The 57,671-nt window shown below is 62.9% G+C and carries 47 protein-coding genes (1 of these 47 cut by a window edge); 22 read left to right on the top strand and 25 right to left on the bottom strand.

Going from position 1 to position 57,671, the window contains the following annotated elements; genetic code table 11:
- Positions 1 to 787: the 5' portion of a L,D-transpeptidase family protein gene (locus tag BM173_RS04145; protein ID WP_090477545.1), read on the bottom strand. The gene continues 620 nt to the left of window position 1, outside the view; only the first 787 of its 1,407 coding nucleotides appear in the window; it begins with the start codon at positions 785 to 787; its stop codon lies off the left edge, out of view.
- Between the two features lie 141 nt (positions 788 to 928).
- On the opposite strand from BM173_RS04145, the gene BM173_RS04140 reads away from it, so the two are divergent.
- Entirely contained in the window at positions 929 to 1,819 is an 891-nt protein-coding gene (locus BM173_RS04140; RefSeq protein WP_090478497.1) for a DMT family transporter, read from the top strand.
- Here the strand turns inward: BM173_RS04140 and BM173_RS14545 are convergent.
- Positions 1,816 to 1,983, bottom strand: coding sequence for a hypothetical protein (locus BM173_RS14545; protein WP_177201796.1), 168 nt, complete (start codon positions 1,981 to 1,983; stop codon positions 1,816 to 1,818). The genes BM173_RS04140 and BM173_RS14545 overlap by 4 nt on opposite strands.
- A 228-nt stretch (positions 1,984 to 2,211) precedes the next feature.
- On the opposite strand from BM173_RS14545, the gene acnA reads away from it, so the two are divergent.
- The 3 genes from acnA to BM173_RS14535 all read left to right on the top strand — a co-directional run bounded on the left by acnA (position 2,212) and on the right by BM173_RS14535 (position 6,557).
- Positions 2,212 to 4,887 carry an aconitate hydratase AcnA gene (acnA, locus tag BM173_RS04130; protein ID WP_090477541.1) on the top strand — a complete coding sequence of 892 codons (2,676 nt, stop codon included), beginning with the start codon at positions 2,212 to 2,214 and terminating at the stop codon, positions 4,885 to 4,887.
- 41 nt (positions 4,888 to 4,928) lie between these two features.
- Entirely contained in the window at positions 4,929 to 5,645 is a 717-nt protein-coding gene (locus BM173_RS04125) for a prolyl hydroxylase family protein (RefSeq protein WP_090477539.1), read from the top strand.
- 87 nt (positions 5,646 to 5,732) lie between these two features.
- Entirely contained in the window at positions 5,733 to 6,557 is an 825-nt protein-coding gene (locus BM173_RS14535) for a hypothetical protein (RefSeq protein ID WP_090477537.1), read from the top strand.
- Between the two features lie 416 nt (positions 6,558 to 6,973).
- Here the strand turns inward: BM173_RS14535 and ruvB are convergent, their stop codons facing one another.
- The 4 genes from ruvB to ruvA are packed head-to-tail and all read right to left on the bottom strand — an operon-like array spanning position 6,974 to position 9,515.
- On the bottom strand, positions 6,974 to 8,002 hold the full coding sequence (ruvB, locus tag BM173_RS04115) for a Holliday junction branch migration DNA helicase RuvB (RefSeq protein ID WP_090477535.1): 1,029 nt from the start codon (positions 8,000 to 8,002) through the stop codon (positions 6,974 to 6,976).
- 1 nt (position 8,003) lies between these two features.
- Positions 8,004 to 8,528, bottom strand: coding sequence for a DsrE family protein (locus BM173_RS04110; protein WP_090477533.1), 525 nt, complete (start codon positions 8,526 to 8,528; stop codon positions 8,004 to 8,006).
- Complete coding sequence (locus tag BM173_RS04105) at positions 8,518 to 8,913, bottom strand: hypothetical protein (RefSeq protein WP_090477531.1); 396 nt, start codon at positions 8,911 to 8,913, stop codon at positions 8,518 to 8,520. The genes BM173_RS04110 and BM173_RS04105 overlap by 11 nt, the downstream gene beginning before the upstream one ends.
- The gene (gene ruvA / locus BM173_RS04100) at positions 8,910 to 9,515 is read right to left on the bottom strand and encodes a Holliday junction branch migration protein RuvA (protein ID WP_090477529.1); all 606 of its coding nucleotides are present in this window, start codon (positions 9,513 to 9,515) and stop codon (positions 8,910 to 8,912) included. Before ruvA ends, BM173_RS04105 begins: the two co-directional genes overlap by 4 nt.
- Positions 9,516 to 9,613: 98 nt before the next feature.
- Here ruvA and aroC point away from each other — a divergent pair, with 98 nt between their 5' ends.
- Both aroC and BM173_RS04090 read left to right on the top strand, forming a co-directional pair.
- Entirely contained in the window at positions 9,614 to 10,681 is a 1,068-nt protein-coding gene (gene aroC / locus BM173_RS04095; protein ID WP_090477527.1) for a chorismate synthase, read from the top strand.
- A 109-nt stretch (positions 10,682 to 10,790) separates the two neighbouring features.
- Positions 10,791 to 11,294, top strand: coding sequence for a protein-methionine-sulfoxide reductase heme-binding subunit MsrQ (locus tag BM173_RS04090; protein WP_245755748.1), 504 nt, complete (start codon positions 10,791 to 10,793; stop codon positions 11,292 to 11,294).
- Here BM173_RS04090 and BM173_RS04085 read toward each other — a convergent pair.
- Positions 11,279 to 11,782, bottom strand: a complete 504-nt coding sequence (locus BM173_RS04085) for a ComEA family DNA-binding protein (RefSeq protein ID WP_090477525.1) — start codon at positions 11,780 to 11,782, stop codon at positions 11,279 to 11,281. The genes BM173_RS04090 and BM173_RS04085 overlap by 16 nt on opposite strands.
- Before the next feature lie 254 nt (positions 11,783 to 12,036).
- On the opposite strand from BM173_RS04085, the gene ahpC reads away from it, so the two are divergent.
- The 4 genes from ahpC to BM173_RS04065 all read left to right on the top strand — a co-directional run bounded on the left by ahpC (position 12,037) and on the right by BM173_RS04065 (position 17,476).
- Positions 12,037 to 12,603 (top strand): alkyl hydroperoxide reductase subunit C, encoded by a 567-nt coding sequence (gene ahpC / locus BM173_RS04080; protein WP_090477523.1) that lies wholly within the window; start codon positions 12,037 to 12,039, stop codon positions 12,601 to 12,603.
- 144 nt (positions 12,604 to 12,747) lie between these two features.
- Complete coding sequence (gene ahpF / locus BM173_RS04075) at positions 12,748 to 14,337, top strand: alkyl hydroperoxide reductase subunit F (RefSeq protein ID WP_090477521.1); 1,590 nt, start codon at positions 12,748 to 12,750, stop codon at positions 14,335 to 14,337.
- A 203-nt stretch (positions 14,338 to 14,540) separates the two neighbouring features.
- Positions 14,541 to 16,757, top strand: a complete 2,217-nt coding sequence (gene katG, locus BM173_RS04070) for a catalase/peroxidase HPI (protein WP_090477519.1) — start codon at positions 14,541 to 14,543, stop codon at positions 16,755 to 16,757.
- 104 nt (positions 16,758 to 16,861) lie between these two features.
- Entirely contained in the window at positions 16,862 to 17,476 is a 615-nt protein-coding gene (locus BM173_RS04065; RefSeq protein WP_090477517.1) for a Pr6Pr family membrane protein, read from the top strand.
- On the opposite strand, the gene BM173_RS04060 is transcribed toward BM173_RS04065, so the two are convergent.
- Genes BM173_RS04060 through BM173_RS04050 form a run of 3 tightly spaced genes read right to left on the bottom strand, consistent with a single transcriptional unit; the run spans position 17,460 to position 19,887 of the window.
- On the bottom strand, positions 17,460 to 18,008 hold the full coding sequence (locus tag BM173_RS04060) for a Smr/MutS family protein (RefSeq protein WP_090477515.1): 549 nt from the start codon (positions 18,006 to 18,008) through the stop codon (positions 17,460 to 17,462). The two genes, BM173_RS04065 and BM173_RS04060, sit on opposite strands and share 17 nt — an antisense overlap.
- Positions 18,005 to 19,189 (bottom strand): murein transglycosylase A, encoded by a 1,185-nt coding sequence (mltA, locus tag BM173_RS04055; protein WP_090477513.1) that lies wholly within the window; start codon positions 19,187 to 19,189, stop codon positions 18,005 to 18,007. Before mltA ends, BM173_RS04060 begins: the two co-directional genes overlap by 4 nt.
- A 26-nt stretch (positions 19,190 to 19,215) precedes the next feature.
- Positions 19,216 to 19,887, bottom strand: a complete 672-nt coding sequence (locus BM173_RS04050) for a Tim44/TimA family putative adaptor protein (protein WP_090477511.1) — start codon at positions 19,885 to 19,887, stop codon at positions 19,216 to 19,218.
- 270 nt (positions 19,888 to 20,157) lie between these two features.
- Here BM173_RS04050 and secB point away from each other — a divergent pair, with 270 nt between their 5' ends.
- From secB to BM173_RS04030, 4 genes are read left to right on the top strand one after another with little or no spacing between them, the layout of a single operon-like run.
- On the top strand, positions 20,158 to 20,688 hold the full coding sequence (secB, locus tag BM173_RS04045) for a protein-export chaperone SecB (RefSeq protein ID WP_090477509.1): 531 nt from the start codon (positions 20,158 to 20,160) through the stop codon (positions 20,686 to 20,688).
- Between the two features lie 29 nt (positions 20,689 to 20,717).
- Positions 20,718 to 22,289 (top strand): murein biosynthesis integral membrane protein MurJ, encoded by a 1,572-nt coding sequence (murJ, locus tag BM173_RS04040; RefSeq protein WP_090477507.1) that lies wholly within the window; start codon positions 20,718 to 20,720, stop codon positions 22,287 to 22,289.
- 6 nt (positions 22,290 to 22,295) lie between these two features.
- Positions 22,296 to 23,348: a tryptophan--tRNA ligase gene (gene trpS, locus BM173_RS04035; protein WP_090477506.1), complete on the top strand. Its 1,053-nt coding sequence runs from the start codon at positions 22,296 to 22,298 to the stop codon at positions 23,346 to 23,348.
- Positions 23,335 to 24,072, top strand: a complete 738-nt coding sequence (locus BM173_RS04030) for a CPBP family glutamic-type intramembrane protease (RefSeq protein ID WP_177201794.1) — start codon at positions 23,335 to 23,337, stop codon at positions 24,070 to 24,072. The genes trpS and BM173_RS04030 overlap by 14 nt, the downstream gene beginning before the upstream one ends.
- Before the next feature lies 1 nt (position 24,073).
- Here the strand turns inward: BM173_RS04030 and BM173_RS04025 are convergent, their stop codons facing one another.
- The 3 genes from BM173_RS04025 to BM173_RS04015 form a co-directional block, all read right to left on the bottom strand.
- The gene (locus tag BM173_RS04025; protein WP_090477502.1) at positions 24,074 to 24,421 is read right to left on the bottom strand and encodes a heavy metal-binding domain-containing protein; all 348 of its coding nucleotides are present in this window, start codon (positions 24,419 to 24,421) and stop codon (positions 24,074 to 24,076) included.
- 58 nt (positions 24,422 to 24,479) lie between these two features.
- Positions 24,480 to 24,716 (bottom strand): DUF2312 domain-containing protein, encoded by a 237-nt coding sequence (locus BM173_RS04020; protein ID WP_090477501.1) that lies wholly within the window; start codon positions 24,714 to 24,716, stop codon positions 24,480 to 24,482.
- Positions 24,717 to 24,799: 83 nt separating this feature from the next.
- Positions 24,800 to 25,114, bottom strand: coding sequence for a DUF1244 domain-containing protein (locus BM173_RS04015; protein ID WP_090478493.1), 315 nt, complete (start codon positions 25,112 to 25,114; stop codon positions 24,800 to 24,802).
- A gap of 46 nt (positions 25,115 to 25,160) precedes the next feature.
- Between BM173_RS04015 and pyk the strand changes: the two genes are divergently transcribed.
- Entirely contained in the window at positions 25,161 to 26,645 is a 1,485-nt protein-coding gene (gene pyk, locus BM173_RS04010; protein ID WP_090477499.1) for a pyruvate kinase, read from the top strand.
- Here the strand turns inward: pyk and BM173_RS04005 are convergent.
- The 5 genes from BM173_RS04005 to rpoB all read right to left on the bottom strand — a co-directional run bounded on the left by BM173_RS04005 (position 26,642) and on the right by rpoB (position 39,604).
- The gene (locus BM173_RS04005; RefSeq protein WP_090477493.1) at positions 26,642 to 27,082 is read right to left on the bottom strand and encodes a hypothetical protein; all 441 of its coding nucleotides are present in this window, start codon (positions 27,080 to 27,082) and stop codon (positions 26,642 to 26,644) included. The genes pyk and BM173_RS04005 overlap by 4 nt on opposite strands.
- A gap of 20 nt (positions 27,083 to 27,102) precedes the next feature.
- On the bottom strand, positions 27,103 to 28,449 hold the full coding sequence (gene gltX, locus BM173_RS04000) for a glutamate--tRNA ligase (RefSeq protein ID WP_090477492.1): 1,347 nt from the start codon (positions 28,447 to 28,449) through the stop codon (positions 27,103 to 27,105).
- 79 nt (positions 28,450 to 28,528) lie between these two features.
- Entirely contained in the window at positions 28,529 to 30,871 is a 2,343-nt protein-coding gene (locus BM173_RS03995) for a putative bifunctional diguanylate cyclase/phosphodiesterase (protein WP_218152621.1), read from the bottom strand.
- 164 nt (positions 30,872 to 31,035) lie between these two features.
- Positions 31,036 to 35,364, bottom strand: coding sequence for a DNA-directed RNA polymerase subunit beta' (gene rpoC, locus BM173_RS03990; protein ID WP_090477489.1), 4,329 nt, complete (start codon positions 35,362 to 35,364; stop codon positions 31,036 to 31,038).
- A gap of 58 nt (positions 35,365 to 35,422) precedes the next feature.
- Positions 35,423 to 39,604, bottom strand: coding sequence for a DNA-directed RNA polymerase subunit beta (gene rpoB, locus BM173_RS03985; protein WP_090477487.1), 4,182 nt, complete (start codon positions 39,602 to 39,604; stop codon positions 35,423 to 35,425).
- Positions 39,605 to 40,210: 606 nt separating this feature from the next.
- Here rpoB and BM173_RS14845 point away from each other — a divergent pair.
- The 6 genes from BM173_RS14845 (at position 40,211) to BM173_RS03955 (ending at position 42,888) form a co-directional block, all read left to right on the top strand.
- Complete coding sequence (locus tag BM173_RS14845; RefSeq protein ID WP_281247523.1) at positions 40,211 to 40,339, top strand: hypothetical protein; 129 nt, start codon at positions 40,211 to 40,213, stop codon at positions 40,337 to 40,339.
- Positions 40,340 to 40,359: 20 nt separating this feature from the next.
- Positions 40,360 to 40,896 (top strand): DUF2975 domain-containing protein, encoded by a 537-nt coding sequence (locus BM173_RS03975; RefSeq protein ID WP_090477484.1) that lies wholly within the window; start codon positions 40,360 to 40,362, stop codon positions 40,894 to 40,896.
- Positions 40,896 to 41,123, top strand: coding sequence for a helix-turn-helix domain-containing protein (locus BM173_RS03970; RefSeq protein ID WP_090477482.1), 228 nt, complete (start codon positions 40,896 to 40,898; stop codon positions 41,121 to 41,123). The genes BM173_RS03975 and BM173_RS03970 overlap by 1 nt, the downstream gene beginning before the upstream one ends.
- A 278-nt stretch (positions 41,124 to 41,401) precedes the next feature.
- Positions 41,402 to 41,917 carry a 50S ribosomal protein L10 gene (rplJ, locus tag BM173_RS03965; protein WP_090477480.1) on the top strand — a complete coding sequence of 172 codons (516 nt, stop codon included), beginning with the start codon at positions 41,402 to 41,404 and terminating at the stop codon, positions 41,915 to 41,917.
- A gap of 78 nt (positions 41,918 to 41,995) precedes the next feature.
- Entirely contained in the window at positions 41,996 to 42,373 is a 378-nt protein-coding gene (rplL, locus tag BM173_RS03960; RefSeq protein WP_090477479.1) for a 50S ribosomal protein L7/L12, read from the top strand.
- 209 nt (positions 42,374 to 42,582) lie between these two features.
- Complete coding sequence (locus BM173_RS03955) at positions 42,583 to 42,888, top strand: hypothetical protein (RefSeq protein WP_090477477.1); 306 nt, start codon at positions 42,583 to 42,585, stop codon at positions 42,886 to 42,888.
- Between the two features lie 12 nt (positions 42,889 to 42,900).
- On the opposite strand, the gene BM173_RS03950 is transcribed toward BM173_RS03955, so the two are convergent.
- The gene (locus tag BM173_RS03950) at positions 42,901 to 43,443 is read right to left on the bottom strand and encodes an acyloxyacyl hydrolase (RefSeq protein ID WP_090477475.1); all 543 of its coding nucleotides are present in this window, start codon (positions 43,441 to 43,443) and stop codon (positions 42,901 to 42,903) included.
- Between the two features lie 138 nt (positions 43,444 to 43,581).
- Between BM173_RS03950 and BM173_RS03945 the strand changes: the two genes are divergently transcribed.
- Entirely contained in the window at positions 43,582 to 44,577 is a 996-nt protein-coding gene (locus tag BM173_RS03945; RefSeq protein ID WP_090477472.1) for a transglutaminase-like cysteine peptidase, read from the top strand.
- A gap of 18 nt (positions 44,578 to 44,595) precedes the next feature.
- Here the strand turns inward: BM173_RS03945 and BM173_RS03940 are convergent, their stop codons facing one another.
- The 6 genes from BM173_RS03940 to BM173_RS03915 form a co-directional block, all read right to left on the bottom strand.
- A complete protein-coding gene (locus BM173_RS03940; RefSeq protein ID WP_090477469.1) occupies positions 44,596 to 45,861 on the bottom strand; it encodes an HlyD family type I secretion periplasmic adaptor subunit in 1,266 nt (421 codons plus the stop codon).
- A complete protein-coding gene (locus BM173_RS03935; protein ID WP_245755747.1) occupies positions 45,858 to 46,874 on the bottom strand; it encodes a cell wall hydrolase in 1,017 nt (338 codons plus the stop codon). Before BM173_RS03935 ends, BM173_RS03940 begins: the two co-directional genes overlap by 4 nt.
- Positions 46,871 to 49,015 (bottom strand): type I secretion system permease/ATPase, encoded by a 2,145-nt coding sequence (locus tag BM173_RS03930; RefSeq protein WP_090477467.1) that lies wholly within the window; start codon positions 49,013 to 49,015, stop codon positions 46,871 to 46,873. Before BM173_RS03930 ends, BM173_RS03935 begins: the two co-directional genes overlap by 4 nt.
- A gap of 23 nt (positions 49,016 to 49,038) precedes the next feature.
- A complete protein-coding gene (locus BM173_RS03925; protein WP_245755746.1) occupies positions 49,039 to 50,442 on the bottom strand; it encodes a TolC family protein in 1,404 nt (467 codons plus the stop codon).
- A gap of 15 nt (positions 50,443 to 50,457) precedes the next feature.
- Positions 50,458 to 51,168, bottom strand: a complete 711-nt coding sequence (locus BM173_RS03920; protein WP_245755745.1) for an OmpA family protein — start codon at positions 51,166 to 51,168, stop codon at positions 50,458 to 50,460.
- Positions 51,169 to 51,202: 34 nt separating this feature from the next.
- Positions 51,203 to 57,671, bottom strand: a 6,469-nt coding sequence (locus BM173_RS03915; protein WP_218152620.1) for a VCBS domain-containing protein, incomplete at its 5' end; no start/stop codon positions are given.

The raw sequence follows: 57,671 nt of genomic DNA, 5'->3' as shown, positions 1-57,671 counted from the left end.
TTTCAGCCAGCTGCGGCGTCGCCGTGCGGCCGGGCTTGCCGACCACGGTGCGATAGCTCTTGATGATGCGTCCATTGACCGTCAGGCGGAGCATGAACTCGGGCACGTTGGTGACGAGATACTGCTTGCCGAGGTCCTGCGGCAGCCAGCGCCAGCGATCCATGTTCGCCCGGATCAGTTTGATGCGCGCGGCATCGGTTTCCGAGGCCAGTTCTTCGCGCAGGCGTGCGTAGTCGGGATGCACGGGGTTGAGGCCGTCGAGAGTGCCGGCGATGTCGCCGCTCGCAAGCGCGTCTTCCAAGAGCTTCCACGTCGGCATGCGGTCGGCGTCGGGATCGACGACGAACCACTGGCGGCGCGATTCCATCGGCGTGCGGCCGTCCCGCAGGTCTTCGACCAGCCAGACGAAGATTTCGCTGGCCAGCGCATTCACTTCGGCACCGGGACCGTTCGCCGTGAGCAGCGCGCTCAGTTCACCGGCGCGATAATCGGCAGGATTGAGGCCTTCGGCCGCGACATTGGGAATATAGGCGAGCAGGGTTTCGACCTGTTCCAGCGTCCATTCGCCTTCGAGCGAGGGCACTTCCTGCACGACTTCACCGCTCTGCATGCGGATGTCGCCGAATGCTTCCTCGACGCTTTGCGCATTAGCGGGCGCGTCCTGCGGGGCCGGTTGCGCGCGTTCGGCAGGCAGCAGGCTTTCCGGAGCACTGTTCTGCGCCTGTGCAGTGCCGGCAAGAAGAAGCGCACTACTCGCGCCAGTCAGAAGAAGATTACGAAGTGTCATTCAGCCCACCATTTGGCGATTGCAGTCACGCGCTGCATCCGCCGTGTTTCTAGCAAATGTTTGCATCCTTATCCACGCCATCTGCTTGCCTTATGCTGAACCATGATGACGTGCAGGCCGCGGACGCATATGCGTGGCGCGATGACCCGCCACCATGCCTTCCTGCCCATCCTTGCGGCCATGCTTGCCGTGGCCAGCCTGTCCCTGATGGATGCCTTCATGAAGAGCGCGGCACTGGCACTGGGCGCGCTTACGGCGGCATGGCTGCGCTCGACCCTCGCCACCGCCATTGCGTTGCCGCTGTGGCTCGGCCGGGGCGGAAAGCGGCCACGGCCGGAGGTCATGCGCCTGCATATCCGCCGCGGCGTCATCTCGACCTTCATGGCGCTGACGTTCTTTTATTCGCTGACCAAGCTGCCGATTGCAGAGGCCATTGCCATCAGCTTCATCGCGCCCCTCATCGCGCTTTATCTTGCCCGCCTTCTCCTCGGCGAGGTGATCCGCAAGTCGGCCATCGTTGCCTCGATCGTTGGGTTTGCAGGTACGCTGGTGATCGTCGGAGGCAAGGTGGGCCGCAACGATTTCGATAGCGATGCGGCGCTGGGGCTTGCGGCAATCCTCGTGTCCGCGCTGCTCTATGCCTACAATTTCATCCTGATCCGGCGGCAATCGCAAATGGCCGGCCCCGCCGAAATAGCGGTTTTCCACTCGGGAGTGTCGGTCGTCCTGTTGGGACTGGCAATGCCCTTCGCCTTCAATCTGCCCGCTGCAGACATATGGTTCGACCTGGCGATGGCCGCGCTCCTGACGGTGGCGGGGGCGATGGGCATCGCATGGGCCTATGCCCGCGAAGAGGCGCAGACGCTCGTACCGCTGGAATATTCGGGCTTCCTGTGGGCCTCGCTCTTCGGCTGGCTCTTTTTTCAGGAGGAAGTTACTGCGACGACCCTGTTGGGCACGGCCATTATTGTGGGGGCCTGCCTGATCGCTGCGCGGCGCAAGCCCAAGCAGCCCACGCAGGCAGCGCTTTAGCGGGTAGCGACGATCGGGGCGTCGGCCTGTTCGCCAGCCTGGGCTTCGGTGCCTGCGAAAGTGAAAGCGGCAGTGAAACAGCCGGCGACGCCAAGAGCTGCGGCCATGACGGCCAGCTTGACTGTGCGGCGGGAAGCGCTCGGCGCCTGATCGAGGGTTTTCATTTCAAACTCCATATCGGGCTGCGCGCTCCTGCCTTGCTGCCGAGCAGCGACTTTGCCCTAATTTTGCCTTAATAAGCCCTGAAGCGCCGTTTTTGTTCCCGATCAGAAGTTTTGACGAGGCTCTGGGCCTTGATTTTTTGCGGTGTTCGGCGCAGGTGCGCGGCACATTGTGCCCGTCCGTCCATTGGTCGGGAAAGGCCCATTTCTAACACAAGGAAGAATGCCCGCATGACCCAGGTCGGCAAGGACACGCTCGGAACCCGCTCCACCCTCACCGTCGATGGCAAGGATTACGCCTATTACTCCTTCGAGAAGGCGGCAGAGAAAATCGGCGACGTGTCGAAACTGCCGTTCAGCCTGAAGGTCCTGCTCGAAAACATGCTGCGTTTCGAAGACGGCGGCTTCACCGTGTCGACCGACGATGCGCAGGCGATTGCCGACTGGCAGAAGGATCCCAAGACCGGCAAGGAAATCCAGTATCGCCCGGCCCGCGTCCTGCTGCAGGACTTCACCGGCGTTCCCTGTGTGGTCGACCTTGCAGCCATGCGCGATGCGATCAGCAAGCTTGGCGGCGACACTGCGAAGATCAATCCGCAGGTTCCCGTGAACCTCGTGATCGACCACTCGGTCATGGTCGACGAATTCGGTCACCCCAAGGCATTCGAGAAGAACGTCGAACTCGAATACGCCCGCAATGCGGAGCGTTACGACTTCCTCAAGTGGGGCTCGAAGAGCTTCGAGAACTTCTCTGCAGTGCCTCCGGGCACCGGCATCTGCCACCAGGTGAACCTCGAATACATCGGCAAGGGCGTGTGGAATTCGGAAGGTCCTGACGGCGTTACCGTCGCCTATCCCGACACCTGCGTCGGCACCGACAGCCACACCACCATGATCAACGGCCTCGGCGTCCTTGGCTGGGGCGTCGGCGGGATCGAAGCCGAAGCCGCCATGCTCGGCCAGCCGATCTCGATGCTGATCCCCGAAGTCGTCGGCTTCAAGCTGACCGGCGCGATGGCCGAAGGCGTGACCGCCACCGACCTCGTGCTGACCTGCGTGCAGATGCTGCGCGAAGTCGGCGTGGTGGGTCGCTTCGTCGAATTCTACGGCGAAGGCGTTGCCAACCTTACGCTCGCCGACCGCGCGACGATCGCCAACATGGCGCCCGAATACGGCGCGACTTGCGGCTTCTTCGGCATCGACGACAAGACGCTGGAATATATGCGCCTTACCGGCCGTGACGAAGAAACCATCGCGCTCGTCGAAGCCTATTCGAAAGCGCAGGGCATGTGGTTCACGCCGGAAAACGAGCCGGTTTTCACCAAGACGCTCGACCTCGACCTGTCCAAGGTCGTGCCCAGCCTCGCAGGCCCCAAGCGCCCGCAGGACCGCGTTGCGCTGCCGGAAGTCGACGAGCTGTTCAACACCGACCTCAAGTCGATCTACTCCAAGGACGCACCGCTGCGCGTGGACGTGCAAGGCAAGGACCATGACGTCGGCGACGGCGACGTCGTGATCGCGGCCATCACCAGCTGCACCAACACCTCCAACCCCGACGTGCTGATCGCTGCCGGTCTCGTGGCCAAGAAGGCGCGCGAGAAGGGCCTCGCGCCCAAGCCGTGGGTGAAGACTTCGCTGGCACCGGGATCACAGGTCGTAACCGACTACCTCGTGAAGTCGGGCCTGCAGGACGATCTCGACGCCATGGGCTTTGACCTTGTCGGCTACGGCTGCACCACCTGCATCGGCAACTCGGGCCCGCTCGCACCGCCGATCAGCAAGGCCATCAACGGCAACGACATCGTCGCCGCATCAGTCCTGTCGGGTAACCGCAATTTCGAAGGCCGCGTGTCGCCCGACGTGCGCGCCAACTTCCTTGCATCGCCCCCGCTGGTGGTCGCTTATTCGATCCTCGGCACGGTCACGAAGGACATCACCGAAACGCCGCTGGGCCAGGACCAGGACGGCAATGACGTGATGCTGGCCGACGTGTGGCCGACGAATGAGGAAATCGCCCAGCACCGCGCAGCGAATATCGACCGCCAGATGTTCGAGAGCCGCTATGCCGACGTCTACAAGGGCGACGAGCATTGGCAGGCGATCAAGGTCGAAGCGTCGGACACCTACCGCTGGAACCCGACCAGCACCTACGTGGCGAGCCCGCCCTTCTTCGAAGACATGGAGATGGAACCGGCACCGGTCACCGACATCACCGATGCGAAGCCGCTGGCGATCCTCGGCGATTCGACCACGACCGACCACATCTCGCCCGCAGGCTCGATCAAGGAAGACAGCCCCGCAGGCGAATATCTGAAGAGCCACCAGGTCTCGAAGTCGGACTTCAACTCCTACGGTTCGCGCCGCGGCAACCACGAAGTCATGATGCGCGGCACTTTCGCCAACATCCGCATCAAGAACGAAATGGTCCCCGGCACCGAAGGCGGCATCACCACCTACAAGGGTGAGCAGATGCCGATCTACGACGCTGCCATGAAGCACAAGGCCGACGGTACGCCGCTGGTCGTCGTGGCCGGCAAGGAATACGGCACGGGTTCGAGCCGTGACTGGGCCGCCAAGGGCACCATCCTGCTGGGCGTGCGCGCCGTAATCGTTGAAAGCTTCGAGCGTATCCACCGCTCGAACCTGATCGGCATGGGCGTGCTCCCGCTGCAGTTCAAGGACGGCGACACGCGCCAGAGCCTCGGTCTCGGCGCGGACGATACCTTCACGATCAAGGGCCTTGCCGACCTTACCCCGGGCCAGGACGTGGAAGTCGAAGTGACGCATGAAGACGGCTCGAAGGCGACCTTCACCGCGCTCTGCCGCATCGATACGGCCAACGAAATGGAGTACTACCGCAACGGCGGCATCCTCCACTACGTGCTGCGCAAGCTCGCCGCATCGTAAGCCGGTTTACGCAGGGGCACGGATAGGAGATTGCTCGCTCCGTGCCCCTGCTGACCCGCCTCGCCCGGCTCTTCCGGACCAAGCAACCGGACCCCAAGGCCGATCCAGCGACCCTTGCAGCGATCGGCGACCATGTCCGCGCGCGCCTTTCGCAAGATCCGCGGGCGGTCGCGAAAGGCGGCGACAAGGCGGATCTCTACCTGATCCCGGACTTCCTGACGGCGCAGGAATGTGCGCAGCTGATCGCGACGATCGAAAGCCGCATCCAGCCATCGAAACTCTTTTCCGATCGCAAGACCATGGGCGCGCGCACGAGCTCGACCCATTTCTTTTCCAATGAAGCGCCGGAGACCATCACGCTCGGACGCAAGATCGACGAGGCGCTCGGCATAGATCGCGCCCATGCGGAGACTATCCAGGGCCAGCGCTATCACGTGGGCGAGCAATATTTGCATCACCGCGACTATTTCCGCGAAGAACGTCCGCACTGGCAGAACGAACGGCGCCGCGGCGGGCAGCGCAGCTGGACCGCGATGGTCTATCTCAACAGCGTCGAAACGGGCGGGGAGACGGAATTTCCCGAACTGGACCTATTGGTGACGCCGGAACCGGGCCTGCTGATCGCCTGGGACAACATGACCCGCAAGGGCCGCCCAAATCGCAATACACGGCATGCCGCCCTGCCGGTCGAGGCCGGCGAGAAATACGTGATTACCCAGTGGTACCGGCAGGAAGAGTGGAGCCGCAATTACCGCTGAAGGCAGTGCCGCTCCAGCTTACGCAACTCGCGCTAGACCTTGGCGCCCTTCGCGCCTTTCCGCTCTCGTAATCGCCGACGGCCGAAAATGGCTGCAGCCCCCAGACCGAACAACGCCATCATCGGCGGCGCCGGAACCTCGGTACCGCTGCTCGTGCTCGACGGCGGCGGAGGTGGCGGAGGCGGAGGCGGTGGCGGCGGCGGCGGAGGAGGAGGAGGCGGCGGTGGCGGCGGAGGCGGCGGTCCACCGGTCGTCGTACCGCCGCTGGTCGTACCGCCGCTGGTCGTACCGCCGCTGGTCGTGCCTCCCGAAGTCGATGTGCTCGAGCTCGAGGACGAGCTCGTGCTCGAACTCAGATCGCCGCTCGTCGAGCTGGATGAGGAACTCGACACATCGCCAGAACTCGAGCTGGACGTGGACGTCGAGCTCGAAACGTCGCCCGAGGTCGAACTGGAGGTCGAGGTCGAACTGGAAACATCGCCCGAGGTCGAGCTGGAACTGGACGTCGAGGTCGAACTGGTGACATCGCCCGAGGTCGAGCTCGATGTCGAGACATCGCCGGTCGAAGTTACCGAGCCCGTCGAAGTGCTGGTCGAACTTCCGCCGGTGCTGGTGCTGGACGTCGTCGTGATATTGATGGGCGGCACGTCGCCGCCATTCGTCGTGGTGGAGTTGACGACAACACTGCCGCCGCTGGACCCGCCACCGAAGAAACCGCCGAAGAAGCCGCCGCCGAAGCCGCCGCCATATCCACCGCCGTATCCGCCGCTCGGGATCGAGCGCGATCCGCCACCGCCCGCGACTGGCGCGGCTTGCGGAAGAGGCGGCACGGGAACGGGTGCCATGACGACACGCCTGATCGGCGGGCAAACGTTTTCGGGATCGGCAACCGCCGCTTCCGGCGAATCATAAGGCACGCATTCGATCACCCGCTTGGGAATGACGCGAGCCGCCCTTACCGGCGGTTTCGGTGTCGCACGCTTGATCGGGCGAGCCTTGATCTGCTTGACCGACTTGCTCTTGTAGCTCGGCGAATCGGTTACTGGCCGCTCGGCAACATGCACTGCGCCACCAGCAACGAGCGCGCCGCCCGCAGCCGTGGCCGACAATTTTGCAAGCGCTGCTTTAACCGACATATCTTGCACTTCCTGTTGTGCGGGTTGGCCCCGCATCGACCGGACACACGCAAATGGCGAATCCCCCGGTCAGCGAATTTACACTTCCTGTTACCCTTACAAAACTAAATTTTCCGCAATCTTGCGAGGGTTGCGAGCGCCATGTCCCGCTTTGGGACCGCGGATCCGGCCACCCTTACTCGGGGATTCAGTCTATTTGTCGAACATATCCGACTGGCCGGCAGGTCCGGGCGGGCTCATTCCGAGGTGCGCCCATCCGCCATCGTTGAGCATCCGGCCCCGCGCCGTGCGGGCAATGAGGCCGAGCTGGATGAGATAGGGTTCGATCACCTCTTCCACCGTATCGCGCGGTTCGCTGAGGCCTGCGGCAAGCGTTTCGACCCCCACGGGGCCGCCCTTGTAGGTGGTCGCGATCATGGTGAGGTAGCGGCGATCCATCGCATCGAGGCCGAGACTGTCCACCTCCAGCCGCGTCAGCGCTTCGTCGGCCACCCTGGTGGTGACAACGGCCTCGCCCAGAACGCTGGCGAAGTCGCGCACGCGGCGCATCAACCGGCCTGCGACACGCGGCGTGCCGCGCGAACGACGGGCGATTTCGCGTGCACCGCCTTCGTTGATGCCCATGTCCAGCAAGCCTGCCCCGCGGGTGACAACCTGGAGCAGTTCGTCCTCGGTATAGAAATTGAGGCGCACGGGAATGCCGAAGCGGTCGCGCAAGGGCGTGGTCAGCAGCCCCTGTCGCGTGGTCGCGCCGACGAGCGTGAAGGGGGGCAAATCGATCCGCACGCTGCGCGCCGAGGGCCCCTCGCCGATGATGATGTCGAGCGCTCGGTCCTCCATCGCGGGATAGAGCACTTCCTCGACCACCGGATTGAGCCGGTGGATCTCGTCGATGAAGAGGACGTCGTTGGGTTCAAGGTTGGTGAGCAGCGCGGCAAGGTCGCCCGCCTTGGCGATTACCGGGCCGGAAGTGGCACGAAAACCGACGCCCAGTTCCTTTGACACGATCTGCGCCAGCGTGGTCTTGCCGAGCCCCGGAGGCCCGAAGAACAATACATGGTCCATCGCCTCGCCGCGGTTCTTGGCCGCCTCGATAAACACGCGCAAATTCTCGCGCGCCGCCTTCTGCCCTACGAATTCGGCAAGCGATTTCGGCCGCAGCGCTGCATCCAGGTCTTCCGGCTGCCGATCAGGAGAATGGAGGGGGACGGGTTCGGTCATATCAAAACGGGTTCACCGTGTAGCCGCGCTGTTGCAGCAGGGCGTGGGCGGTCATGGCGGAGAGCGCCATTTCGACGCCCGGCAGCAGGTCATCCTGCGTCACCCCATAGGCCGCCGCGCTCTGGCCGCAGACGATGAAGCGCACGCCCTCTCCAAGCATCACTTGGACCATGTCGGCAGAGGTGTTGTCGGGCTTTGCCAGCAGATCGTTCACCGCCTTGCCATGGACGACCACGGCGATGCGGATGTTCTCTTCAGGCACCCCGTGCGCGACATGCATATTGATGAAGCGCGCGGCGCCTTCGAAACCACGATTGCGGGCGCCCTCGTCCGCCGGCTTGGCGACATCGAAGGCAATCGAGAATTCGGTATCGCCGGGGACTTCGCCGATCCCCTCGACCGGCGCGTGCGGTCCGAATTGCGCGAACACCGGCCCGGTTTTGAACGCGCTCATGTCCTGCGCCGAAGCGGGCGCGGCGCATACCAGCGCTGCCATTGAAGCCGCGCGAAACAGCCTAGTTCCCATTATCCGTTCCTTCCCAATCCCTGCGATAATACTGACGGGCCACCAGCGTGGTGGGCGAATATTCCCTTGGCACTCCGACGACCAGCGCGCCCTCTTCCGGCAGGTGGACCCGCGAGCAGCTGGTGAAGAGGCCGTAGTCGATCCACGCCGTGTCACGCGGCCAATCGCCCTGCACGACTTCGGCCACGGCAACCCGTATCCCGTTGTTCGATGCGGTGATCGACGGCTGCGGCTTCACCCTGAGCACTATGGCATCGGGCGCGATGTCGCCCGGAAGCTGGGGCAGGAACACATAGGTTTCCGAAAAGACCCCGCGACAAGCCGCAGCCGGAGAGGCCGCGGCGAAGGAGGCCGCAATGCCGAGGCAAAGCCATGCCGCTTTCACGAGGCCGCCCTTTTCAAGGCGACGCGGATGAGGTCGCCCTCGCTCGCGCCTTCGCCCAGCTCGCCTTGCGCCGCAGCCACGGCGCGTGCCGCGATCGCCGGTTTGAAGCCTAGGTTCTCCAAAGCGCTCACCGCATCGGCGCTCGCCCCGCCAACCGGGGCTGCCGGAGCCGCTCCGCCAGCCATGCCGCCGCCCGGAAGCGCGCCCGCCTTGTCCTTCAATTCGTTGACGATGCGCCCCGCCAGTTTCGGCCCCACGCCCTGAGCGCGGGCGATCGTGGCGGCATCGCCGCTGGAGCACGCCTGTTGTACCTCTCCCGTCGACAAGGCCGACAGGATCGCGAGGCCGACCTTGCTGCCCACGCCCTGCACCTGCGTGAGCAGGCGGAACCAGTCACGCTCGGCAGCCTCTGCAAAGCCGAGCAGGCGCATGTCGTTTTCCGACACCTGGAGATCGGTGTAGACCGTGCAGGCCTCGCCCTTCTCGCCGAGCTGGCTCAATGTGCGTGCCGAGCAGTGGACGAGGTATCCGACGCCCGAAACATCGATGACCGCCCAGTCGGTGCCGGTATCGTCGAGCAGGCCCTTCAGCTTCGCGATCATGATATACGCCCTACAATCATGGTTTGTTCTTGCCCCTCAAGAAGGAATTGGTCCAGCGCCAATAGACACGCGCCCACAGTTGCGACAGGAAGGCGGGCATGAGCTGGAACACTTTCGGACGCGTGCTGCGCTTCACCACCTGGGGTGAAAGCCATGGGCCTGCCATCGGCGCAGTGGTCGACGGGTGCCCGCCGGGGCTCGAGCTGAGCGAGAGCGATATCCAGCCGTTCCTCGATGCCCGCAAGCCGGGCCAGAACAAGTTCACTACCCAGCGCAAGGAACCGGACGAGGTCCGCATCCTGTCGGGCGTGTTCGAGGGAAAGACCACGGGCACCTCGCTCTCGTTGCTGATCGAGAACAAGGACCAGCGGTCGAAAGACTATTCGGAAATCGCCAGCACCTATCGCCCCGGCCATGCCGATTATGCCTATGACGCGAAATACGGATTTCGCGACTATCGCGGCGGCGGGCGCAGCTCTGCTCGCGAGACGGCCATGCGCGTGGCTGCAGGCGCAGTGGCGAGGAAGGCCATCCCCGAGGTCGCAATACTGGCCTATGTCGCGGAGATCGGCGGCGACCGGATCGACCCCGCCAATTTCGACCGCGAGGAAATCGCCCGCAACCCCTTCTGGTGCCCCGACGCAGAGGCCGCCAAGCGTTGGGAAGCGCTGGTCGACGAAGCGCGCAAGGCAGGCTCCTCGCTCGGCGCGGTGGTGGAATGCGTGGCGACCGGCGTACCCGCAGGATGGGGCGCGCCGGTCTATGCCAAGCTCGACAGCGACCTGGCTGCAGGGATGATGAGCATCAATGCGGTCAAGGGCGTGGAGATCGGCGACGGCTTCGATGCCGCGCGCCTCACCGGCGAACAGAACGCCGATGCCATGTCTCCCGGCGAAAACGGGCCGGAGTTCGCAGCCAACCATGCAGGCGGGATCGCGGGCGGGATTTCGACCGGCCAGCCGGTGGTCTGCCGCGTGGCGTTCAAGCCGACCAGTTCGATCCTCACTCCCGTTGCCAGCATCGACCGTCAGGGCGAGGCGACCGAGGTGCGCACCAAGGGTCGGCACGATCCCTGTGTCGGCATTCGCGGCACGCCGGTTGTCGAGGCGATGATGGCGCTGGTGCTGGCCGATCACAAACTGCTTCACCGCGCGCAATGCGGCTGAGCCGCGCGGCGGAACTTCCCGAACCATCATGAGAGCAATCGCCAATTCACGCCCCTTGTTGTGGCTTATCCTCGCCTTGCCGGGTCTCTGGATGGTGGGGCGATGGGTTTTGACACCCAACAGCTATGGCTATGGCCATGCGATCGGCGATAGCGGTGACTGGGCGGCCTGGCTGTTGCTGGTGACTTTGGCGGTGACGCCGATCCGGCTCGCCTTTCGCAAGCGGAATTGGGCGGTCTGGCTGATGCGCAGGCGTCGCGACCTAGGTGTCGCAAGCTTCGCCTATGCCGCGTTCCACACGGGCATTTACCTCGGCAAGAAGGTCGATCCGGCCATCATCCTGTCGGAGGCGGGCGAACCCTACATGTTGGCCGGATGGGCGGCGCTGGCCCTGTACGTACCGCTCGCCGCGACATCGAACGATATCGCGACGAGGGCACTCAAGCGGTCATGGAAGACCTTGCATCGCCTGGTCTATCCGGCGGCAATCCTGGTCTTCGTGCACTGGGTCCTGTCCGCCTTCGATGCGACCACCGCGTGGATCCACGTCGGTATTCTGGTCGCGATCGAAGGGATCAGGATCGTGCTGCAAATGCGTCAAAGAGTGACGTAATTACGGAAACGGGCGACCTCCGCCTCGTCGACATACTTGCCGATTTCGCGGTTGAATTCGCCCATGTCCTCGTAGGGACGGTATTCTTCGAATTCGTGGACCATCTTGTCGGTCATGCCGGGGATGAGGCGGATCTGCTCTTCGGTGGCTTCGTTGAGGTTGACCGGGACGAACACGGTTTCGAGTACAGCGGCGGCTTCTTCGGCCGACATCGTTTCAAGCAGCTTCGCGTTGAACGCCGTCACGTCGGCATAGGGCTGGCCTGCGACGATGGCGGCGGCCAGTTCGTCGGACACGCCGTCGATTCCGGCAAGCTGCTCGGCAGTCGCGGTGCTGGCGTCGAGGACGCTTGCGGTTTCGGCTTCCGCTTCGACGGTGTCGGTGGCTGCAGTTTCGTCGGCAGCAGGTGCGCTTTCTTCGGCGCCCGAGCAGGCGGCAAGAGCAAGGGTGCTGGCGGTGAAGACAGCGGCGATAGCAAACTTACGCATTTCGAATCCTCTTATTGCGAAGAATTCTCATTATCATAAAAGCGCAGCCAGCGAAGCGATTTCTCAAATTTTTCTGAGCGCAACGGCCTCTGTTGCAAAAAACGCATGATAATTGCGTTTATGTTGCGCTTTAAGAAAGTTCCATCGAGTTGATCGATTATTCCGATGCTCGCAATCGCAACATATCGCTTTTGTGCATCGCAGCACCCCCTATCTGAAGTCCACGAGATTCAACCCGAATAACGGAGAAAACCATGGGTATCATCGGAAGCGAAATCAAACCGTTCAACGCCACCGCCTTCCAGGCCGGCAAGGACTTTTTCGAAGTCACCGACGAAGACGTGAAGGGCAAGTGGTCCGTCTTCTTCTTCTATCCGGCCGACTTCACCTTCGTCTGCCCGACCGAACTGGAAGACCTCGGCGAGCAGTACGCCATGCTCCAGAAGATGGACGTCGAAGTCTATGCCGTGTCGACCGACACGCACTTCAGCCACAAGGCATGGCACGACACTTCCGACAAGATCGGCAAGCTGCAGTTCCCGTTCCTGGGCGACCAGAACCACGTCCTCGCACGCAACTTCGACGTGCTGCGTGAAGGCGTCGGCCTCGCCGATCGTGCGACCTTCGTGGTCGATCCCGACGGCGTGATCCAGATCATGGAACAGACCTGCGAAGGCGTCGGCCGCAATGCCAACGAACTGGCCCGCAAGATCAAGGCTGCCCAGTACGTTCGTGCGAACCCCGGCCAGGTCTGCCCGGCCGCGTGGGAAGAAGGCAGCGAAACGCTGGCTCCCTCGCTCGACCTCGTCGGCAAGATCTAAGTCAACACTTCAGGCGGCGCACCTTTCCCCGGCGCGCCGCCCAAGAGCCCGAGCGAGCCTCGGGTCGCTGGAAGGTCCGGGGCATTTGCCTCCCCCCCCCGCCCCGGACCTTTTCCATCCCCCCTATCCATCCGGAGACCTTGCATGCTCGACACCGCAATGAAGCAACAGCTTTCGACCTATCTCGCCAATTTGCGCGAGCCGATCGAACTCGTCGCCTCGCTGGCTGACGACGCCAAGAGCACGCAGACCCGTGAACTGCTGGAAGAGATTGCCGCGCTGCACGATCTGGTCACCGCCAGCTTCGACGGCACCGACGATCGCAAGCCCAGCTTCATCATCCGCCGCGCCAGCGATGCAGAAAAGTGGGTGCGTTTCGCAGGCCTTCCGATGGGGCACGAATTCACCTCGCTCGTCCTCGCCCTGCTGTGGGCCGGCGGACACCCGCCCAAGGTCGATGCCGACCTTATCGAACAGGTTCGCGGCATCGAGGGCGATTTCAATTTCGAGATGTATTTCTCGCTGAGCTGCCACAACTGCCCCGACGTGGTGCAGGCGCTGACGCTCATGGCGCTCGAGAACCCGCGCATCACCGCGACGCTGATCGAGGGCGGAACCTACCAGGATGAAGTCGATGCACGCGACATCATGGCCGTGCCCGCGACCTTCCTGAATGGCGAGCCCTTCTACAACGGCAAGATGGAACTGGCCGAGATCCTCGCCAGGATCGACACCGGCGCCGATGCCAAGGCTGCCGAGAAGCTCGATGCGAAGGACCCGTTCGAAGTCCTCGTGATCGGCGGCGGTCCGGCTGGCGCAGCAACGGCCATCTACACCGCGCGCAAGGGTTTCCGCACCGGCATCGCTGCGGAACGCTTCGGCGGACAGCTGCACGATACGCTGGGTATCGAGAACCTGCCGGGCACGGCCTATACCGAAGGCCCGAAGCTTGCCGGCGAGCTCGAACGTCATGTCGGCGAATACGACATCGACCTGATGAACCTCGCCAAGGCGGTGAAGCTTGTACCTGCCAAGCAGGAAGGTGGCCTCCACACGGTGGAACTCGGCAATGGCGCGTCTCTTAAGGCCCGCAGCCTGATCCTTGCAACGGGCGCACGGTGGCGGAACCTCGGCGTTCCGGGCGAGGCCGAATATCGCAACAAGGGCGTAGCCTATTGCCCGCACTGCGACGGTCCGCTGTTCAAGGGCAAGCGCATTGCTGTCATCGGCGGCGGCAATTCCGGCGTCGAGGCGGCAATCGACCTCGCCAAGATCGTCGGCCATGTCACGCTGATCGAATATGACGAGAAACTGCGCGCCGACGAAGTGCTGCAGGCCAAGCTTCGCAGCATGGACAATGTCGAGATCGTCACCAGCGGCCAGACGACCGAGATTACCGGCAAGGACGGCAAGGTTGACGGCCTGGTACTCAAGGACCGCAAGAGCGGTGACGAGCGCCGCATCGATTTGGAAGGCGTGTTCGTCCAGATCGGCCTCGTACCGAATACCGAATGGCTCAAGGACAGCGGCCTTGCGCTGACCAGGTTCGGCGAGATCGAAACCGACGAGGAAGGCCGCACCAACCTGCCCGGCATCTTCGGCGCGGGCGACGTGACCGACGTACCCTACAAGCAGATCGTGGTCGCGATGGGCGAAGGCTCGAAGGCAGGCCTTTCGGCTTTCGATTACCTCATCCGGACCGAGGCAGTGGACGAGATCGCGCAAGCCGCCTGATTTTTGCTCTCGATCAAAACGACAAAGCGCCGCCATTCCAACCGGATGGCGGCGTTTTTCGTATGCACGCCACGTTTCGCCGCTCAATCGCTTGCGGCAATCAATTTGAACCGTTTAATCGATTGGACGAATAACCGGACGAGGTTCATCGTCACCCGGTTCTCGGACGGGAGACCGAGTCTTTTTTACAGGAGAGAGTATTCATGGACGCCAAAACCGGAGATATCAGCGGTTGTCCCTTCCACGGCGATGCCGGAACCAGGGATTTGTTCGGCCGCCGCAACCGTGACTGGTGGCCCGATCAGCTCGATCTGGAAATCCTTACCGAAGGCGGCCGTGCGGCCGATCCGATGGGTGATGACTTCGATTATTGCGAAGCCTTCAACGCGCTGGACTACAAGGCGCTGAAGCAGGACCTCACCGACCTGATGACCGACAGCCAGGACTGGTGGCCGGCGGACTATGGCCATTACGGCCCCTTCTTCATCCGCATGGCATGGCACGCAGCCGGCACCTATCGCACGGGCGATGGTCGCGGCGGCGGCGGCAGCGGCCAGCAGCGCTTCGCTCCGCTCAACAGCTGGCCCGATAACGGCAACCTCGACAAGGCGCGCCGCCTGCTGTGGCCGATCAAGCAGAAATACGGCAAGCACATCAGCTGGGCCGACCTCTTCATCCTCACCGGTAACGTCGCCATCGAAAGCATGGGCGGTCCCGTGTTCGGCTTCGGCGGCGGCCGCAAGGACGTCTTCGATCCCGAAACCGTCTACTGGGGCACGGAAGAAAAGTGGGTCGATACCGGCGCCGAAACGCGCATCCAGCCGGATGAAGGGTTGGCGCTCGAAAACCCGCTCGCCGCGATCCAGATGGGCCTCATCTACGTCAATCCCGAAGGTCCGGGCGGCAATCCGCACGATGCCGAGGGCATGGCCCGCGACATGCGCGAAACCTTCGCCCGTATGGCCATGAACGACGAGGAAACCGTCGCCCTTACCGCGGGCGGTCACGCCTTCGGCAAGGCCCACGGCGCGAAGCCTGCCGACACCTTCGGCAGCGCTCCGGAAGGCGAAACCCTGCACCGCATGGGCTTCGGCTGGCTGACCGACCCCGATGAAATCGGCAAGGGCCACATCACGACTTCGGGCATCGAAGGCGCGTGGACCCCGAACCCGACGCAGTGGGGCGGCGACTATTTCCGCCTGCTGTTCAAATACGACTACGAGCTCGTCCAGAGCCCGGCAGGCGCAAACCAGTGGCAGCCGATCAATCCCGATCCGGAAGACATGGCACCCGATGCCAGGGACCCGAACAAGAAGGTCCCGACCATGATGACCACCGCCGACATGGCGCTGAAGCGCGACCCAGAATATCGCAAGATTTCCGAACGCTTCCGCGACGACCAGGCGGCATTGGACGATGCCTTCGCCCGCGCATGGTTCAAGCTGTGCCACCGCGACATGGGACCCAAGGTCCGCTACCTCGGCCCCGAAGTGCCGAGCGAAGACCTGATCTGGCAGGACCCCGTCCCCGCCGGAACGCAGGTATCCGACAACGACCTGTCGTCCTTCAAATCGAAGGTGCTCGACAGCGGCCTGTCCGTCTCGGAACTGGTGAAGGCGGCCTGGGCCTCGGCCTCGACCTACCGCAACTCCGACCATCGCGGCGGCGCCAACGGTGCGCACATCCGCTTCGATGAAATCAAGAACTGGGCGGTCAACGATCCCGAAGAACTGGGCAAGGTCCTTGCCAAGCTCGACGAGATCCGCGGCTCGATCTCGATGGCCGACGCCATCGTCATCGCCGGTTCGGCTGCGGTCGAAAAGGCTGCGAAGGATGCGGGCTTCGATATCTCCGTTCCGGTCACCACCGGTCGCGGCGATGCGAAGCGCGAAGACTTCGACGCCGAAAGCTGGGAGCCGCTGGAGCCGTTCGCCGACGGTTTCCGCAACTACCTCAAGACCAAGGCTTCGGTGAAGACTGAGGACATGCTGGTCGATCGTGCTCACTTGCTCGGCCTTTCGATCCCCGAAATGACCGCGCTGGTCGGCGGGCTGCGCGCAATGGGCGCTGTCAGCAAGCACGCCAAGCACGGGAACAGCATCGGCGTCCTTACCGAAACTCCCGGCAAGCTCGACAACAGCTGGTTCGTGAACCTGCTGGGCATGGGCGTGATCTGGGAAGAGGTCGACGACAGCGGCGACGAGGAGTTCGTCGGCACCTGCCGCAAGACCGGCAAGGAACTGTGGCGCGCAACGCGTACCGACCTTGTCTTCGGCTCCAACTCGCGCCTGCGCGCGGTGGCGGAAGTCTATGCCGAAAACGGCAATGAGGAGAAGTTCGTCAACGACTTCGTCAAGGCCTGGACCAAGGTCATGGACGCGGACCGTTTCGACCTCAGCTACGCAAAGTACCACGGGTAAGGAAAACAGAACTGAGCCCATGGGCCGCAGAAGGAGCCCCCGGCACGATTGTCGGGGGCTTTTTCTTGTCTTTACTGAAACGTCGGGGGCGCTACGCCACCCTGATGACCACGCAATTCAAGCAGCGTGCGCGCCTGACCGCAGGGCTTATCTCAGCCGCAGCTTTCGCCGCGCTGATCGCGCAGGCTTTCATCGGAGCAGGCCCGGACACCAACCCGCTTGTCGCCTTCGCGCAGCTGATGCGCTTCTTCACGATCTGGAGCAACCTCGCCGCTGCCATGCTCATGGGCTGGATCGCGCTCAGGGGATCGACGCACTCTTCGCTGCCGTTCGCGCTTGCGACCGCGCTCGCCATCGTGGCTATCGTCTATCATGCTCTGCTGGCGCAGGATCACCATCCTGTCGGTCTCGACTGGTACACGAACCAGATGCATCACACCCTCGTGCCCCTGGCGGTGATCGCATGGTGGATCGCGTTCACGGAGCCTTCCGACAACACTTGGAACAGCGTTCCAGCGGTGATGGTAGCGCCCGTGCTCTACACCGTGTTCGCGCTGACTTACGGAGAGGCGAGCGGGTTCTACGCCTATTTCTTCCTCGACGTTGCGCGATTCGGCTACGGGCCGGTCCTCGCCAATATACTCGGACTTGCCGTGGTCTTCATGATTTTCGGCCTGATCCTGCTCGGCCTGCGACGCTTGCTCAGCGCTCGCGCCTGAGGACGATGTAGAGCGCGCCGTCGCCGCCGTGGCGCTGGTGCGCGCGGCGTACGGCCGCGATGGCCGAATGGTGGCTGGAGGCTGCCAGCCAGTCCAGCACCTTGGCCCTGATGGCCCCGCGCCTGTGCCCGCGATCCGCCGGATCGACCGGGCGCGGCTTGCCGGTGATCAGCAAGATCGTGCGCGCACCCATCGAGCGTGCCTGCGCCACGCCGCTGATCAGGCGGTTGTAGGCCGCGTCGAGGCCATGGTCGTGAAGGTCGAGCGTGAAGTCCGGCTGGATGGCTCCAGATTTGAGCCTGCGGTCCCAGTGGGAATCGAGGGAATTGGCGGATTTGATGGGAGCGGCACCGGGCCGTGGTGCTGGTAGAGGCGCGGGCTTTCTTGGCGACGGTTTGGGGACTGTCACCTTCGGCGCGATCGGGGCATCAAGCTTGCGCACAGGCGCGCGGGGGTGAAGCGGTTCGACCGTCGCGGCGACCTTTTCCCAGGCTTCCGCTTCCTGCGCGCTGAGGCCGCGCGGCGCGCTCATCGCTTGAGGCGGGCGAGCGTGCCCTTGGGCAGGAAGATGTAGGCCGTGCCGCTGCTGCTCATGCCACCGGCGATTTCGCGGGCTTGCGCGCCATTGCCCCAGAAGGTGTCGAAGCGGTTGGCGCCCTTGATGGCCCCGCCGGTGTCCTGCGCAACCCAGAGGCCATCCGCCACATCGCTTTCCATGTCGAGCCAGACCGGTGCGCCATAGGGCACGAACTTGGGATCGATCGCGATGCTGTCGCGCCCGTAAACCGGGACTTCCAGCGAGCCGAGCGGACCGTCGGTGTCCAGTTCGCGGAAGAAGATCCAGCTCTTGTTGAGGTTCATGATCTCGTCCGCCCGCTCCGGATTGTCGCGCAGCCAGCCCATCAGGCCCTGCATCGAGGTCGGGTACTGGGTCCCGTCGCCGATGAGCCCCTGCTCGCGCATCGGCTGGCCGATGGCGACATATTCGCGACCGTTCTGCCCGGCATAGCCAATGCGCATCACGCTGCCGTCGGGCTGGCGCAGCAGGCCGCTTCCCTGGATCTGGAGGAAGAAGAACTCGACCGGGTCGGCAGCCCAGGCGATAGTCGGGACCTTGCCTGCGAGCGCGCCCGCCACGATTTCGGACCGCTCGTAATAGCGCACGAACTCGCCGTCTTCATTGTAACGGCCAAGCGGCGGGCGGCCCGTGCGCTCGCTCTCGGCGATTTCGGCAGGCCAGCCACGTTCGAGGTCCGACGGCAGCGCGTAGACAGGCACTTCGTAGCCGGGCGCCTTCGTCCGGCTGCCGAGAATTTCGGGCTCGAAATAGCCTGTCGCGAAGGCCTCGCCCTCGCCCACGATCGCGGTTTCGAACTGGCTGGTGAAGAAGAGCGCAGGATCGCTCGACCAGTTGCTCGCGGCGAGGCACGGGCCCTGCCAGTCGAGCCGGGTGGTCAGGCCGCTGGTATCGTCTCGGAAAAGGATCTTGTCGCAGGAGCGCCGGAATGCCGCCAGCGCACCTTCCGCATCCGCCTGCAGGAACGGGAAGCTCTCGATAGGTGGGCCAGGACGCACACCTGAGGATGCGGCATTGTCTGCAACTTCGGCGGGCGGCTGTTCGACAGCCCCCGTGTCCATCGGCGGACGCGCTTCTGGCACGACGGCGCAGGCCGAGAGCAGCGAAGCCGCCGCGAGAATGAGCGCGCTTCGCATGGAGCCTACTCCTGTAAGGATGAAGATTAGTCCTGGTCGGTTTCGTCGAGGACCCAGTTCGGGTCCATCGAGTCGACCGAACGGCTGAACGTCCAGATGTCGCGGCTCTCGACGGCATCGTCGAGCGAACCTGCCACCACGGTGCCGTCTTTGTCGCGGGTTACCGCGGCGATATCGGCCACGAAACGCACTGCGATACGCGCCGTGCGGCCGTCCATTTCGGCAGAGTGCACCGTTGCGTCCTCAATCCGGATCAGGCGGTTGTCGAGCGTTTCGCCCGATGCGTCGCGCGCGTCGATGGCCCCTGCGAAGCTGGCGTAGACATCATCGTCCGTCAGGTCGCGCAGCGTTTCCTTGTCCCCTGCCCAAAAAGCTTCGAGGATCATGGCATAAGCTGCCTTGGCACCTTCTAGGAAGGAGAGGAGGTCGAACCGCGAATCGGCATTGGCGATCGAGCGGATGGCGCTTTCGTTCGCATTGGTCGCGTTATCGACGCTGCGCAGGGTCACCGCAGGCCGCGCAGGAGCGGCTGCATCCTGCGTGGTGCCGGTCACCGCAGGCGGCGATTTCTGTTCGCGCGGGCCATAGCTGCGACGGATCGGATCCTCTTCATGCTCGGACCGCTGGCCCAGCACCGAATAAAGGCGCAGGCCGAGAAAAGCGGCGATGGCTGCAAGGATGACGATCTCGGTGATCACTGGCGGAATTCCGTTCGTTTCAATTCTGGCACTTAGCGGAAGAACCGTGCCTTCCGGTACGGTTCCCTTAGTGCCCTAGATAGGGATCAATTACAAACGCACAATGGGCGCTTGAGGGTCCTTTCAACCTGCTTTTCCTTCGACCAGCCCGCTCCACTCGCGGATTGCCCCGCGCCTTGGGGGGTGCTAGGCGCGCGCCCTGACCGGTGGGACGCATGATCGCGACCTTCCCCGCCTATTCAAACGGAAATACGAAAGAAAGCTTGCCCGATGGCCGATGAAAACGACGTTCTGACCGATCTCAATGCCGATCCGGCCGCTGGTGCCAACGGTGCCGACAATCGCCCGACGGTCGGCATCCTGAACCAGTATGTGAAGGATCTTTCGGTCGAAAACCCGAACGCGCCGGCGGCATACCAGTGGCAGGAACAGCCGCGCGTCGATGTGCAGCTCAACATCGCATCGAACAAGGTGACGGACGAGATTTCCGAAGTGGAGCTCAAGATCACGGTGCGCGCCGATACCGAACAGGGTGCACAGTACATCGTCGAGCTCGCCTATTGCGGCCTCGTCGGCATTCGCAACGTTCCCGAAGAACACGCGCACGCATTCATGTTCGCAGAAGCGCCTCGCCTGCTCTTCCCCTTCGCGCGCGCCATCATCTCCGACGCCGTCCGTGACCTCGGCTATGCGCCGATGATGCTCGAGCCGATGGATTTCGCCGGTCTCTACCAGCAGCAGCTCCAGGCCCGCGCAGCCCAGCAGGGCGAAGGCGCCCCGGCTCCGACCGGGAACGCCTGAGGCACCGGGACCGGGACGGAGGCTCCGCGATGAGCCTGCTCAAGAACGTCGGCACGATCGGCTCGCTCACCATGGTGAGCCGCATCGCCGGCATGGCACGCGAAATGATCTTCAGCCGCGTGCTGGGCGCCAATGCGGTTACCGATGCCTGGTTCCAGGCCTTCATCATACCCAACGTCTTCCGCCGCCTGTTCGCGGAAGGTGCGTTTTCCGCCGCCTTCGTGCCGATGTTCTCCAAGCGGTTGAACGGCGAAGGCGGGATCGAAGATGCCCGCAGTTTCTCGGCCGACGTGCTCAGCGTATTCCTGCCGGTCCTGATCGCCCTGTGCATCGTCTTCGAGCTCGCCATGCCGGGCGTGATCTGGATCCTGGCGGAAAAGCCGGTCGAACCCGGCCAGTTCGACCTCGCAGTCGACTTCGCCCGGATCATGTTCCCCTACATCCTGCTGGTCAGCCTGGTGACCTTGTTCACCGGCATGCTCAATTCGGTCTCGCGCTTTGCGCCGGGGGCCAGCTTCCCGATCATCCTCAACCTCGTCCTCATCGCCGCGCTGCTGACGGGCGAATACTTCATGAATGCCACCGGAGCGAGCATCGAGCAGGTCGCTTATGGCGTCGCATGGGCGGTAACTGCGGGCGGGGTCATGCAGCTGGGATGGCTGTATTACTGGACCCGCGTCGAGGGATTCCGGCCCAAGCTGCTGTGGCCGCGCATCACGCCGGAGGTGAAACGCCTGTCCATCATCGCGCTGCCCGCGGCGATCGGTGGCGGCGCTTACCAGATCAACACGCTGGTCCAGCTCTACTTCCTCAACCAGCTCGAAAGCGGTTCGGTCAGCTACATGAACTATGCCGACCGGCTGAACCAGCTGCCGCTCGGCATTATCGGCATTGCTCTGTCGACCGCGATCCTGCCGACCCTGTCGAAATTCGTCGGCAGCAAGAACAAGGAAGGCGCGGATCGAATCCAGTCCGATGCCATCGAGCTTTCGATGCTGCTGACCATCCCTGCCGCCGTTGCGCTGGCAATCTGCGCCACACCCTTCATCACGATGATTTTCCAGGGCGGCCGCTTCAGCGTCGAGGATGCCGCCATCGCCGGCGGCGTCCTGGCGATCCTGGTGCTCGGCCTGCCCGCCTACGTCATGGTGAAGGTGCTGGTGCCCAATTTTTATGCCCGGTCGGACACGAAGACCCCGGTCTATGCAGCCTTCATTTCACTCGGCGTTTTCGTGGCGTTCAACATCGCCTTCCTCCAGCGGTTCGGCGTGGAAGGGGTGGCGCTGGCCAGCGTGATCGGGGCGTGGATCAACGTGGCGTTCCTCTACGTCGTCCTCCTCAAACGAGGGTATTATTCGGTGCCCCTGGCGCTGGTCGGACGCATTGCACGCCAACTCGTCGCAGCGGTCGCTATGGGTGCCGCCTTGTGGTTCGCCCGCGATTTGCTAACCGGTTGGTATTCCGCTGGCCTGCTTGCCCGGCTGGCCGCGCTCCTCGGGCTCGTCCTGTGCTCGGGCATCGTCTATTTCGGCGTCGCTTTCGCAGTCGGCGCCATCGACCGGCAGCGCATCGCTGCCCTGACCAAGAAGAAAGCTCCGTAAATCATCATGCGTGTTGTTTCCGGCATCCAGCCCACCGGCAATCTCCATCTCGGCAATTACCTGGGTGCGATCCGCAATTGGGTGCGGATGCAGGACGACATGGGGGAGCGCGCTCAAGCAGCCGAAGACGGTAGCGCAGAAAAGAACGCGCAGTGCCTGTTCTTCCTTGCCGACCTCCACGCGATTTCGATGCCGCACGATCCGGCAGAGCTGCGGCGCGCCACGCTCGAAATGGCGGCGGCGCTGGTCGCCTGCGGCATCGATCCATCACGCTCGGTGCTGTTCAACCAGGCGCAGGTCCACGCGCACGCGGAATTGCAGTGGCTCCTCAACGGGACCGCGCGCATGGGCTGGCTCAACCGCATGACGCAGTTCAAGGACAAGAGCGGCAAGAACCGCGAAGGTGCCAGCGTTGCGCTGTTCACCTATCCCGTGCTGCAGGCCGCTGACGTGCTGCTTTACCAGGCGACCCACGTGCCCGTGGGCGAGGACCAGAAGCAGCACCTCGAACTGGCGCGCGACATTGCGCAGAAGTTCAACAACGACTTCGCGTCAGAGGACGCTCCGGTCTTCACCCTGCCCGAACCGATCAGCCCGCCCCAGGCGGCGCGCATCATGAGTTTGCGCGACGGGTCGAAGAAGATGAGCAAGTCCGACCCGTCGGAAATGAGCCGCATCGAACTGGCCGACGATCCCGACACGGTGATGAAGAAGATCAAGAAGGCCAAGACCGACCCCGAACCTTTGCCGAGCGAGGAGAAGGGTCTGGAAGACCGGCCCGAAGCGCTCAACCTCGTGACGATCTACGCTGCGCTCACCGACAAGAGCGTCGACGACGTGCTTTCGGATTTCGGGGGCGAAGGGTTCGGCAAGTTCAAGCCTGCCTTGGGCGAAGTGCTGGTCGAGACCCTGCGCCCGATCTCGGAACGCTTCACCGGCCTTCTCGAAGACCGCGAAGCGCTGGACGCGATCCTCGCGCGGGGTGCCGCCCAGGCGCGCCAGATCGCGGTCCCGACGCTCGATGCGACTTACAAGGCGCTGGGCCTTGTCAGGGGCTGACGCCCACCCCGTTGCAACTTCCGGCAGCAGTCCCGCCGACACACTGCGGCAACTGCTGGCCTTCGCAAAGGCACCGACCCCGCCCGGCGGACCGATGCTGCGAGGCAGCGAGCGACGCCGCGTATTCTCGGTCGTGCTGGCCGTGGACATTACCGTGGCCGCACTCATGGTTGCGGTCGTGGCAATCGCCGAAGGGTTCGGAGCCACCTTTCCGCAAGTCGAGGATTTCGATCTCGATCCGCTGACCTTGGCCATTCTCGCGATCGCCGTGGCGCCGGTCATGGAAGAGGTCATATTCCGGGGATGGCTGCGCGGAAGGCGCGCCGATCTCGAATTCGCGGCAACCTTCGTCGCATTGATTCTGGCTACAACCGGGCTCTCCTACCTCGATGCGGTCGGAGAAGTCGCCATCGGCGGCGTGTTCGTCTTGGGGGTGATCGCCGCCTGGCTAAGATGGCTCGCCACGCGCAAGGCCAACAGTGCAGTGCCCGCGTGGTTTTCCCGCCATTACGGCAAGATTATTTACGCTAGCTCTCTCGTGTTCGGGATGATCCACCTGACGAATTACGCGGAACTGCAATTCATCACGGTGTTCCTGGTGCTGCCGCAGACGATCGGCGGCCTCATCCTCGCCTTCACACGCACGCGCTTGGGCCTGGGCGCCGCGATCTTGCAGCACGCGCTGTTCAACGCGCTGTTTACGGCGCTCGACCCTTGGCTTTGACCTAGATCTTCACGGCGGTGCCGCTGGCCGAAACCATCAGCATCGAGCCGGTATCGCCGATCACCTCGTAGTCGAGATCGACCCCCACAACCGCATTTCCGCCGCGCGTGGCGCATTCGGCCTGCAGTTCCTCGATCGCCTGGTTGCGCGCGTCCGCAAGGATGCGCTCGTAGCTGCCGGAGCGGCCGCCGACGATGTCGCGGATATTGGCAAAAAGATCGCGGAACAGGTTCGCGCCGACGATCACCTCGCCGGTCACGATGCCGAGGTAATCCTGGATCGGCTTGCCTTCGATCATCGGCGTGGTCGTGACGGTAACACCGCGCGCGTCTTTCCAGGGTCCGGGCATCGCAAAATCCTCCTGTCTCGATAAGTGTGTTACCAAGATAGGACGCTTGCGCGCGGGATCAACCCATGCCGAGCGCGGCCTTGTAGGTATCGAGGATGGTTTCCTGTTCGCTGCGCTCGTCGGGCTTCATCTTACGCAGGCGGATGACCTGGCGCATGATCTTAGTGTCGTAACCCACGGCCTTGGCTTCTGCGTAAACGTCGCGAATGTCGTCGGCGATGCCCTTCTTCTCTTCTTCAAGGCGCTCGATGCGCTCGATGAGAAGGCGCAGGCGGTCGTCGGTGGCTTCGGCCATTGGGTATCAGCTCCAGTGTCTTTGAGAATCGGTTGGCTGCTGCGGATAGCCACCTCCCGCGCCGGGGTGAAGGTGCCGACTCGCTACTCCACGCGATTTTTCGCAACACTGGCTTCCATACGCGCCAGCTGCTCTTCGGTGGCGGGCGTCTGGTGGGCGGCTTTCCATTCGTCCATCGGCATTCCGTGGATCAGCTCGCGCGCGGCTGCCTTGTCGCCTTCGAAGCCGGCGTCGCGGATCCAGTCCGCCAGGCAATTGCGGCAGAAGCCGGACAGCCCCATCAGGTCGATATTCTGCGCATCGTGGCGATGGCGCAGGTGTCGGACCAGTCGCCGGAAAGCGGCTGCCGCTACGTCATCGGGGAGCGCGTCGAGCGGGTCGGGTGCATTCGTAACCATGTCATCGTCCTTGAATTGTCGCACCGCCGTGCCATAGCGATGCCTCATGGCAAAGCCCCTCAAAGAGCGCGACGGCGCGCCCAAGCTCGATCCGCGTGGCCGCAAGGTCAAGATTCTTGCGACCGTAGGCCCGGCGAGCCGGTCTCCGGAAATGCTGGCCCGCCTGTTCCGCGCCGGGGTCGACGCTTTCCGCGTCAACATGAGCCATGGCGAACACGAAACCCACGCCGAAACGATCAAGGCGATCCGCGCGATGGAGAAGGAATTCCATCGCCCCATCGCCATCCTTGCCGACCTCCAGGGCCCGAAGCTGCGTGTCGGCAAGTTCAAGAACGGCGAGGCGGTCATTCGTCACTCGGGTCATTTCACGCTCGACCGTAATCCCGAGCCGGGCGATCACACCCGCGTCGAATTGCCGCACCCCGAACTCTTCGGCCTGCTTGAAAAAGGCCAGCGCCTGCTGATCAACGACGGCAAGATACGCCTGAAAGTGATCCGCGCGGACGAGAACGAGATCCTGTGTTCGGCAGAAGTCGGCGGCGTGATTTCGGATCGTAAGGGCGTCAACGTGCCCGATGCCGAAGTGCCCATTCCGGCGCTCACCGAGAAGGACCGCCGCGACCTCGCCTTTGCCGTCCAGCAGGGCGTCGACTGGATCGGCCTCTCCTTCGTCCAGCGTCCCGAAGACCTTGCCGAAGCGCGCAAGCTGATGGGCGGCTACGGCGCGCTGTGCGCCAAGATCGAAAAGCCGATGGCGGTCAGGCGCCTCGACGAGATTATCGAACTGTCCGACGGCATCATGGTCGCCCGCGGCGATCTTGGCGTGGAGCTCGAACCGCAGGAGGTCCCGCCGCTCCAGAAGCAGATCGTCAACAAGACGCGCACCGCCGGCAAGCCGGTCATCGTGGCAACGCAGATGCTGGAAAGCATGATCGAAAGCCCCGCCCCGACCCGCGCCGAAGTCTCGGACGTGGCGAACGCGGTCTACGACGGCGCCGACGCGGTCATGCTATCTGCGGAAACGGCAGCGGGCGAATGGCCCGAAGAAGCGGTCACCATCATGCACCGCATCGCCCGGCAGGTCGAAAGCGATGAGGCGTACCTGCCGCGTGTGCGTTTTCTCGACACGCCGCCCGACCGCACTACTGCCGACGCGCTGGCGCATGCCTGCATGACCGTTGCCGACACGGTCGCCATTTCTGCGATCACGGTCTTCACCGGTTCGGGCAGCACGGCCCGCCGCGTTGCGCGCGAGCGGCCGAGCGTGCCGATGATGGTCCTGACGCCGAGCATGAAGACGGCGCGCCGCCTCGCCTTGCTATGGGGCGCGCACGCTGTTGCGACCAAGGATATCGGAAGCTTCGAAGAGATGATCGCCAAGGGGAAGCGCATGGCGCTGCGTCACCGCTTCGCAGCTGCGGGTAGCAAATTGATCGCCCTCGCCGGCGTACCCTTCGGCACTCCCGGATCGACCAACCTCATGCACGTGGTGTCGATCGCGGGCGACGAACTGGAAAAGCACGAGGGCTAATCCAGCAACCCTTCCGGATCGTAAGGACCCCAGCCCTTGCTGAGGCCAACGACCTGGTAGGGATCGCCCGGGCAGCGCGACAGATCGGGCGGATTGCTGACAGGTGCGGAGCGCGGATCGCTCTTTGGCCAAGGTCCGCCCTCGCCCAGCACCAGATCGCCATCGGTCAGGACTTCGCCGTCTGGCGTGGTTATCTTGAGCTGGCCGCCGGAGGCTTCGACTTCGAATGTGTCGATGAAGAGCGGTATGGCTGCGTCCCCTATCGCCACGTCCGCCTCCCGGTCGAGCGCATCGGGTCCGGTGACTAGCGCAACACATCCCTCGATCACACGCAGCCGTGCGCCGAAGGTCGATGAATAGCGCAGTTCCGGTTCTGGTGAGCGATACCATGCCGGATCGCCCTGCGGCCCGCCGCAAGCGACAAGGCCCGCACACATCGCGCAGGCAAGAAGACCTTTCAGGCTGCAGCCCGGCACAGCCGCGCTCTCGCCTCTTCTTCACCGATCAGCGGGAGCAATTCTCCCATGTCCGGCCCGTGGTCCATTCCGGTGAGAGCCTGGCGCAGCGGCAGGAACAGCGGCTTGCCCTTGCGACCACTTGCTTCCTTCAGCGCAGCGGTGAGCGAACGCCAGGGATCATCGCCCCACTCCAGCAAGTCGGCGGCTTGCGACAGGAAGGCGCGATCTTCGCTGGAAAATTCCGGTTGCTCGATCGGCCCGGTCACCAGCTTCCACCAGTTTCCTGCCTCGCTGACATGCGAAAGGTTCGGGCGAACCGCATGCCAGCCGGCCTCGTCCATGCCTTCGGGAAGGCGGTGCCGGACCGCCTCATAATCCATCTGGTGCACGATCGCTGCATTGAGCCGGTCGAGTTCCGTATCGTCGAACTTCGCGGGCGCACGGCCGAATGTCGACAGGTCGAACGTGTCGACCAGAACCTGCCGGTCGGCGATCGGCTCGACGGGTTGCGAGGTGCCGAGCCGCGCCAGCAGGGCGACGATCGCTTCGGGTTCGATATCGCGCTCACGGAAGCTGTCGCAGCCGAGCGAGCCAAGGCGTTTCGACAGCTTGCCTTCCTTGCCGACGAGCAAGGCTTCATGTGCAAAGGCAGGAATTTTTGCTGCAGGGTATTGTGCAGCAATAAGTGCGGTAAACATCTGAATTTGAACGGCTGTATTGGTCACGTGGTCTTCGCCGCGCAGCACCTGTGTTACCCCCATATCGAGATCGTCGACCGCGCTGGGAAGCATGTAGAGCCAGCTTCCGTCGGCCCTGCGGATGACCGGGTCGGATAGCTGCGCAGGATCGAATTTCTGCTTGCCACGCACGCCATCGTCCCACTCGATCGGTTCATCATGATCGAGCTTGAAGCGCCAGTGCGGCGCTACGCCTTCGGCTTCCTTTGCGGCACGATCGGCATCGCTCAACTGCAGCGCGGCGCGATCGTAGATCGGCGGCAAGCCCCGGCCCAACTGGATCTTGCGCTTGAGCTCGAGCTCCTGCGCGGTTTCGTACGCGGGATAGATGCGGCCAGAGTCGAGAAGCGCGTCGAATGCCGACTGGTAGAGCGCGAGCCGCTCGGACTGCCGCTCCTCGCCGTCCGCCGCAAGACCGAGCCATGCGAGGTCGGCACGGATCGCTTCGACAAACTCCTCGCGACTGCGCGCTGCATCGGTATCATCGATGCGCAGGACGAAACGCCCGCCCGATTTCCTCGCCAGCATCCAGTTGTGCAAGGCGGTGCGGATATTGCCGACATGGAGGTTCCCCGTCGGTGACGGGGCAAAACGCGTGATAGTGGTCATGACAGGCGCCGATAGCGCAGCCGGTCGCCTATGGCGAGAAGAGTAGTGCCCGCCCTTGAGCCAGCGTGTGATGTCCGGCTCAGGCTGCCTGGCCACCGCGACGCTTCAGCGCCGCCTTGCGCGCCTGCCGGTAATCGATCACCGCCTTCTCCACCGGCGCCTCGGCCACTTCTTCGGCCTTGATCGTCGTCGCGGAAATCTTCTCGGCCAGCAGGGGCTTGCTGATCAGGAAGCCCTGCGCCTCCTTGACGCCGAGCTTGCGCAAAAGGTCGAGCTGGCGTCGATCCTCGACGCCTTCTGCGGTCGTTTCCATATCCATCGCTTCGGCAAGCCTCGTGATCGTGGAAACGATCGCCTGGCTGCCGATATCGGAAGTCAGGTCACGGACGAAAGTGCGGTCGATCTTGATCCGGTCGAACGGAAAGCGCCGCAGGTAGGCGAGCGACGAAAAGCCCGTGCCGAAATCGTCGAGCGCGATCCTGAGACCCATTTCGCGCATTTTCAGGAGCGTGTCGCGATTGGCATCGCTTTGATCCATCAGCACGTGCTCTGTGATTTCGAGTTCGACCCGGTGTGCCGGGAAATCGGTTTCGCGCAGCGCCTGCGACAAGGTCGCCACGATCCTGGGATCGGCGACCTGCGTGGTCGACAGGTTGATGGCTACGCGGAAGTCACCCGCCCAATCGACGGTTTCGGCCAGTGCGGTGCGGATAACCCAGTCGCCGATGGGCATGATAAGCCCCGTCTCTTCGGCGATGGAAAGGAATTCGCCCGGTCCCAGTACGCCGCGTTCCGGATGATACCATCTGAGCAGGGCCTCGTACCCTGTCGCCTGCCCTGTCTCCAATTCGATGATCGGCTGGAAATGCAGGCGGAGCTGGTCAAGCGCGAGCGCTTCGCCGAGGTCCGCTTCGAGCGAGCGGCGCTCGCGCGCCTGCTGATCGAGGGAGTGTTCGAAAATGGCGAGGTTGTCGCGTCCCTTGTTCTTGGCAGCGTAAAGCGCAAGGTCGGCGCGGCGCATCAGCTCTTCCGCATCGCAATCGCCGTCATGGCATCGCGCCACGCCTACGCTGGTGGACACCTTGTAGCTGTGACCGTCGATTTCATACGGCGCCCTGACCACCGACAGGAAACGGTGGGCCCGTTCGATCAGCATGCCATCCCCGGCGCGCGTTTCGATAAGCACGGCAAACTCGTCGCCACCAAGACGCGCGACCGTGTCTTCGTCTCGCACTTCGCAGGCCAGGCGTTCGGCGACCTCGCGCAGCAGGCGATCCCCGACGAGGTGTCCGCGCGTGTCGTTGATGGCCTTGAAGTCGTCGAGATCGAGATAGAAGAGCGCCACGTTGGCGCCGCTCGACCTGCTATCGCCGAGCAATTCGCGCAGGCGCTCGTTGAAGAGGTAGCGGTTGGCCAGATTGGTCAGGCTGTCATAATGCGCCATCTGGGTGACGCGCTCTTCGATCAGGCGATCTGCGGTCACATCGCGCGCGACGCCGCTCATGCTGCCATCACTGCGCGGGCGGGCGGAAAGCTGCCAGTAGCGGGGCGCCCCATCGATGGAAACGCTTACCGCGATATCGCGGAATGCATGAGTGTTGATGATATGCTGCGACAGCTGATCGCGGCCTTCTCCCGGCTCCACCAGGTCGAGGATGGATGATCCCTCGAGTGTTTCGGGATCGCGGGCGCAGGCGTTGGCAAAACGCTCGCTCACTTCGCGAAGATTGCCGTGCCGGTCGATGATCCACAGCCAGTCCGTCGACTGCTCTTCGTAGTCATTGAGCAGCATTGCCACGGTTGCGCGGGCCTCTTCGCGCTCGACATCGGCCGCGATGGCCGCCTGGAATGCGGCATCCATCCGGCCGACCGCAGTCCATAGCGCGATGGCGTAAATCACGAGGACCAGGGCAATCGGCAGCGATTGGGCACCCACGCTCAACCACGCCGCCGCGATGAGCGCCGATAGCAGGAGCGCGATGTGGACATATCCCGCGAACGGCACGGCGCGATGGATGAGCAGGACGCCGACGAGCATCGCGGTGCCGACCACGCCGAGCAGGGCGATTTCCAGGCCTTGCGCGATGAGGGCGAACAGGACGAAGCCAACCGCCCAGAGCGCGCTTGTCACGATCATCCAGCCGGTGACCCTGCGATAATCGCGGGTCAGCGCCTCGCCATCATTCTCGTCGGGGTCGAGTGTCGCGAAGAAATAGGCCCGCAGCGCGAATGCAAGGGCGGCGATGATCGCCCAGAAAAGCAGCGGGGTGCGCCACTTCGCTTCATCGAAGCCGACAATCAGGACAGCGGCCGATGCAAGGGCCGCAGCAGTCGCAAGCGTATTGCCGGCGATGACCGCACGCATTCTGCGCACCAGTAGCAGCCGGCGTACCTCTTCGCTGATCGCGGTCGGTTTTCCCAATTCGGCCCCCGGTTCTCGCGCCTCACCGCGCGTATCCCCCTGCATTGTAACCGAAACTGCCGGCTAATGTATAGCGGCAAGCGGCGCGGCTTACCCCGACCCATGAAAAAGCCCCGCCGGATCGCTCCGGCGGGGCCAATTCGGGTCAGGTCCGAAGGGAAGGCTTATTCGCCGTCCTTGGCCTCTTCGTTGAGGTAATCGCCCGCATCGGCATCGGTGCCGTGGGTTTCACCTTCCATGCTCGCCAGCGGATCGTCGCCGATTGCAGCTTCGGGGCCCTGGGCGAGTTCCGCCTCGTGCTCTTCTTCTGCGGTGTTGGCAGCGATGATCGCTTCCTGGGCCTTCTTCCACTGGGCGCGCAGCGCAGCGTCGCGGCTGGAGGCGGTCACGCGCATCCGGTTCATGCCCGCACCGGTACCGGCGGGGATGAGACGGCCCACGATGACGTTTTCCTTCAAGCCGACCAGCGTGTCCTTCTTGCCCTCGACCGAAGCCTGGGTGAGCACGCGGGTGGTTTCCTGGAACGACGCCGCCGAGATGAACGAACGCGTCTGGAGCGAGGCCTTGGTGATGCCGAGCAGGATCGGGGTGCCCTTGGCAGGCTCCTTGTTCCGGCCGAGCTTGGCATTGGTCTCGTTCAGCTCTTCCAGGTCGACCTGTTCGCCCGGCAGCAGCACGGTGTCGCCACCGTCGGTGATTTCAACCTTCTGCAGCATCTGGCGAACGATCACCTCGATGTGCTTGTCGTTGATCTTCACGCCCTGCAGTCGGTAGACTTCCTGGATCTCGTTCACGAGATACTCGGCCAGCGCTTCGATCCCGAGAACATCGAGGATGTCGTGCGGGTTCGGCGAGCCCGAGATGAGCGTATCGCCCTTCTTGACGAAGTCGCCTTCCTGGACGTCGATCACCTTAGTCTTGGGGATCAGGTACTCGACTGCATCACCTTCTTCCGGAACGATCGCGATCTTGCGCTTCGCCTTGTATTCGCGGACGAATTCGATCTTGCCCGAAATCTTGGCGATGATCGCATTGTCCTTCGGCACGCGGGCCTCGAACAGTTCGGCAACACGCGGCAGACCACCGGTGATGTCGCGGGTCTTGGCGGCCTCACGCGAAGCACGGGCAAGAATGTCACCTGCCTCGACCTGCTGGCCGTCTTCGACCGACAATGCGGTACCCGGTGCCAGCATGTAGCGTGCAGCTTCGTTCTCGTCGCCCGCATCGTTGAAGAGAGTCAGGCGCGGACGCAGGTCTTCCTTCTTCTTGCGGCCGCCGGTGCGGATGTCGGTGACAACACGCTGGGCGATACCGGTGGCATCGTCGACGCGTTCTTCCATCGAGGTACCGTCGATGAGGTCCTGGAACTTCACCACGCCCGAGGTTTCGGTGATGATCGGCAGCGAGAACGGATCCCATTCCGCCAAGCGATCGCCTTCCTTCACCTTGCCGCCATCCTTGTGCATCAGCACGGTACCGTAAGGCACCTTGTGGATTTCGCGCTCACGACCTTCGGCGTCGATGACTGCCAGTTCGCCGTTGCGGGCGAGCGACAGGATACGACCCTTCTTGTCGACGATGGTCGGCATGTCGCGATAAACGACCTTACCGTCCGAGATCGCTTCGAGGTGGCTCGTTTCGTTGAGCTGTGCGGCACCGCCGATGTGGAAGGTACGCATGGTCAGCTGCGTGCCCGGCTCACCGATCGACTGTGCAGCGATAACGCCGACAGCTTCACCGATGTTGACCGGAGTACCGCGTGCAAGGTCACGGCCGTAGCAGGTCGCGCAAACGCCCTGCTTGGCTTCGCAGACCAGCGGGCTGCGGATCTTGGCGACCTGCGTTTCCGCTTCTTCGATGGCCTTGACCATCGGCTCGTCGACGAGCGTGCCTGCCTTGACGATCACTTCGCCGGTGGCGGCGTTCACGATGTCTTCGGCAACCGTACGGCCCAGGATACGCTCACCGATCGAGGCGATAACGCTACCGCCCTGGACGATGGCGCGCATTTCGAGCGCGTTGTCGGTCTTGCAGTCTTCCTCGACGATGACGCAGTCCTGCGACACGTCGACCAGACGGCGGGTCAGGTAACCCGAGTTCGCCGTCTTGAGCGCCGTATCCGCCAGACCCTTACGGGCACCGTGGGTCGAGTTGAAGTACTCGAGGACGTTCAGGCCTTCCTTGAAGTTCGAGATAATCGGGTTCTCGATGATCTCGCCCGAAGGTTTCGCCATCAGGCCGCGCATACCGGCGAGCTGCTTCATCTGCGCGGGGCTACCACGCGCACCGGAGTGGCTCATCATGTAGATCGAGTTGATCTGCGCTTCCTTGCCGTCCTTGTCGACCGGCTGCGACTTGATCTCTTCCATCATGGCGTCGGCCACGCGGTCGCCGCACTGGCTCCACGCGTCGATGACCTTGTTGTACTTTTCCTGCTGGGTGATCAGGCCGTCCTGGTACTGCTGCTCGTAGTCGGCAACCAGCGCCTTGGTCTCTTCGACCATGCCCACCTTGCTTTCCGGAATGATCATGTCGTCCTTGCCGAACGAGATGCCGGCCTTGAACGCGTGGCGGAAGCCGAGCGACATGATCGCGTCGGCGAACAGCACCGTGTCCTTCTGGCCAGTGTGACGATAGACTTCGTCGATCACGTCGGCGATGTCCTTCTTCGTCAGCAGGCGGTTGACGATGTCGAAGGGAACCTTGTGGTTCTTCGGCAGGCATTCGCCGATCAGCATACGGCCCGGGGTCGTGACGAAACGCTTCATCTCGACCTTGCCCTTCTCATCGGCCTGCGGGACGCGGGCCATGATCTTGGAGTGCAGGGTCACGTCCTTGTTTTCCAGGGCGTGGTGCACTTCGGCCATGTCGCTGAACAGCGGCAGCTGCTCGTGCTTTTCGCCGTCGTCGCCCTCGATGAATTCGGGCGTCTTTTCCTGGCGTTCCATCGACAGGTAATAGAGGCCCAGGACCATGTCCTGCGAAGGCACGATGATCGGCTTGCCGTTGGCGGGCGAGAGGATGTTGTTTGTCGACATCATCAGGACGCGCGCTTCCAGCTGCGCCTCGAGGCTCAGCGGGACGTGGACGGCCATCTGGTCGCCGTCGAAGTCGGCGTTGAAGGCGGCGCAGACCAGCGGGTGAAGCTGGATCGCCTTACCTTCGATCAGGACCGGTTCGAAAGCCTGGATGCCGAGACGGTGAAGCGTGGGCGCGCGGTTCAGCAGAACCGGGTGCTCGCGGATCACTTCGTCGAGGATGTCCCAGACTTCCTTGCGTTCCTTTTCGACCCACTTCTTCGCCTGCTTGAGGGTCATCGAAAGACCCTTGGCGTCGAGGCGGGCGTAGATGAACGGCTTGAACAGTTCGAGCGCCATCTTCTTCGGCAGGCCGCACTGGTGCAGCTTGAGTTCGGGGCCGGTCACGATGACCGAACGGCCCGAATAGTCGACGCGCTTACCCAGAAGGTTCTGGCGGAAGCGGCCCTGCTTGCCCTTGAGCATGTCGGACAGCGACTTCAGCGGACGCTTGTTGGCACCCGTGATGACGCGGCCGCGGCGGCCGTTGTCGAACAGCGCATCGACCGATTCCTGCAGCATGCGCTTTTCGTTACGCACGATGATGTCGGGCGCACGCAGCTCCATGAGGCGCTTCAGGCGGTTGTTGCGGTTGATGACGCGGCGATAAAGGTCGTTGAGGTCGGACGTTGCGAAACGGCCACCGTCCAGCGGGACGAGCGGGCGCAGTTCCGGCGGAATGACCGGCACGACTTCCAAGATCATCCATTCCGGGCGGTTGCCGGATTCGATGAAGCTTTCGACGACCTTCAGGCGCTTGATGATCTTGGCGGGCTTGAGCTTGGATTTGGTGGTCGCGAGCTCTTCCAGCAGGTCTTCCTTTTCCTGCTCCAGATCGAGATCCATGAGCATCATCTTCACGGCTTCGGCGCCGATCGATGCGGAGAAGGCGTCTTCGCCGTATTCGTCCTGCGCTTCGAGCATCTCGTCTTCGGTCAGCAGCTGGAACTTCTCCAGCGGCGTGAGGCCGGGTTCGACGACGATGTAGCTTTCGAAGTAGAGAACGCGCTCAAGCTGCTTGAGCTGCATGTCGAGCAGCAGGCCGATGCGCGACGGCAGCGACTTCAGGAACCAGATGTGCGCGACCGGAGCGGCCAGCTCGATGTGGCCCATGCGCTCGCGGCGGACCTTGGTCACGGTGACTTCGACGCCGCACTTTTCGCAGACGACGCCCTTGTACTTCATGCGCTTGTACTTGCCGCACAGGCATTCGTAGTCCTTTACCGGACCGAAGATGCGCGCGCAGAACAGGCCGTCGCGTTCGGGCTTGAACGTACGGTAGTTGATCGTTTCCGGCTTCTTGATTTCGCCGAAGGACCACGAGCGAATGCGCTCGGGCGAGGCGATGCCGATCTGAATCTCGTCGAAGGTTTCGGGCTTCGCGAGCTGGTTGGTGAATTTGGTCAGTTCGTTCATGACTTAATTTCCCAAGGGGTATTTCTAATGGGCGGAAAGCGGAGGGGGCGTTGGCCCCCTATTCCGCCGCGATCGCGAGGCCGTCGTCGTCTTCGTCGTCGCTGAGCGACTTCAATTCGACATTGAGACCCAGGCTGCGCATTTCCTTGACGAGCACGTTGAAGCTCTCCGGAATGCCGGCCTCGAAGGTGTCGTCACCCTTGACGATGGCTTCGTAGACCTTGGTACGGCCGATCACGTCGTCCGACTTCACGGTGAGGATTTCCTGCAGCGTGTAGGCTGCACCGTAGGCCTGGAGTGCCCAGACCTCCATCTCACCGAAGCGCTGGCCGCCGAACTGCGCCTTACCGCCCAGCGGCTGCTGGGTGACGAGGCTGTAGGGGCCGATCGAACGGGCGTGGATCTTGTCGTCGACCAGGTGGTGCAGCTTGAGCATGTAGATGATGCCCACGGTGACCTTGCGGTCGAACGCTTCACCGGTGCGGCCGTCGTAGAGGACCGACTGGCCGTCTGCGTCGAGGCCGGCCTTTTCCAGTTCCACGGTCACATCGCCTTCGCGCGCACCGTCGAAGACCGGCGTACCCATCGGCACACCTGTACGCAGGTTGCTCGCGAGTTCGACGATTTCTTCGGTCGAACGGCTGTCGATCGCATCGTGGTAACGCTCGCCGTAGGTGTCCTTCAGGCGCTCGATCACCGCTTCCGGCGGCTTGACCTTCGAATAGTCTTCGGCGGCGTTCGGGTTGGCGGCCTTCCACTCTTCGAGCTGACGGCCGATTTCCATGCCCAGGTTACGGGCAGCCATGCCGAGGTGCGTTTCGAAGATCTGTCCGACGTTCATGCGCGAAGGCACGCCCAGCGGATTCAGCACGATGTCGACCGGCGTACCGTCTTCGAGGAACGGCATGTCCTCGACCGGCAGGATGCGCGAGATCACACCCTTGTTACCGTGACGGCCGGCCATCTTGTCGCCCGGCTGAAGCTTGCGCTTCACGGCAACGAAGACCTTGACCATCTTGAGCACGCCCGGAGCGAGTTCGTCACCGCGCTCGAGCTTTTCCTTACGGTCTTCGAATTTTTCGTCGATGACCTTCACGCTCTCGTCGTACTGGGTCTTCACCGCTTCGAGCTGCTGCTGGCGGTTGTCGTCCGCAACGGCGAACTTGAACCACTCGTGCTTGTCGATGCCTTCGAGGACGTCGAGAGTGATCTCGCTGCCCTTCTTGACGCCCTTCGGCGCTGCCGAAGCGGTTTGACCTTCGAGCATGTCGCGCAGGCGGTTGTAGGTCGCACGGTTGAGGATCGCGCGTTCGTCGGCGGCGTCCTTGCGGAGGCGTTCGATTTCCTCGTTCTGGATGGCACGCGTACGGTCGTCGATCTCGATACCGTGACGGTTGAAGACGCGGACTTCCACGACGGTGCCGGCAACGCCCGGCGGCAGGCGGAGCGAGGTGTCGCGCACGTCGCTGGCCTTTTCACCGAAGATGGCTCGCAGGAGCTTTTCTTCCGGCGTCATCGGGCTTTCGCCCTTCGGCGTGATCTTGCCGCACAGGATATCGCCCGGGTGCACTTCGGCGCCGATGTAGACGATGCCCGCCTCGTCGAGGTTGCGCAGGGCTTCCTCGCCGACGTTCGGGATGTCGCGGGTGATGTCTTCCGGCCCGAGCTTGGTGTCGCGAGCCATGACTTCGAATTCCTCGATGTGGATCGAGGTGAAGACGTCGTCCTTCACGATACGCTCGGAGATGAGGATACTATCCTCGTAGTTGTAGCCGTTCCAGGGCATGAAGGCGACGAGGCTGTTGCGGCCCACCGCCAGTTCGCCGAGATCGGTCGAGGGGCCGTCGGCAATGACGTCGCCCGGTGCGACCGTTTCGCCCACCTTCACCAGCGGACGCTGGTTGATGCAGGTGTTCTGGTTCGAACGCTGGAACTTCTGGAGCGTGTAGATGTCGACGCCCGACTGGCCGGGTTCGACATCGCCGATGGCGCGGATCACGATACGCGTCGCGTCGACCTGGTCGACGATGCCGCCGCGCTTGGCGGTGATCGCCGCGCCGGAATCGCGCGCCACGGTTTCTTCCATGCCGGTGCCGACCCAGGGCGCTTCCGCCTTGACCAGCGGCACGGCCTGGCGCTGCATGTTGGCGCCCATCAGTGCGCGGTTGGCGTCATCGTTTTCCAGGAACGGAATGAGCGATGCACCGACCGAGACGAGCTGCTTGGGGCTGACGTCCATCAGCGTGATCGTTTCACGCGGAGCCATCAGGTTGTCGCCGGCCTGGCGGGCCGAGACCAGCTCTTCCACGAAGCCGCCCTTGTCGTCGAGTTCGGCCGAAGCCTGTGCGACGGTGTGCTTCTGCTCTTCCATTGCCGAAAGGTACACGACCTCGTCGGTGACCTTGTTGTCCTTCACCTTGCGATACGGCGTCTCGATGAAACCGTACTTGTTGACGCGGGCGAAGGTCGAGAGCGAGTTGATCAGACCGATGTTCGGGCCTTCCGGCGTTTCGATCGGGCAGATGCGGCCATAGTGCGTCGGGTGAACGTCGCGGACTTCGAAGCCTGCGCGCTCACGCGTGAGGCCGCCCGGGCCAAGCGCCGAAACGCGGCGCTTGTGGGTGACTTCCGACAGCGGGTTGGTCTGGTCCATGAACTGCGAGAGCTGGCTGGAGCCGAAGAATTCGCGCACGGCAGCCACGGCCGGCTTCGCGTTGATCAGGTCGTTCGGCATGACGGTCGACACGTCGACGCTGCTCATGCGTTCCTTCACCGCGCGTTCCATGCGCAGCAGGCCGACGCGGTACTGGTTTTCCAGCAGTTCGCCGACCGAGCGGACACGGCGGTTGCCGAGGTTGTCGATGTCGTCGACTTCGCCCTTGCCGTCCTTGAGGTCGACCAGTTCCTTGACCACGGCGAGGATGTCTTCCTTGCGCAGCGTGGTCACGGTGTCTTCGGCGTCGAGGTCGAGACGCATGTTGAGCTTGACGCGGCCGACGGCCGACAGGTCGTAACGCTCGGCGTCGAAGAACAGGCCTTCGAACAGCGCTTCTGCGGTTTCCTTGGTCGGCGGTTCGCCGGGACGCATGACCTTGTAGATCGCTTCCAGGCCTTCATCACGGTTTTCGGCCTTGTCGACCTTCATCGTGTTGCGGATCCAGGGACCGGTGGTGATGTGGTCGATGTCGAGCAGGTCGAGGCTGTCGACGCCGGCAGCGTCGAGCACTTCGAGGTTCTCTGCCGAGACTTCGTCGCCCGCTTCGATGTAGATGCGGCCGGTGCTTTCATCGATCAGGTCTTCGCTGGCGTAACGGCCGAAGACTTCTTCGGTCGGCAGCAGGAGGGTTTCCAGACCGTCCTTGGCAGCCTTGTTGGCGGCACGCGGGCTGATCTTCTGGCCTGCGGGGAAGACTTCTTCACCGGTCTTGGCATCCACCAGCGGGAAAGCCGGCTTCTGGCCGCGCCAGTTTTCCGCAACGAACGGCAGTTCCCAGCCGTCCTTGGCGCGCTTCCAGGTGACCTTGTCGTAGAAATGGTCGAGGATGCCTTCGCTATCGAGGCCGAGGGCATAAAGCAGCGCAGTGACCGGCAGCTTGCGCTTACGGTCGATACGCACGTTGACCACGTCCTTGGCGTCGAATTCGAAATCGAGCCACGAACCGCGGTACGGAATGATGCGGGCGGCGAACAGCAGCTTGCCCGAGGAGTGGGTCTTGCCGCGGTCATGGTCGAACAGCACACCCGGCGAACGGTGCATCTGCGAGACGATAACGCGCTCGGTGCCGTTGATGATGAAGGTGCCGTTGTCCGTCATCAGGGGCATGTCGCCCATGTAGACGTCCTGCTCCTTGATATCGAGGACGGAGCGGGTTTCGGTTTCCTGGTCGACTTCAAAGACGATCAGGCGCAGCGTAACCTTCATCGGCGCGGCGTAGGTGATGCCGCGCTGGCGGCATTCGACGATGTCGTATTTCGGCTGTTCGAGCTCGTAATGCACGAAGTCGAGTTCGGCGGTGCCGGCGAAGTCGCGGATCGGGAAGACCGAACGCAGCGTCTTTTCGAGGCCGGAGACGTAATCGATCTCCTTGTTCGAACGCAGGAACTGTTCGTAGCTCTCGCGCTGAACCTCGATCAGGTTCGGCATGTCGACGACTTCGTGGATGTCGCCGAAAATCTTGCGGATACGCCGCTTCGCGGTGCCCGACGATGTGTTGCGGGGTGCCTTCGCCTTGGTAGCCATAAAGGAGCTCGTCCTCTTTCAGTGTGCCTGCAACCCTGCGCGGACAGGGTCGCCAATAGATGTCTCATGCGCGTGAGAACCGTATCGCGAGACGCAAAAAGGCCGCAGGACAAGCACACCCGGTCGGGCGGCGGCTGCAGCTCTTATAGAACGTCGCGATATGGAAACGCCGCTTCCATCCTGGTTCCGATCCCCGCGCATGAATCGGACTCGCTCGAAGCGTGCGGTCGAGGGAGCATGTAGGAAGCGCGCAGGGGAAAGTCAAACGCCTGTTTGAAGGCGGCGAAGGCGCCTTGGCGATGAGGCTTTCCTACTGCCGCGTCGGCGCCGCAGACAAGTCCGGCGCCAATGATCGACCACCCCCCTCTTGAAGCCCGGAAGCCCTCCCTGCCGAAAGCCATCGGTCAATGTGTCAACCAGGCCGGATCGGACCAAGACCTTGGAAAAACGCCATTTTCGGGGATCCCGCCATGGCGACAGGGTGCCACCTTCGTCGCCCGCACAACTAGCCGGACCCGGCACATATCGTTTTTCGATATTATCGATTGACAATAAACGCGACTCGCCTTATTGATTATCGATATTGACGATCAAGGAGTTCGATAAATGACCCGTTTCACCAACCACCTCGCCGCAGTGTCCGCCGCCATCGTGATCACGGTCCTGTCGCTGCAGGCAATCACTGCCGTACCGCTTGCCGAAACGACCGTAATGGTCGCCCCGGCCATCGCCTGAACCCGATTTAGGATAGAGCCATGACACAGACCCTTCCCAATGACGGCCTGCTCAAGGCAGCGCGCATCGTCACCCTGATCGCCCAGTTCTTGCTCGGCGTGGCATTCCTGGCCCTGCTGGTTGCCATCCCGATCGTCCTGATGAGCCAGGCGCATATCGTCGACGAGATGCTTCCGACGGCCACCGTGGCAGCAGGCACTGTGGCCGCCACTATCGCCGTGGTCCTGTTCATGGGCGCGATCATGGTCGCGATCGGCTTCTTCTTCCTGCGCATCCTTCGCCGGATCATCGGCTCGGTCGGAGAGGGCGATCCCTTCATTCTCGAAAACGCCGATCGCCTGCGCACGATGGGCTGGCTGGCCGTGTCGATCGAACTGCTCAAGCTGCCTGCCAGCGCCCTCGCCGTCTTCATCGCACAGCAGGTGAAGCAGGACACCTTCACGGTCGATGTCGAACTTTCGATCACCGGCCTCTTGATTGCCCTGGTGCTCTTCATCCTTGCCCGCGTATTCCGCCACGGCGCCGCCATGCGCGAAGATCTCGAAGGGACCGTGTGATGCCAGCCGAAGACGAAGGAGCCACCATCATGGTCAAACTCGACGACCTCCTGCACGAACGCCGCATGACGCTGACCGAACTGGCGGAACGCGTCGGCCTGACCCTCGCCAACCTCTCCATCCTCAAGACCGGCAAGGCCAAGGCGATCCGTTTCTCGACGCTGGCGGCCATTTGCCGGGAACTCGATTGCCAGCCGGGCGACCTGCTTTCCTACGAGAATGCTTGACTCAGCCCACGAAATCCTTAGAGGCCCGCCGCGAAGGCGGGTCTCTTTGTATTCGCCCTCATCCGTCCGAGACAGTTGGTGACCGGGATTTGCCGGTCTTAATTTCCAGCCTAGACGGGGAAAAGAGATTTTCCGGCAGGCTTGATGCCCGCCGTTTCGCGCCAGATGGCGCACTCCTTCCCCCATCAACGGACTCGCCCGTGTTGTTTCGACAGCATGGACAAACGTAGCCGATCCCGGCGGAGCCATCCGGCGGGGTCATAGTGAAGGAGTATGGCATGGATCGTTCGCAGAAAGCCGATGCGGTCGCCCAGCTCAACGAAGTCTTCAACCAGGCTGGCGTGGTCGTCGTGACCCGCAACCTGGGCCTTACGGTCGCACAGTCGACCGAATTGCGTACGAAGATGCGTGAAGCCGGTGCGTCCTACCAGGTTGCGAAGAACCGTCTCGCCAAGCTCGCTCTCGACGGTACCGATTACACCGGTATCGCCGACCACCTGACCGGCCCGACCGCCCTCGCTTACAGCGAAGACCCGGTTGCAGCTGCCAAGGTGGCAGTGGATTTCGCCAAGACGAACGAGAAGCTCGAAATCGTCGGCGGTTCCATGGGAGCGGTTGCGCTCGACGAAGCCGGGGTCAAGGCACTCGCCTCGATGCCGAGCCTCGACGAACTGCGTGGCACGATCGTGGGCCTCCTCAACGCGCCGGCAACCAAGGTTGTCCGCACGGTCAAGGAACCCGTTTCGATGCTCGCACGCGTCTTCGGTGCCTATGGCGCCAAGGAAGCGGCGTAAGAGACCTCTCGCAAACGCGACTTATTCATCGGGGCAAACCAATCATCCGCCCCGGCCTATTTATTGGAGTGAAACATCATGGCTGATATCGCCAAGCTTGTTGAAGAACTGTCGAAGCTGACTGTCATGGAAGCCGCTGAGCTTGCCAAGGCACTTGAAGAAGAGTGGGGCGTAAGCGCCGCTGCTGCTGTTGCTGTTGCTGGCCCCGCCGGCGGCGGTGACGCAGGTGCCGCTGCTGAAGAAAAGGACGAATTCGACGTCGTCCTCACCGGCGACGGTGGCAAGAAGATCCAGGTCATCAAGGAAGTCCGCGCCATCACCGGTCTCGGCCTTACCGAAGCCAAGGCTCTTGTCGAAGGCGCTCCCAAGGCGCTCAAGGAAGGCGTCAACAAGGCTGAAGCCGAAGAAATCAAGGGCAAGATCGAAGCAGCCGGCGGTACCGTCGAGCTCAAGTAAGCTTCGTTCAGCTTTCGCTGATTTTGAAGAAGGGCGGTGCCGCAAGGCGCCGCCCTTTTTTGCGCCCGTCACCATTCTTGATCGCCGGGAATCCCTCTTGCGGGGGCGCTTGCCTCACCCCTCGAAAATAGGGTCCGAAAAAGATAGCGATTGGTCTTGCCTCGCGGACACTGCCCCCTTAATGGCGCCCTCCCACAAGGGTCGTTTACATGATAGATTTGATTGGTTTTTTCGCGCTGTATGGCGCGCTGTGCTTTGTCGTCTCCGCGGTTCTGGTCAGGTTTGCGCCCGACTCGGTTTCGGCGCGCATCATTCGCAAGAGGCTGCCGGCGATGCTGGCGCTCCCCGTCCTGCTCGTCGTGGACGCGTTTACGCTCGCCGCAAGTCTCTCCGCCGCGGCGGTGCGCTGGCTACGCCGTCTTTTCGAAGTCCTTTCCGGGCGCAAGCTGCGGTCGCGATCCTCGATGTATTTCAGCTACGGCTCGCAACCACGTCAGCGTCGTCGCCGGACCTGATCGCCGAGGAAACTACATCCGGTAATTCAGCCTCAGCCCCACGGTGTCGATGCCGGGGTTCTGTTCGGAATTGAACAGGCGCGCATTGCTGATGTGGACCCAGCTGACCTCGATAGACCAGCGCGGGTCGAGGTCCACACCGATCGCGAGCTCCGGTTCAAACAGGACGCGGCTACCGAGATCGGTTCGCATCCCGGTTGCGGGATCGACCCGCAGATCGGGTGCGTCATGGATCACGAGGCCCACGCCGGGACGCAGGTAGAGCTTGCCGACCTCCGCCTTCCAGCTCACGCCGACGCCGGCGAAATTCGTGTCGCCGTCTGAATTGACCGAACCGAACACATAAGGCTGCGGACCGCCGAGGCTCTCCAAACCCGCGATCGGATCGAAGCGATATCCGACCTGCAGGTCCGCCCCGCCCTCGCCCGTGTCGAATGTGAACGGCGTATCGACGCCATGAGCATAGACGCCGCCATAAACCTCGTCGGCATGAGCAGTTGCCGGAAGGCCGAAAGCAAGGGTCGCGGCCAGCAGGGCCGTTATTCGAAGGCGCATCGCAAGTCCTCAATGGTCAGGAATAGCGCGAAGCTAGAAGGTGGAGCCTTTCCGCTGGCTGAAGCGCCAGAAACGTTTGCGCGGCGTTAACCAGACTGCGAAACCTCGTCTTGACGGCGACGCTTTAGCTGGAAGGGCATGGTCAATGCGCCCACCCTGCCCCGCCGTTCACGATCCGGCATAACCCTCGCCCTCGCTGGCGCGGGTCTCGCGGCAGTGCTGGCGATCCCTGCGCAGGCGGCCAGCCCGCAGGTCCTCCTCGCAGCTGCTCCCGGCGTCGCCGGTGCAGCCGATTGCGACGCGGTCCAGCCCGGCGCTGCGGCACGATCGGGCGCGACACTTTCGCGGCAGAGCAAGACGGCGGCCATCCTCGGCCAGGCGAGCGCTCTCGACGCCATTCGCGCACAGCAGGAAGGCCAGGAAGACCATCCGTTGTTTGCGGGCTCTTCGGCCAAGCCGCTCGAACCGGCTGCCGGCCCGGCACCGGCGAGGCAGGCAGGCTGCGGCGTGTCGAGTCCCTTCGCTGCGCGTGCCGTGTTCGATCCGGTCCAGCCATTGTCCTTCATTCCGCGTCGCACCGCCCAACCGCCGATGGCAGCCGCCCCGGTGGTTGGTGGCGGCGCAGACCGCATACTTGGAAGCAAGCTGGTTCCGGTCGGCTCGACAAGCTTCGACAGCGCCTTTGCCCGTGTCAGCCGTACACGCACCAACCTTGGCCCGACGCTCGCCGCTATCGGCGCGCCGCGTGTCGACCAGAACGCGCTGGTCGCCTCGGTCAACCGCTGGGTCAATCGCAGCATTACCCATGCCGAAGACCGCGACCTGTTCGGTCGCGCCGACTATTGGGCCGACGCCGGAACCACGCTGCGCCTTGGAAAGGGTGATTGCGAGGATTTCGCGCTCCTCAAGATGGAATTGCTCGCCGCTGCCGGCATTTCGCGCGACGACATGATCCTGACGCTGGCTCGTGATCTCATTCGTCGCCGCGATCACGCCGTGCTGCTGGTCAAGACCGATGCAGGCTATCTCATGCTCGATAATGTTGGCGACGCCCCGCTCGATGCCCGCGCCGACCACGGGTATCGCCCGGTCATGAGTCTTGGCGCCAAGCAGAGCTGGCTACACGGATACTGAGATCATCGCGGAGCGCGCTCAGCGCTCGGTCATCGCCCTGTCGAAAGCGCGGTTCACCGGCTTGAACAGATAGGACAAGACGCTGCGGCGCGCTGTCAGGATTTCGACATCGCAGATCATGCCCGGCACAATCGGTAGGCGGACGCCGCCCTTCTCGATAAAGGCGCGATCCGTTTCGATCACCACCGCATAATAGGCTTCGCGCTCGACCTCGTCGAAGATGCTGTCCGCGCTGACCTGCGCGACGCGGCCCTTGATGCCCCCATAGATCGAGAAGTCGTAGGCGGTGACCTTCACGTTCGCATCGTCGCCGACCTTCACAAATGCGCGGTCGCTTGGCGAGATGCGCGCTTCGATGAGCAGTTTGTCGCCTACCGGCACGATCTGCATGATCTGTTCGCCCGCACCCACGAAGCCTCCCTGCGTCGTGACCTGCAAATCGTTGACGATGCCGTCCGACGGGGCACGTAGTTCGTTGCGGTCGCGCCGTGCAGAGGCGCCGCGAATGCTCTCTTCATTGACCGCGATGCGTGTCGCGACTTCGCTGCGCTCGGCCAGGGCCTGCTGCCGGAAGTCGGCACGCGCCTGGCTGAGATCGGCTTGCGCCTGGCTGATGGCAGCCGAAGCCCTGCCTGCAGCCTGCCGAGCGGCCGCGAGCCGGCCCTGCAGGTCGACGACCTCACGCTGCGCCGTCAGCAGGTCGGTCTGCGGAACGATGTTCTGTGCTGCGAGCGGGCGCAGCATTTCGACCTGCTCGCGCGCAAGGCGAAGGCTGCTTTCGAGGCTTTGCGCGGTCGCTTGCGCTTCCGACAAATCGCGGCGGCGCTGTTCCACTGCCGAAGCCAGTGAGCTTTCCCGCGCACGCGCGGTTGCCCGCCGCGCCTGTGCAAGCCGCGCTTCTTCTGCGCATGGCGTTCCCGGCTCGCATCCGATCTGACCTCCCGATGCCTCTGAATCCAGGCGCTGTGCGCGGGCGGCAAGGCGTTCGTTCTCCGTCTGGAGCTCGCCGAGGGCAGCAGACGACTGCGTATCGTCGAGGCGAACCAGCAAATCGCCTTTCTTGACGCTCTGTCCGTTGCGCACGAGGATTTCCGACACCACCGCAGGCTCTGCAGGCTGGACCAGCTGCGCCTTGCTCGACGGGATGACCTTCCCGGTCCCACGCGTGATCTGATCGACCTGCGCAAACGCGGCCCAGGCAAACAGGAGCGCGATGCCGACAGCTGCAATGACTATCAGGCGTTGTGCGGCGGGCATCGTACGCCAGCTTGCGCCCAGCCTCATGGCGTCGCTCCTTCGGAACCGGTCTCTTCGTGAACAGCCTCGCCCTGCTCGCTCAAGGTCGAGCGATAACCGGCGCTGGCGGCGACCGGGTCGGGGATGGACAGCCGCCATGTTTTCGTCGTGTCGATACGTCCGCCGACATCGGCTGCGGCATGGCGGTCCTTCACGTCAGGCGCCACGGTCAGCCCGGGCGTAAAAGTCTCTTCGATCACGGTATGCTCTTCCGCCTGTGCGGCAAAGCGGAACCGGTTGAAATCCACCTGCGGGAGAAACTCGCTACCGCCCCAGCCGCGATAGAAGCTCGCGGCTCGCCCCGGCGACCCGGGGAAGCGGTAAAAGATATGGCGGCCGATCTGGGTGATCTTGCCCAGCGTGTAGGCCCATTTCGGCACCACGTAATCGGCGTGGTAGTGCGTTGCAGTGCCGACGTCGGCCACAACGTGTCCGGCCAGTGCGTCTTTCGCCACCGCCTTGGCCTGCTTCCAAAGATTTGCCTGCGGCGTACGCATCAAGGCGCCGTCGCATGTAAAGCTGAACTGGCACACAGGCCGGTTGTAGCCCTGGTAGACGACACCGCAGACGGTGTTTGGATAGGCCGGATGCCGGACGCGGTTCAACACCACCTGGGCAACGGCACGCTGGCCCTTCTCCGGTTCGAGAGCTGCCTCGTAATAGACAGCCTGCGCGAGGCACTGGTTGGCCGTCTTGTAGGATGCGGATCCCAGCGGAATGCCGGCGAAACCGCGCGCAGTTTCCAGCCGCGCCTTCATTTTGGGAATGGCGAGATTGCGGCTCTGCGCATCGACGATCTGGGCCGTGCCCAATTGGTCGATCTCGACCGTGCCCGTCGTCATTTCCGAGATATCGCGCTGTAGCGACGGGGCGAGCTTCGCCATCGCCCGGGCCGAATTTGCAGGCGCCAGCAGGGACGACGTGCCAACAAGCAGGCTGGCCAGCGCAAGGAATGCAAGCGCGCCGAAACGGCGGGCGCGGGTAACCGTTGCAGCGGTCATGATGCTGCTCCCTTCGCTGCGCCAGCCTTGGCCAAGACTTCGGCCACCGGACCGTCTGCCGCCACGCGGCCGCGATCCAGGACGATCAAGCGGTCGCAGATCGAAAACAGTGCCGGGCGGTGGGTCGCGATGACGAGCGTCTGTTTTGCGTCGAGCGAATTGCCGAGACGGTCGACGAACATCTTCTCCGTATCGCTGTCCATCGCGCCCGTCGGCTCGTCCAGGAACAACAGCTCGCGCGGGGCGACCATGGCGCGGGTAAGCGCAAGGAAACTACGCTGGCCGCCCGAAAGCTGCCTGCCATCTTCGCCGACCGCACGGTCGAAACCGCCGCTGTCACGCGACAGGAAGAAGTCTGCGCCCGTTGCGCGCATCGCTGCCTGCAAGTCTTCTTCGGAAATTCCCATCCGGCCCAGCGTCAGATTGTCACGCACGGAGCCCGAAAACAGCGCTGCGTCCTGCCCAACGAAGCCGAGCGCGTCGCGCAATTGCTGCGGACGATACTGGTGCACGTCGATACCGTTCACCAGCATGGCGCCGCCGGTCGGCCGGTAGAGGCCGCACAGCAGGCGGCCCAAGGTGGATTTGCCCGATGCGACCCGTCCGACCAGCGCCACGCGCTCGCCCGGTTCGATCGTCAGGTTGAGGCCGGAGAGCGCGGACTGCGCATTCTCGTCATAGGCAAACTCGGCATTGTGAAATTCGATGCGCGGATTGCGGATTGCTGCCGGTGCCACGCTGGCGCCGAGGCGACGCTCGTCCTCACCCTCGAACAGGCGCTCGATACTGCCGAGCGTTTCCTGGGCCTGCCGCCCTCGCGTCAGCAGGAAGGCGATTTGCCCGGCGGGCGCAAGCGAGCGCGAGGCCAGCATCACGATGGCAATGATCGCGCCCATGGTGATCTGGCCAGAAGCGAAAAGGTAGTAGCCGCCGATGATCAGCGACACCGTCGAAACCTGCTGGAAAACCTGGGCTAGGCCCACTGCCAGCGAGTTGATCGACCGCAGGCGCAGTTGGGAATGTCCGCCGATTTCGGCCAACTGGTGCCAGCGCGACAGCATGCCGCCCTCGCCGCCCATCGCCTTGAGCGTTTCGGCACCGGTCAGCGATTCGACCAGCAGGGTCTGCTGCAGACCGTAATCGGCCTGCGCATCCTGCGATGCCTCGACAACCTTCTTCTGGAGAACATATCCGGCGATCATCATCGCGGCGATGATCGTCAGCGGCACAAGTGCGAGCCAGCCGGCAATGATTGCGATGACCCCTACGAAAACGAGGAGGAACGCGACATCGACCACCAGAACGACCGAAGTCGAGGCGAAGAAATCGCGCACCACGGCGTATTCCGCCACCCGTGCGGCGAGTGAGCCGGTATGTCCCTTGCGTTCCGACAGGGGAACGGCAAGCAGGCGCGAAAAAATCTTCTGGCTGAGCTTGAGGTCCAGCCGCTGCGCGATTTCATCGACGATCGAAGTGCGTGCGCGGCGCAAGGCAAATTCGAGCACGAAGGCCAGGACCACACCCGTACCCAGAACCCAGAGCGTTTCCTGCGCCTGGTTCGGGATGACACGGTCGTAGACGTTCATCGTGAAGATCGGCAGCGCGACGGCGAGCAGGTTGATCAGCAGCGAGGCCAGCAAGACCGGCATGAACGACCGACGCTCCCGGCGCAGTTCGCCCCAAAACCAGTGCTGGCGCGCCTTGGCGTGCCATGGCGCCTCGTCGGTGCGCATCTTGTCCGGATCGCCGTGGATCGGGATGAGCGTTCCTGCAAAAGCTTCCGCGATACCGTCACGCGCTTCCCAGATTTCACTGCCGGACTCAGGGCGCCAGACGAGGAGTTCGTCGCCTTGCATGTCGAGCAGGAGGACATACTGCCGCTCGCCCAGCGCGACGATGGCGGGGAGATCCTTGGCAGTCGACGGTAGCTTGCGCCGCTTCTCGATATCGTAGTTCAGGCCGGCAAGTTCGAGCGCGGCCGCAGCCTGGTGGAGGGGTAGCAAACCGTCCCGGTTGCGCGGCAGCTGCGCCAACAGATCGCGTGCGAAGGGAAGCCCGTAACGACGGGACCCTTCCGCAACGCACTCGACGAGCGGATCAAGGACCCGCCCGTCGATCTGTTCTGAAACCGTTTGTTCCATGGCCTCCACGAGCCCTTAGCGTGTCAATCTCCGTCGACGCGCCTTTGCAGCTCGGCCTCTACCGGCGGACCGTAGTCGAACCGCTGGCGTTCCTGCTCCATCGCACCGGCTCCCGGTGCAATGCTCAGCGCATCTAGAAACTGGTTTGTAGCAGCTAACGTCTGGTACTGCGCAAACAATTGCGAGAAGCGTGCCGTTTCGAGACGTACCTGGGTGTTAAACCTAGTATTCTGCGCATCGAGCACATCGAGCAGCGAACGACGGCCGATGTTGAACTGGCTGCGATACGACAGCAGCAGGTCATCGCTTACCTGGCTCTGGCGTGCGAGCTGTTCGGTCACGCGCCGCTGCGTATACAGCTGCTGCCATGCAAGGCGGACGTCTTCTTCCGCTTCGCGCTGACGGTCATGCAGCGCATAGCGGGCAAGGCTTGCCTGCCGAACGTTTTCCTGCAGCTTGGCACGGTTGATCCCGCCGTCGAACACATTCCAGCGCAGCACGACGCGGGCCTGGATGTCGTTCGTTTCGCCTCGGAAACCGTCGATGTCTTCACCGACACGGCCACGGGCTTCGAGACCGATGGTCGGCCACAAATCGCCCTCTGCCGAATCTACGAGAGCATTGGCGGCATCCACGTCGGCCTGGGCTTCACGCACCAGAGGGTTGTTGATCCGCGCAAGACCGATCGCGCTGGGCAGATCCGGCGGCATCGCGCTGGCAAGGTTCGGCGGCAGAGTTGCCGACGAGACATCGAGGCCGGTGAGGCGGCGCAGCGAGATATAGGCATTTTCGAGCTCGAGGCTCGCCTCTTCGCTACGGACCAGGGCCGACTGGAGACGCTCTTCCGCTTGTTGCTGGTCGGCAATCGAGATCGAACCTTCGTCGACACCGCGAGAAAGGTCGGTCACCAGCGACTGGTGGAATGCTGCGTTGTCGCGCGCAGCAGCAACGACGCGCTGCTGGAGCAGGACGTCGAGGTACTGGCGAGCGATCTGTAGGGCGATGAACTCGGAGCGTTCAAGCACCCGCAGCGAGGCCCCGTCGACACGGGCTGCCTGGCGCAGAAGCTCTCCGCGACGGCGACCGAAGTCGAATACGGTCCATTCGCCGGTGATCCCGGCTTCGAGCGGATAAAGCTCTTCGTCAGAAATGCCGAGCGTGCGGCGTGTGTTGTTCTCAAGCCGGCGGATACCCGCACTCGCCTCGATGTTCACACGCGGCAGAAACAGGCCCTGCGCCTGTCGGCGTTCGAACTCGATCGCCTCCTTGTTGTATTGCGCCTGCAGGATTTGCGGGTTCGACTGCATCGCAATCGTGATCGCCTCCTGCATGGTGACGGCTTCGGTCGCAGCATCCTGCGCCATGGCTGCCGGAGCTGCGCCTGCAAGCAGGAGCGCTGCGGTCATTGCTAGGGTTGTCGTACGCATTATTCGTCCCCCCTCTTATTCGCTGACCTGGATTTCGACGCGGCGGTTCTGCAACTCGCGCACGCCATCGGCAGTCGGCACACGCGGCGATTCCTCGCCCTGTGCCTGGGTCGTGATGCTGGAAGCCGGAATACCGCGGCTTGCCATCAGGTTCGCCACCGCTTCGGCGCGGCGCTGCGAAAGACCTTCGTTGTAGGCGTTGCTACCGGCGCGATCGGTATGGCCGATCACGGTGAAGCTGTTCCAGTCGCAGGCGGGTGCATTCTCGACGACGTACTGGACGGTCTCGACGGCATCCTGCTGCGGGGTGGCGGAATCGAACTCGAAGAAGATCAGGCCCGGTGCTTCGCGGTTGCACACTTCCGGCGCCGGTTCGGGCGTCGGCAGCGGTGCCGGTTCGACGCGCGGGCGCGGGGCACGCTGCATCATGTCGTAAGCCAGAGCGCATCGCGACAGGCTTACCTCGTCGCGCGTGCTGGACTTGAGATAGCCGAGAGCGATGCCGCACTGGGCCTTGGTTTCGCTGGCCCAGATGTAGCGCGGGTCGTTGGCGGACACGACCGAAGAGTCGTTCGTCATCGCCAGACCTGCGTCGTAGCGCCGCTGCACTTCGGAGCGGAGCTCGTCCATGCCGAGCGCCATCAGGTCATCCTGCGCGAAAGCCGCGGAGGGCGTCAGCCCGACCGCAGCTCCTGCCAGCGTGAATACCGCTGTTATTTTCTTCATTGCAAGTTCCCCTGTTGCAGAGTTTCCTGAGTTATCATGCTGCCGTCCCGGCAAGGGCGGCATCATCGAGCTGGTCGACCGTCAAGCCGTTTGCCAGCGATTGAGCGAGGCCCGGCTGGACCATCGTGTCGAGCAACCCTTCGGTCGGGACGATCGACTGCAAGCCGTCGCCCTCTATGCCGCTTTCAACCGCGAAATGCGTAACCAGTGCGTCAACGCTGGCTTCTGCAGCGATGTCTTCGATCGCTTCACCGATAGCCAGCTTGGCATCCAGCGCGCCATTTGCATTGGTGATTTCCGGCGCTTCGATGAGCAGCAGGGCTTCCATCGCGGCGCTCGCATCGCCGGTGGCTATGTCGAGCCCGCCAACTGCGTCATTCGAAGCGAAAGTTCCTTCATTAGGTGCGCCGAATGCAGCGTAGTCGATACCCATCTCCGAACCTTCGAAGGGGAAGATCGGGGCAGCATCGCTAAGTGCCACGTCGTTGCCCAGGATGTTCGCGTCGAATGAGTCGAGGGTACTGGAGCCCAGTTCGAACTCGAGCTCGGGTGCGATTGCACCATCGAATTCGCTGGTGCCGATCACCAGGTCGAGCGCAGGGTCATAGCTACCCGCAACAAAGCTGGTGAACGAGGCGTCGGCACCGGTCTCGAGAACGAGAGGCTCGAACGATCCGTAGTCACCAAGCATGAAGCCGCTGGCGATTGCCGTCATCGTGGTCATTTCAAGCGTCTTCAACTCGGCGCCTTTGGCACCGCCGGATCCGAAACCGTTACCGCCGGTAAGGGTGCCATTGTCGTTCTCGGCGCTTTCGAACAGGCTGGCTTCGGTCATGAACTCGGCCGTTGTCGCGAAAGATGCCGACGATGCGCCGGACCCAGCAGGCAGCGCCGTGATGTCGAGCGTGCCGGCATCGACAATGTCGCCATCACCGTCCTCGATCGAGATCGGCACCGTGAAGTTGACAGGCTCGTCGGTCGTCACCGTTGCGCCGAAATCGCCGATCTTGAAGGTGTTGCCGCCTCCATGACCCCATTCGATGCTGTTATAGCCGTCGTTGGTGAAGGCCGCGATCCGCGTATCGGTCACTACATTTGCAACGTTGACAGTCCCGTCGCCGTTGAAAGTAACGGTGTAGTTGTTACCTCCGACATCGTAGGTGCCGTCGCTATCAATCACTGTCGTGACGCCGTTGTAGCTGATGGCGATGCTGGTCACGATATCCGGCGAACCATCGCCGACATCCTTGAGCGTGCCGGTATCATCATCATCGAAGGCCGCGATCGTAACGATCGTCGAACTCGTGATCTTGGTGAAGAATGCAGAGCCGCCGTTGATGGTCTGGTGACCTTCGAAACTCTGCGTATCGTCGCCAGCGTAGAAGTCGCCACCCGACACCGGAGCGCCAGACAGATCGGTCACGTAATCGACGCGCATTGCTTCGCCGCCGCCGACCGAGTTACCGCTGCCGACGCCGCCTTCATTGGCGTTTGTGTTGACCGTTCCGCCATTAACCGGCGTCAGGAGCAAGTCGAGGCTGTCGTTGGTCGCAGGCTGGTTGAAGCCCGCCCACGATCCGTTACCGCCCACGAAGTTGTAACCGCCGTCGTTGAAATCGACATCGGTGACCGCATCCAGAGGCTGGCTCATGGTGACAACATAGTTGTCGTCATTGCCGGTAGGTTCGAGGGCGATGGTGAACACAGGGCTGTCGTCGGTCGACTTCGTCGCGGTCAGGACCGTGCCATCTGCCGAGATCGAGTACTCGAGCGGCGCCAAGCCCGAAGTCAGGCCCTGTCCTTCGAGTGCGGTGATCGAAGCAGCGGTGAAGATGACTGCTCCAGCGCCATCGGCCCCGAAATTGTCGTCGACATCGAGATCGCTCAGGTCGAGCGTCGTCGGTGCCGATGACGAACCGCCGGTATTGGTTACGAAAGCCGCATCAGGATCGAGTGCAGTTGGCACATCGTCGACGATCGAGATGACGATCGAACCCGGAGTGGGATCGCTGTCGCCCGTCGCGTCCGTGATCGTGGTCGTGATCGTGTCGAGGATCGGGTTCACCTCGCCCTGGCCCGTATGCGTCAGCGCAGCCGATAGCGTGTAGGTGTACTGGTAGGAGAAAACGCCGATACCATTGTCGATGATGTCGGTGATCTCGATCACACCCTTGCTCGTCGTCAACGTGTCACCGATCTCCGGATCGGTCAGCGTGTTGCCGTTGTCCGCTTCGAGCGTGAAGGTCACGTCTTCGCCGTTGGTCTGGATCGAGAATGCGCCAGCAGCAGTCTCGCTGTCGGGACCATGCTGGGTGCCGTCGGCAAGCCCGTCTTCAAACACCTCGCGAAGATCACCGATAAGGTTCGGAGCGTTGGGATCCTGGCTGATGCTGATGACCAGCTCCGCCAGGTCCGTGTCGCCATCGGCATCGGTGATCTGGTAGGTAAAGGTCTCGCTAGCGCCATTGGGGACCGATGCAGCGGTGAGAGTATAGGTATAGCTGCCGTCGTCCTCGATCGTCAGGTCACCATAGGCACCCGAGACCGTAACCTGGGTGTCGACAACCGTCAGAGCGCCCACGTCGCCTTCGCCGCCGCTGCGCACGCCTGTGACTTCGGTGCCATCCGTCGGAATGTCGGCATTGATGGCATCGGCATTGTCGCCGCCGGTCGTGCCGTCGTAAACGTTGCCGCTGGCCGAATTGCCCGCACCTTCGACAACAGTGTTGCTATCATCGACAGCCAGTGGAACATCGTCCGAGACACTGACATCGACGCGTCCCAAGGCCACATCGCCGTCGAGATCCGTCGCCACGACATTGACGAAGCCAAGCGCGTCGAGCTCGTCTCCGGCATCTGCATGGCCCAGATAATTGTCGTTGAGCGTCGCCGTCACGGTCGCGTCATTACCGTTCACTACCAGAGTGAGGGTAACTACCGGACCGTCGGCATCCGAACCCACGATTTCGAAATCGCCAGTACGTACCCAGTCGAGGTCGCCGCCGAGATCGCCCACATCGCCAAAGACGATGGTCGCAAAAGGATCGGATCCGGGAACGAAATTGATCGTGCCCTGGTCGAAATCGTCGCCGCCCGGGGTGCTGCCGTCAGCAAGGTTCTGGTCGTCGACACTGAGGTCAAGGCCTGCAGGATCGCCCGGTGCTGCACCGTCTTCGATGCGGATCGGCTGTGTCGCCGTGTCCATGTCGCCATCGCCGTCGGTCAGCGTATAGGTGAAGTCGGCAAGGATCGCTCCGCTGGTTTGATCCAGACCCGTAGCCGGATCGAACGTCCAGTTGCCGTCCATATCGATGGTGTAGGTGCCATTCCCATTGGTCAGCGTCGCGTTGCTGCCGTCCTGCGGAACCGCGACGGTATCGGAACCCACCGTAATCGAGGTAACGGTCGCTCCGTCTGCGCCTTCCGTATCGGCAACGCCGTCGGTCATGACATTGCCGCTGATAGCGGCCGCATCTTCAGCGACGGTGATCAAGGTCTGATCGGTCGCAGTCGGAACGTCGTCGACGATGCTGACTTGGATTTCGCCAGTGCCGATGACGTTATTGTCCTGGTCGACCACCTGGTAGGTGAAGGTTTCGAAGCCGGAGACCACGCTGGCGTTGACCGTGTTGTCCCCATTATCACCGCCCTGGTCTGGCGAAAGCGTGTCGCCATCGACCGGCGCGGTCAGCGTGTAGCTATACTCGCCGGTTGCCGCGTCGAGCGTCAGCGTGCCGTACGAACCGGTCGCGCTAGATGTAAGGGAATAGGTGAGTGTTCCGCTCGCACCGGTGACAGTGATTTGGCCGTTTGCATCCGTTTCGCTGTCGGTGCCGCCGGCGCTGCCGATTCCGTCAAGGCCGGCCTCGAAAACAAGCGCGTCATTGTCCGATACGTTTCCGGCTACATTATCGATCGAGATAACGAGCTGAGCTTCCGCCACATCGCCGTCACCGTCGATGATCTGATACGTGAAGGTATCTGTCGTATCGGCGTTCGTCGAATTGGCGAAGCTATCGTAAGTGTAGTCCCCGTTGGCCTGGATAGTCAGTGTGCCAAGCGAAGAAGTGACCGTGAACGGTCCCGTGCTATCGCTGTCGCCAGTATCGTCGCTGGTTACGCCGAGGATGCCCGCAAGGCCATCTGCACCCGCCACATCGACACCGAAACCGTCATCGTCGGTCAGGATGTTTCCTGAGGTGCTGGCACCTTCCGAAACCGTGTTGGCGTTGTCTTCTGCAACAGGGATGTCGTCGACGATCGAAATGACGATCTGGCCTGGCGTGAGATCGCTGTCGCCCGTTGCGTCGGTCACGCTCATGTCGATCGTGTCGGACAGCGGGTTGATCTCACCCTGCCCCGTATGGGTCAGAGCCGCCGAAAGCGTGTACTCGTAGCCATAGGTAAAGGTGCCATTGCCATCATCGGTGATCGAAGTGATCTCGACCACACCCTTGCTCGTGATCAGCGTGTCGCCGACCGACGGATCGGTCAGCGTGTTGCCGTTGTCCGCTTCGAGCGTGAAAGTGACATCTTCGCCATTGGTGACGACATTGAAGCTGCCTGCAGCCGTTTCGCTGTCGGCGCCATGCTGCACGCCGTCCGCAAGGCCGTCTTCATAGACCATCAGCGCATCGCCGGTGATGTCGGGAGCGTTGGGATCCTGGTTCAGCGTGATGACCAGCTCTGCCAGATCCGTATCGCCGTCACCATCCGTGATCTGGTAGGTGAAAGTCTCGCTGGTCACGCTCGAAGGGATGGAGGCAGTCTTCAGCGTATAGGTGTAGCTGCCGTCGTCTTCGATCGTTAGGTCGCCATAGGTGCCCGAGATCGTTACCTGCGTACCAACAGCAACTAGCGCACCTGCATCGCCTTCGCCGCCGGTGCGTACACCGGTGACCTCGATACCGGCAGTGCCGTCTGTGTCGGCGCCAAGTTCGTCGCCATTATCGCCCGCGCCGTTGCCGTCATAGACATTGCCAGAAGTCGAGTTGCCAAGACCTTCGACGACGCTATTCGTATCATTTTCCGCGGTGGGAACATCGTCGATGACCTGGATGTCGAGGGATGCAGTGTCCTGCGAGCCGTCGGTATCGGTGGCGATCACTTCGAAGCTGTCGGTGACATCGTCTTCGCCGGCAGCGTCATGCTCCAGAGTGTTGTCGCTCAGCTCGTATTCGTAGAACACGGTTGCCGAGACCACATCGCCATTGGCGTCGGTGGTCACGGTCACATCGGTGATCCGGGCCGTGCCGAACTCGCCGGTGATCGAGACCGGATAGGTCTCGCCATTGCCCCAGACCGCAGTGCCGCCAACCGTCAGCACGCTCAGCCCGTCGGGGCTGTCGACCGTGAAGCTGCCATCCTGCACCAGCGCGTTCGCATCGGGCGACGAGCCTTCCGGCAGGTCGTCTTCGTCGACCATTTCTTCGGGCGTCTTGAGGTCGAGACCGTTGATTGTCACGATGTCGTCCGCGCCGTTGATCGTGATCGTCAGCGTCGTCGGCGAGCTGTCGCCGTCGCCATCGGTGATTGTGTATTCGAACACCTCGGTCAGGCTGTCGTCGGAGTCGAGGCCCTGGACCAGCGGGTTCGCATTATCGAGCTCGTAGGTGTAGCTGCCATCCGCATTGAGCGTCAGCGTGCCGTACAGACCGGCAAGCGGAGCGCCCACCGTGCCGGCATCGGTGCCGAACGAGAAGGCCGACACTTCGGCGCCGTCCGCACCCTGCGTATCTGCGCCATTGTCGCCATTGGCCTCCGCATCGGTGATGACGTTGCCGCTGGCAGCGAGCGGACCGTCTTCGGTCACGCTGTCCGTGTCGGGACGTGCGGTGGGCACATCGTCGACGATGTCGATATCGAGATCGCCGGAGACAGTGTCGCCGTCCTGGTCGGTAACGGTCACTTCGAAGCTGTCGAAGGTGTCGTCGCCGTCGGTATTGGTGGTCAGCTCGTATGTGTAACCGATCTCGCCTTCGGCGATCGAGGTCACGGTCAGAGTGCCGAAGCTACCGGTGAAGGTCTGGCCGACAGCGGTCACTGCAGTGCCGCCGATGGTGATCACCGCCGGGCCATCTGGCGCGGTATAGGTGAAGGTGCCGCTCGTGAACTCGCCATCGGTCGCCGCAGCCGAACCTGCCGGAAGACCGGCCTCGTCGACTTCGGTACCCGCTTCGCCGGCAACCGGAAGATCCAGCGTGACCGGGCTGTCGGCGATCGCGATGATCAGCGTGGCCGTGGCCGTATCGCCGTCGCCGTCCGTGATCAGGTAATCGAAGCTGTCTTCGACATCGCCGGGCGTGCCCGCATCGCGGGTGTAGCTGTAGGTTCCGTCAGCCGCGATCGTCAGCGTGCCGTATGCGCCCTGCACGGTTTCGCCCGCAGCGCCCGAACCGCCCGAACCGGTGAAGGACGTGACAACCGCATCGTCCGCGCCGACGGTGTCGTTGGCAAGAACATTGCCGCCAACCGGGCCGTATTCGCCCGCAGCAATCGCATTG

It is taken from the genome of Qipengyuania nanhaisediminis, assembly GCF_900115585.1.
Taxonomy (GTDB): Bacteria; Pseudomonadota; Alphaproteobacteria; order Sphingomonadales; family Sphingomonadaceae; genus Qipengyuania; species Qipengyuania nanhaisediminis.
The sequence above is the reverse complement of the archived record's forward strand: the minus strand, read 5'-3'. Positions and strand labels throughout refer to the sequence as shown.

Coding starts and splice junctions, on each gene's coding strand:
- BM173_RS04140 (WP_090478497.1), top strand. CDS start 929: ATGACCCGCCACCATGCCTTCCTGCCCATCCTTGCGGCCATGCTTGCC.
- BM173_RS14545 (WP_177201796.1), bottom strand. CDS start 1,983: ATGAAAACCCTCGATCAGGCGCCGAGCGCTTCCCGCCGCACAGTCAAG.
- acnA (WP_090477541.1), top strand. CDS start 2,212: ATGACCCAGGTCGGCAAGGACACGCTCGGAACCCGCTCCACCCTCACC.
- BM173_RS14535 (WP_090477537.1), top strand. CDS start 5,733: ATGGCTGCAGCCCCCAGACCGAACAACGCCATCATCGGCGGCGCCGGA.
- ruvB (WP_090477535.1), bottom strand. CDS start 8,002: ATGACCGAACCCGTCCCCCTCCATTCTCCTGATCGGCAGCCGGAAGAC.
- BM173_RS04110 (WP_090477533.1), bottom strand. CDS start 8,528: ATGGGAACTAGGCTGTTTCGCGCGGCTTCAATGGCAGCGCTGGTATGC.
- ruvA (WP_090477529.1), bottom strand. CDS start 9,515: ATGATCGCGAAGCTGAAGGGCCTGCTCGACGATACCGGCACCGACTGG.
- aroC (WP_090477527.1), top strand. CDS start 9,614: ATGAGCTGGAACACTTTCGGACGCGTGCTGCGCTTCACCACCTGGGGT.
- BM173_RS04085 (WP_090477525.1), bottom strand. CDS start 11,782: ATGCGTAAGTTTGCTATCGCCGCTGTCTTCACCGCCAGCACCCTTGCT.
- ahpC (WP_090477523.1), top strand. CDS start 12,037: ATGGGTATCATCGGAAGCGAAATCAAACCGTTCAACGCCACCGCCTTC.
- ahpF (WP_090477521.1), top strand. CDS start 12,748: ATGCTCGACACCGCAATGAAGCAACAGCTTTCGACCTATCTCGCCAAT.
- katG (WP_090477519.1), top strand. CDS start 14,541: ATGGACGCCAAAACCGGAGATATCAGCGGTTGTCCCTTCCACGGCGAT.
- BM173_RS04065 (WP_090477517.1), top strand. CDS start 16,862: ATGACCACGCAATTCAAGCAGCGTGCGCGCCTGACCGCAGGGCTTATC.
- BM173_RS04060 (WP_090477515.1), bottom strand. CDS start 18,008: ATGAGCGCGCCGCGCGGCCTCAGCGCGCAGGAAGCGGAAGCCTGGGAA.
- mltA (WP_090477513.1), bottom strand. CDS start 19,189: ATGCGAAGCGCGCTCATTCTCGCGGCGGCTTCGCTGCTCTCGGCCTGC.
- secB (WP_090477509.1), top strand. CDS start 20,158: ATGGCCGATGAAAACGACGTTCTGACCGATCTCAATGCCGATCCGGCC.
- murJ (WP_090477507.1), top strand. CDS start 20,718: ATGAGCCTGCTCAAGAACGTCGGCACGATCGGCTCGCTCACCATGGTG.
- trpS (WP_090477506.1), top strand. CDS start 22,296: ATGCGTGTTGTTTCCGGCATCCAGCCCACCGGCAATCTCCATCTCGGC.
- BM173_RS04025 (WP_090477502.1), bottom strand. CDS start 24,421: ATGCCCGGACCCTGGAAAGACGCGCGCGGTGTTACCGTCACGACCACG.
- BM173_RS04020 (WP_090477501.1), bottom strand. CDS start 24,716: ATGGCCGAAGCCACCGACGACCGCCTGCGCCTTCTCATCGAGCGCATC.
- BM173_RS04015 (WP_090478493.1), bottom strand. CDS start 25,114: ATGGTTACGAATGCACCCGACCCGCTCGACGCGCTCCCCGATGACGTA.
- pyk (WP_090477499.1), top strand. CDS start 25,161: ATGGCAAAGCCCCTCAAAGAGCGCGACGGCGCGCCCAAGCTCGATCCG.
- BM173_RS04005 (WP_090477493.1), bottom strand. CDS start 27,082: ATGTGTGCGGGCCTTGTCGCTTGCGGCGGGCCGCAGGGCGATCCGGCA.
- gltX (WP_090477492.1), bottom strand. CDS start 28,449: ATGACCACTATCACGCGTTTTGCCCCGTCACCGACGGGGAACCTCCAT.
- rpoC (WP_090477489.1), bottom strand. CDS start 35,364: ATGAACGAACTGACCAAATTCACCAACCAGCTCGCGAAGCCCGAAACC.
- rpoB (WP_090477487.1), bottom strand. CDS start 39,604: ATGGCTACCAAGGCGAAGGCACCCCGCAACACATCGTCGGGCACCGCG.
- BM173_RS14845 (WP_281247523.1), top strand. CDS start 40,211: ATGACCCGTTTCACCAACCACCTCGCCGCAGTGTCCGCCGCCATCGTG.
- BM173_RS03975 (WP_090477484.1), top strand. CDS start 40,360: ATGACACAGACCCTTCCCAATGACGGCCTGCTCAAGGCAGCGCGCATC.
- BM173_RS03970 (WP_090477482.1), top strand. CDS start 40,896: ATGCCAGCCGAAGACGAAGGAGCCACCATCATGGTCAAACTCGACGAC.
- rplJ (WP_090477480.1), top strand. CDS start 41,402: ATGGATCGTTCGCAGAAAGCCGATGCGGTCGCCCAGCTCAACGAAGTC.
- rplL (WP_090477479.1), top strand. CDS start 41,996: ATGGCTGATATCGCCAAGCTTGTTGAAGAACTGTCGAAGCTGACTGTC.
- BM173_RS03955 (WP_090477477.1), top strand. CDS start 42,583: ATGATAGATTTGATTGGTTTTTTCGCGCTGTATGGCGCGCTGTGCTTT.
- BM173_RS03950 (WP_090477475.1), bottom strand. CDS start 43,443: ATGCGCCTTCGAATAACGGCCCTGCTGGCCGCGACCCTTGCTTTCGGC.
- BM173_RS03945 (WP_090477472.1), top strand. CDS start 43,582: ATGGTCAATGCGCCCACCCTGCCCCGCCGTTCACGATCCGGCATAACC.
- BM173_RS03940 (WP_090477469.1), bottom strand. CDS start 45,861: ATGAGGCTGGGCGCAAGCTGGCGTACGATGCCCGCCGCACAACGCCTG.
- BM173_RS03935 (WP_245755747.1), bottom strand. CDS start 46,874: ATGACCGCTGCAACGGTTACCCGCGCCCGCCGTTTCGGCGCGCTTGCA.
- BM173_RS03930 (WP_090477467.1), bottom strand. CDS start 49,015: ATGGAACAAACGGTTTCAGAACAGATCGACGGGCGGGTCCTTGATCCG.
- BM173_RS03925 (WP_245755746.1), bottom strand. CDS start 50,442: ATGCGTACGACAACCCTAGCAATGACCGCAGCGCTCCTGCTTGCAGGC.
- BM173_RS03920 (WP_245755745.1), bottom strand. CDS start 51,168: ATGAAGAAAATAACAGCGGTATTCACGCTGGCAGGAGCTGCGGTCGGG.